Consider the following 57,671-nt stretch of genomic DNA (forward strand, 5'->3'; position numbering starts at 1 on the left):
GCTCGGGTCCCGAAGGGATCAGGTGAGGTTGACAAAACCGAACCTGACCAGCGGAACGCAGTGGGGACGGACAAGTAAAGAGGAGTTTGCATTTAATTGAAGTTAGATTGGAGCAAAAATGGAGAATAAGCGAAGAGTAGTGATAACAGGTCTTGGGACTGTCAACCCAACAGGAAATACTGTGGCTGAATCATGGGACAGTATACGAAACGGGAAATGCGGCATAGCAGCAATAACACATTTTGATACAGAGAATTTCACTGTTAAGCTTGCAGGAGAAGTAAAAGATTTTGATCCCTCTGCACTTATAGATCGTCGTGAACAGAAGCATCTTTCAAGATTCACACAGTTTGCGATTGTGGCAGCAGAGGAAGCCATCACACAGAGTGGAATCAAAGAATCCAATGAGTATGATCCATCAAGAATCGGAGTCATAGTATCATCGGGTATCGGTGCACTGGATACTATTGAGTCAGAGCATACAAAGGCAGAAAACCATGGATTTGAGAGAGTTTCTCCATTTTTCATACCTATGACTATTTCCAATATGGCAGCAGCCAATGTTGCTATACGTCATGGATTCAAGGGAATGTGTACCTGCCCGGTAACAGCCTGCGCAGGTGGGTCCAATGCCATCGGTGATGCATTTCACAGAGTAAGAGACGGATACGAAGACGTAATGATAGCAGGCGGTACCGAGGCATGTATATCACCCCTTGGAATCGGAGGATTCAGCAGCATGCGTGCTCTTAATCATTCTGAGGATCCTAACCGGGCAAGTATACCATTTGACAGTGAGCGAAGCGGCTTCGTAATGGGTGAAGGTGCAGGCATCCTCGTCATGGAGGAATATGAGCATGCCGTACGTCGCGGCGCAAAAATAATCGCTGAAATTGTGGGCTACGGTGCAAACTGTGATGCATTCCATATTACAAGCCCTAATCCGGAAGGAGAAGGCGGTGCTGAATGTATGCGTCTCGCCATCATGGATGCAGGCATTGATCCGAAGGATATTTCTTATATCAATGCTCATGGAACTTCAACACATCTTAATGATTCCTGCGAGACCAAAGCTATAAAGGCTGTATTTGGAGATAATGCTTACAATATTCCTGTCTCCTCAACAAAGTCCATGACGGGACATCTTCTTGGTGCTGCCGGAGGAGTGGAAGCTGTATTTTGCGTAAAGGCGATTGAGGAAGGATTTATTCCTGCTACTATCAACTACAGAAGTCCTGATCCTGAGTGCGATCTTGATGTAGTACCTAACGAGGGAAGAAATGCTGAGCTAAAGTATGCACTTAGCAATTCTCTGGGATTTGGCGGACACAACGCATGTCTTATTTTCTCGAAGGCATAAGAGAGATATTAATAGGAAAGTTTGAAATATGAACATCAAACTTGGTTGATGGGTCAGATACGGTACCGGCGTGAGCTGGTTTGTTCCTGACTCATGGAGGTAAAAAATGGCAGAAGAAATAAAAGAGTTGGATAATGTCTCTGATGTGAGAACACCGAAGGCATTAAATATAGAAGAAATCAAAAAAATCATTCCTCACAGATACCCCTTCCTTCTTATAGATCAGGTGAAGGATTATGAACCGGGGAAATTTGCGGATGCGATAAAGTGTGTAACTGTCAATGAGCCATTTTTCCAGGGACATTTCCCTGATTATCCTGTGATGCCGGGAGTACTCATAATAGAAGCATTGGCACAGACAGGTGCGGTTGCCCTGCTGAGTATGCCTGAAAACAGAGGTAAGATTGCTCTGTTTGGAGGCATCAAGAATGCCCGTTTCAAGCGTCAGGTAAGACCCGGAGATGTACTTGAATTTCATTGTGAGCTTACAAAAATGCACGGACCTGTAGGAATAGGTACAGCAACAGCCACAGTAAACGGCAAGACAGCTGTTGTGGCTGAGCTGACATTTGCAGTTCAGTAAAAAACAGTTAAAAGGCATAACGGATAATATAAACAATCTGTGAGAAGAATGAGTGAAAAGAATAAACAGCTTCTTTTCACAGGGCATATATTGCTATACAATGGCTACCGATTATATTCAAAATCGATAGCCGTTTTTGTTATAATGTATTCAGGTCGGTTTATATTATTCTTACAGGGTATATATGTTATAATCTGTAATGTGCTGATTTAAGTGTTATATCTTGGTAAGATTCCGCAGGAATCCGGCATAGAGTACCAGTTTTATTGAATTAAGGAAGATCGGATATGTTAAGTAATACTTTCGAGGAATTGTATAATAGATTCAGAGTGCATTTTTATATGCAGGTGTTTTCAAAGGAAAATTCCGGTGATGATACACTGACCTCTGTTGAAGCCTTCAGTCTGGAGTGTATAAAGTCTCTTGGAGAACCTACAGTGGCTGAGTTTGCAAAGATGATGGGTATTTCGGCACCCAATGCGGCGTACAAAGTCAATGCACTGATACAGAAGGGCTATATTGAAAAGGTACAGTCAGAAACAGACCACAGAGAGTATTTTTTGAGGGCTACTGACAAGCTGAAGGATTACTATAAAAACAGTTATGAGTTTCTTCAGAAGATAGTAGAGAGATGTGAGGAGCGCTTCTCAAAGGAAGATATAGAGAGGCTGGATCATATGATTGCTACTATTACGGATGAAATGATACCTGAACTTGATCCTAAACATTTTAAGAAGAGTGACAGGCGGTAGAAGGCAGCAGAAGAGAATAGTTTAAACTGTCTGTATTGGTAATGAATTAACGTTTGGAAATGTTGTATCCGGAAATCAGTTAAAATGATTTTTGGAATCAATATATTCGGACGTTTTTTTATTTAGTGAAATACTGACAAAAACGAAATGGAAATTAGTAATTATTTTACTAATTGACATCGGAAGACAAACAGAATATATTAAATGTAAGCGCTTACAAGAACGCGCAGACAACAGTGCAATGATATAAGCATTAAATAAAAATGAAGTTGATTCGCTTGAAAGGGGATAATTCAATGGAAAAATTAAACTATCAGGTACTAGAGAAGTCAGGTTATCAGGGGTATATCCTTAAAGATGCACCCGTAAAGGTAATGCAGTTCGGTGAGGGAAACTTCCTCAGAGCCTTTGTTGATTATTGGTTCGATATGTCAAATGAGAAGGCAGGATGGAACGGAAAGGTTACTCTGGTACAGCCTATAGCCCAGGGACTTACTGAGCTTATCAATGAGCAGGAAGGTCTTTATACACTTTATCTCCGTGGTTCCGAGAATGGTCAGAAGGTGAACAACAAGCGAGTTATATCATCTGTTAAAGATGCTATCAATCCTTATACCAAGGAAGGTTTTGCAGCTATGATCGAGCTCGCAAAGTCTGATGATCTTGAATATATCGTATCAAATACAACTGAGGCAGGAATCGTTTATGATCCAGAGACAAAGTTTGATCAGGAGCCGCCTGTTTCCTTCCCAGGAAAAATGACAAAGGTACTTTATGAGAGATTTAAGGCAGGAAAATCCGGAGTTGTAGTTCTTTCATGTGAGCTTATCGATAATAACGGACAGGAGCTCAAGAAAATTGTCAAGCGCCATATAGATGAGTGGAATCTTGGAGCTGACTTTAAGAAGTGGGTAGACGATGAAGTTCTTTTCTGTTCAACACTTGTCGACAGAATCGTTCCTGGCCGTATTCGTGATCCGAAGGAAGTGGAAGAACTTGATAAGGAGAACGGTTACACAGATCCACTTACAGATGTTGGTGAGGTATTTGGTGTATGGTATATCGAGGGACCTAAGGAGCTTGAGGATAAGCTTCCTTTCAAGAAGGCAGGAGTAAATGTTCATGTTGTTCCGGAGGTAGCTCCATATAAGAAGAGAAAGGTTCGTATCCTTAACGGTGCTCACACAGGTTTTGTACTCGGAGCTTATCTTGCAGGCTTTGATATCGTTCGTGACTGTATGCATGATGATGTAGTTAAGAATTATATGAACAAGATGCTTCAGGAAGAGATCATTCCTATTCTTCCGTTGGATAAGGCAGATTGCGAGAACTTTGCATCAGCTGTTGAGGATCGTTTTAATAATCCATTTGTTGATCATCAGCTTATGAGCATTTCTCTTAACTCCACTTCAAAGTGGAAAGCAAGAAATATGCCTTCACTTCTTGAGTATGCTGATAAGTTTGGAAAGCTTCCTGAGGTTCTTGCCATGAGCTTTGCTGCATATATCGCATTCTATAACAATGATGTACAGCGTCGTGAAGAGGATGGACTCATTTGCAAGCGTCCTGCAGGAAACGAATATAAGATCCAGGATGACAAGGAAGTTATAGATTTCTATGAGGCTCATAAGGATGATGATGTGAAGAGTCTTGTTCATGCAGTAATGACAAATGAGGAATTCTGGGGACAGGATCTTACAAAGGTTCTGGACTTTGAAGAAGTAACAGTAAAGAACCTTACTCTTATCAAGGAGCAGGGAGCTAAGGCTGCATACGCATCAGTACTATAATGAAAGGAAACCTTCTTAGGGAAAAGAAATATGGCCAGAGCACAGGTAGTACATATCAATCCGGAGGATAATGTTGTGGTTGCCATCGCACCTATAGCAAAGGGCGACGAGATCAGAACCAGAGACATTGATATAACAGCAATCGAGGATATTCCCCAGGGACATAAGGTAGCGGTAAAGCCGATTCCCAAAGATGAGCAGGTAATAAAATATGGTGTGTCCATAGGACACACCACTGAAGATGTTAAAGCGGGACAATGGGTTCATACACATGACATGAAAACGAATTTAAGCGGAGAAGTAGTGTATACCTATAATCCTGCGGTACCGGGAAAAACAGAGATGCCGGTGGAAACATTTGAAGGGTATGTAAGACCTGATGGAAAAGTAGGAACACGTAATGAAATATGGATCATACCTACCGTTGGATGTGTAAATGATGTGGCAAAGCATCTTGTGGAAATGAATCAGGATCTGGTAAAGGGTTCTATAGACGGACTTTATACATACACTCATCCATTCGGATGCTCCCAGACAGGAGGAGATCATGCCCAGACACGTAAGATACTGGCTGATCTGGTTCGTCATGCCAATGCAGGAGCAGTTCTTGTTCTGTCATTGGGCTGCGAAAATCTTACCCACGAACAGTTTTTGAAGGAACTTGGTGAATATGACCCCCACAGAGTAAAGTTTCTTACCTGCCAGGAAGTTGAGGATGAATTTGAAGCCGGATCTGCACTCTTACGTGAGCTTGCGGAATATGCATCAAAATTCAAGAGGGAGACCGTTGGTATCGACAAGCTGGTTCTCGGAATGAAGTGTGGTGGATCAGACGGACTTTCCGGAATAACCGCAAACCCTACAGTAGGCAGAGTTTCGGATATGGTAGTAGCCCAGGGAGGAACCACTATACTTACAGAGGTTCCGGAGATGTTTGGTGCTGAAAGCATGCTTATGGACAGATGTGTAAATGAAGAGGTCTTCGATAAGGCATCCGCCATGCTTAACGGATTCAAGGATTATTTTATAAGCCATAATGAGGTGGTATATGATAATCCGTCACCGGGAAATAAAGAGGGTGGTATAACTACATTGGAAGACAAATCCTGCGGTTGTGTCCAGAAGGGCGGAAAGGCTGCAATTTCAGATGTACTTTCCTATGGTGAAGAAGTTCATACAAAGGGGCTTAATCTTTTATACGGACCAGGAAATGACCTTGTCTCAAGTACGAACCTCACAGCTGCCGGATGTACAGTGATTCTGTTCACAACAGGAAGAGGAACCCCTTTCGGTTCTCCTGCACCGGTAGCAAAGATAGCCACCAACGATAAGCTTGCTGAGAAGAAAAGGAATTGGATCGATTTTAATGCAGGTCCGGTTGCATCTCAGGGAGAATCCATAGATGATGCAGGAAGAAGACTCTTTGATTTTGTAAAGGAAATAGCTTCAGGAAAGCAGACTCAGGCTGAAAAGCACGGATTCAGAGAAATCTCCATATTTAAGGATGGAGTAGTTTTATAAAAAATCATCGAGAACATTTTAACATAATGTATTAAAGACGGAATAGTTACATAAAACAGAGAAAAGACCTGAATCGGGAAAACCGGTTCAGGTCCTTTGATTTTTAACTAAAATACCTCCCGAAACAAATCGGGAGGCGGTTATAGAAGAAAAATCAAGTCATGACAGAAATGCCTGACTTAAAAAATGAGAATTGAAATGATAGTTAAACTGAAAAGATGATTGTCTTATCACATTTAATTTCAACCACCTGATTTGGATCCATGGAACCGTTTGAAATCATACCAAGAAAAGAATCGACAGATGTATTTGTCATTTCGATATCTAAATGTGAATTAAAACGGTAAACACTTATCTGGTGGTCTCCGTTAAGCTGTGACAGAACCTTACGAATTCTATCCATCGCTATCCCCTCCTTATATTGTAATCAAAGAGCAGAATAAATGCCAAAAAAGTTGATAATCAATCAGATATATAATCAACAGGCAAAATCAAAATACTCTATATGTGAGAAATGATTATAGCACATTTTAATTAAAAAGTCACATAAAAAACAAAATAATAAATCACTATGCACAATCACAATGGAATATTGTTATATTTTTAATGGATAAAACATATATATAACGCATGCATAAGCAACGATAATTTGCTATATTTTTGAAGAAGAAAACAGTTTCACAATGAAGGGAGATAAAAAACATCATGCTAAATGAAAAAAAGATAAACGAATTCAATAAAATGGCAGGCAAAGCCCGGGAACCAGGTATAGATAGCGGTGAGTCTTTGATGGAGAACTACATAAAAAATGCAAGAAAGTTCACTTTGATAGGACTTGTGGGTGTTTTTACAGGGTTAATATGTGTCTTGACCATAAGAGAACAGAACAACCCATTTATGGTACTTGCTGCCATAGTGATGTTTGCAGGAGCTTTGATAGCGGTTACCGGAATATCATCATTAAGGGCCGAAGGAATGCTCAGAACTTTTGCCCAGATAGCTTCCATGCAGCCAACAACGGCATCTATGCTTGATCTGAAAAAAGCCATTACACGCTGTGGTATGACTGGTGTTCGAAAGCAGGTGAAGCTCCAGATTGAAGCAGCTGTTTCCAAGTATGAGAAACTTGAGGGCGCGGATATAGAACTTGCAGATGAAATAAGAAAATCCGGACAGGAACTGCATGTGAAAAGAATTATCTGAAATTATCAATTATAATACATTCTTTGAAAATAAAATCGGGTCGCATATAAAGATTATCTATTGATTTAATAAGAATGTTTTATCCGGTAAGCAAAAAGTAGTGTCAGATAATATAAAAACGTGATAATTGACAAATAATTAAAAAATGTTCATTATCAAAAAAATATAATCTTTTTGGCTATAATGCCTTTATACTGTATAAAAATCACAAAAAATATTAATGTTTGCATAAAAGCATTGAAATTTAATTTCTAAGGTGATAGTATTCCTTGCGATTATAAAATTCATAGCTGTAGGAAGTTGTGTAAGTGCTTTCATAGCAGCTTATTGAAACTTCGAAAGTTTTTACAAATATTAAAATTATGATAAATTTTGAAAAAGCTATGGAATGTTATAATTCCTGGTGATATAGTGCATGTCATCAAATGAGTTTGAGTGTAGTGGGTATGGATAGTTCATCCCGTTTATTATTTTTCAGGAGGAATGATACGATGAGTGAATTAAGCATTATGATTCCGGATCGTGAGGCCGTATGTGATTTTGTTGCAGTAACTTCAAAACTTCCATTTGATATGGATATCGTTCAGGGATCAAAGATCGTTGATGCCAAGTCAATTCTTGGTGTTATTTATATGGGTCTTGGAAAGGTTCTCAGTCTCAAGGTCAGAACAGAGAATCTTGCAGACGTAAAAACATCACTTAAGGATTTTATCGTAGAGTGATTATAGACATTGCTTGAAGCGCTTGGATTGGGTGAATTCCCGATTCAGGCGTTTTTTTTTGAAAAAAAGAGCTTTCTCCGCTATTGATCCGGTTATTGTGGTAAGATAAAAGTCTGGAATGAGGTGTATATGCAGATAGAAATACAAAGATGTAACAGAAAATCCATAGTGATAACAGTGAACAGTAAAGCCGAGGTGATTATTAAGGCACCCTACAGAACAACTGATGCTGAGATTCAGGAGCTCCTGAAAAAAAGAGCTGCCTGGATAAAAGAACATGTGGATAAGGTCAGGAAAGAAAGGGAGAGGGCTGACAGTCTTGAACCGCTGACAAACGAGGAGCTTCAGAGACTTGGAGACAAGGCAGTGGATTTCATACCAAAACGTGTGGAGTACTTTGCGGAAAAAGTAGGCGTGAATTATGGGAGAATAACAATCAGAAATCAGAAGACCAGATGGGGAAGCTGCAGTTCAAAGGGGAACCTTAATTTTAACTGTCTGTTGATGCTTACCCCTCCGGAAATAATAGATTACGTTATAGTCCATGAACTCTGCCACAGAAAAGAAATGAATCATTCCAATAAGTTCTGGGCAGAGGTTGCCAAGGTACTTCCCGACTATAAAAAAAGGCGAAAATGGCTTAATGACAAAGGCGGAGTGATAATTGGCCGTATGGAGTAAAAAAGCCCCTTTTGTACTTGAACGGTACAAAAGGGGTTTTGATTATTTCTTGCGGCTTCGTTTTCTGGAACGGCTGTTCAGCAGCATATCCCTGCGCGCTTTCTGTTCAATTGAAAGATCATCAGTGTGCTTGAGCATACGGGAACGACGTTTCTTACGTATAAACTCTTCATGTCTTTCCATAAGATAGTATATTCCGAATATTAGGAGAGCAATAAGGCCTATAACGGCGAGAATGGATACAAGCCGTTTAATGGGCTTTGGTATCTCTATACGCCCTTCTTCCTGATTTAAGACTATGGGGGCATGATTTTCATCGCTTTCCGCCGGAAGTTGTCCTGAAACCGTTGGATGGGTATCTTCATTATAGTTCATGCTGATGCTCTCAGGGACAGTTTCTTCTGTATTTGCATCAGTCTGTGATGTCTGCTGCGTTTCAATTATTTTATCTGAGTGGTCCGAAAGACTTATGTAGGCATTGCCGACGGACTTATCACCGTATACATAGTCAATACGTGCAAATGCACCACCGCTTTTTTCAGAGTCGTTTAAATCATAGTTTATGGTGCCTGAGACATCTTCAAATACAGCTTCGGATGGAATGGTTATGTGGTATGACGATGGTATGTCGAAGCTCAGTGAATCAATGATTTGAATTCCGTCAACCTTAAAATTGCTGGATAATGTGCTTATATTCTTGTCGTATGCAGCTGCTTCAATGGACTTGAAATTAGTGTAACCAAAATCAAAAAGATTTTTTGTATCGGTGTACTGGGAATTATGTCCGTTGAGTATGACACAGATAAGAGTCATTCCGTTCTTTTCACAGGCCGTCACAAGTGTGTTTCCGGCAAGGATGGTATATCCGGTTTTGCCGGCAAAAACCCCGGGATAGTACTCGGCATAGCTCTTTCTCATCATGTGATGATGGGCATAAACTGTATTCTCACTGTCAGTGTCATTCGGGTACTTTGAAATAGGAGCATGAGTATATACCTGAGATGCATCTATGGCCTTAAAGGTATCGTTTTTTATGGCGTACTGCATTATCTTTGCAAAATCATAGGCACAGGTATAGTGATCAGGATCATTTAGACCTGAAGGGTTTACGAAATGAGAATTGACACAACCTATTTCGGCAGCTTTGGCATTCATCATATCCGCAAATTTTTCATTGGAACCTGCAATATATTCCGCAAGAGCATTGGCACAATCGTTGGCTGAGTGCAGAAGCAGGCAGTAGAGGCAATCTCGTACAGAAAGCTTGTCACCCGGCACAGCACCTATGATGGTGGAGTTTGGCTCCAGATTTCCGTTTACCGCAGCATACGAAAAAGTCACCTTGTCATCGAGATTTGTGCAGTTTTCAAGTACCAGTATGGCAGTCAGAACCTTTGTTATGGATGCAGGGTAATATGCCGTTGTGGAATTCTTTTCGTAAAGAATGGCATTTGAGTCCGCATCTATCAGTATTGCTCCTTCGGAATTAAGGGAAAAGGAAGCCTGAGGCCATGAAACTGCCGCAAATCCGGTTATCGGCATAAGTTTAAGAGTATTCAAAACTTTGTTGACAACTCTTTCCGATTGTGGATAAGGATAGTTGATTCCATTTAAAGAGGTACCTGAGATGTTATATGTTTGTATGGAATTTGTTATAAGGAAGGTGGCAGAGAGGGTAAGAACCACCCTTCTGCCGAATTTTTTTATCGCTTTAAGTTTATCAGTTCTTTGCATCATTCGATTCTTTTACAGCCTTTTTTAAAATAACGCTTACCTTGTAAAGATCTCCGTCTATGGTTATCACAAGCTCGCCGTTCATAAGTTTTGTCAGACTTTTTGCTATGGAAAGACCGAGACCTGAGCCTTCTGTAGTACGACTTACATCACCTCTTACAAATCTTTCCGTAAGCTCTTCCGGAGAAATATTGAGAGGACTGGAGGAGATATTTTTGATTGTACATGATGCAGTGTCTGAATCTGCATCATCTGTTATATCAACATATACCCTTGAACCCCTTAATGCATATTTGCAGCAGTTGTTCAGAAGATTTTCTATCACTCTCCAAAGATGTCGTCCGTCTGCACATATCATAACAGGATGATCCGGATAGTTAAGTATGACTTCAAGCTTTGCGGAATTGGTTTTATCTTCGAATTCTCCCAAGGCCTGTTCAACTATTTCGTTATAATTGATATCAGCGAAATCAATCTTGACATTACCGGAGCTTGCTTTGCTGGCTTCCACAAGATCTTCGGTAAGAGTTTTAAGTCTAGTGGATTTCTGGTCAAGAACCTTTATATATTCCTGAACCCGGGGATTGTCTATATCTTCACGCTTGATAAGATCCACATAACTTATGATGGATGTTAAAGGGGTCTTCAGGTCGTGGGATACATTGGTTATGAGATCTGCTTTAAGACGTTCTGATTTGACCTGTTCATCAACAGCCTCACTTAAGCCGGTGGCTATACGCCATGTGTAAAAATCAATGGCCAGAATAATGATCAGTGTGGCTATAGCACACAGGAAAGCCTTCAAACTCTCATTGTTTATGAAGTGTACGAACAGCAGTACGATCATGATAAACGCAAATGTATTGGGCAATACGAAAAGAACATAACTGAAAAGCTTTGAGCTGGTTCTTTCGGCGCTTTGAATATAGTGTCCGAACAGATCGCAGATCTTTTTAAGCAAGGATGAGCTCCATAACCGGTCCGCCTTGTAATTTCTGACAAGAGAAAAGGTCATAGGGAAGAATACAGAATATTTCAATATGAGGCTTAGACTCGATGTCCAAAAATCCCAATTATCTATGGTTCCTATGATCCTTTCCACAGATTCAAGAATTTCAGGTGCCAATATATCCGCTGTAAATCCCCAGATAATGAAGCCGCATAAAATGATTTCTGTAGGACAGTTATCAATTTTATGAAGGTGGATTTTTAGATCAGACTTATCATTACTGTGTCCGCTCCAAAGGAACAGAAGTATAAGAGAAATTACCGCAGTCAATCCGGAGAGCACCAGCATGGTCAGTCCTACGACGCTTGTAACATGGTGATCCGTGTACTCCCTGGCCTGTTTTTGGAAATTGTCTTCGCAGGGAAAAGAAGTATCTATTCCCACAGAAAAATGATATTGGGATGAGCTGCTCCTGAATGGATTACGAGCCTGTAAAAGAGGAATCAGGTTCTGGGGAAGATTTCTGAAGTTGGTGGAGACTTCAAGAGAGTTGGAATCAGCGTAGGCAAAGCTTGGAAGATTACGGATGTCTTCCTCAGAGCGGGATGAATCGTTAGTGAAGGTTACATCGGAATTCTTTGATGTATAGGTGATGTTGAAATAAAAATTGGTGTTTTTACTGTTGAATTCACTTTTTACGGCATAATATCTCGCAAGATAGGTCAGTGCCTCTTCTGCAAGAGCACCGAGAGACATCTGTCCGTCAGTTGGACTTGTCTGTTTATAATCCGGAAGATATGCCCTGTACTGCACTATGATCTGGTGGTTAAGTTCATCCTCTGCCTTTGATATGGTTCTTGAACCGTCGTTCTGAAGCTGATTCCAGGCATCAAAATAGTATCCCATAGATCTGGCATATTGAATAAGGTAGTCCAGTGAGTAGGAAACGTTCTGTCCCTGGACATCGGCCTGGGCTATGATGAGTCCCAGATCAAGCTTACCGTCTTTTTCGAATATATCTGTAAGCTGGACGTAATCGAATATATCCGTCATCATGTGATTGGCCCGGTCTTCAAAAGCCGAGCTCTTTACGTAATTGGGCTGTCTTATATATTCAAGTGCAGATCCGTCGGCTGCTCCCAGAGTCAAAACACCGACACTGCAGAGTATCATAAGAAAAGATATAATATTGATAAAAGTTGTAAATGTTTTTTTCATGATTTCTAATGTAAACGCCGGGCAAGAGAACTATCTCCAACCCGGCGAAATGTTGTGTAATGTGTTCAGAAAAAATTGGAAATGTTATTTAGCTGCATCCTGCTTTTCGATTTTATATCCGACACCCCAAACAACCTTAAGATACCTGGGTTCTCTTGGATTTATCTCAATCTTTTCACGAATATGGCGGATATGAACAGCTACGGTATTATCGGCACCGATGGCTTCTTCATTCCAAATTGAAGTGTAAATGTCATCAATAGAAAAAACCTTGCCGGCATTTTTTACCAAAAGAAGAAGGATGTTGTACTCGATAGGTGTAAGTTTAACGGCGTTGCCGTCAACGGTCACTTCTTTGGTGTCATCGTTCATAACGAGACCGCCGCAGGCATAAACATTATCATTGTCGGCAGCTTCCCCGATATTGCCCAACTGGGTATATCTGCGGAGCTGTGATTTTACTCTTGCAATAAGCTCCAAAGGATTGTAAGGCTTGGTAAGGTAGTCATCGGCTCCGACATTAAGCCCCAGGATCTTGTCATTATCCTCACCCTTTGCTGATAACATAATGATAGGGATGGAGCTGGATTCTCTGATTTTAAGTACGGTATGTACTCCGTCAAGTCCAGGCATCATAACATCAATGATAAGGAGATCCACCTTATTCTGTTCCATGATTTCAAGAACATCGTAGCCATCATAAGCTTTAAGAACATGGAAGCCCTCACCTGTAAGATAAATGGATATCGCTTCGACGATTTGCTTATCGTCGTCACATACGAGTATAGTCTGCATAAAAACCTCCTGTTGGCAGGTATATGGTACCCAAAATACCAATATAACCACATTATTATACATTATTGCTCTGTTCAATGCAAAGAGCGGGGAATACAGAAATAAATGAATCCGAAATTAAGATGCGATACGGAACAAAAAAGAAAAGCTTCCGGAACAGTACCGGAAGCTTAAGTGATAGTAGTGTTATGCCGCAGGAACCTCTTGAGCAACTTCCTGAACGTACTGCTTGCTGACATATGCATCGCGACCGTTATAGTCGATCATGATCCATTCATCATTGGGTGATCCTTTGTATGTGACCTGTACACCGGCATCAAGTACTTCAAGAACCTCACAATTTGTATTTGGCTCGGTACGAACCTTGACGCCTGTAGTGGTAACCCATACTGAGGATACAGCCTGAGTTTCCTGAACAGGAACTGTTTCTGCAGGATTGTCAACAGGAGCCTCTGTTGCTGCCACAGTTGTCTCTGCAGGAGCCGCAGTAGTAGCAATAGAAGGTTTTGATGAGCCTCCGTTTATGATCTTTATAAGGATGATAAGGAGTATGGCACATGAAATAGGAATAAGGAATTTCATTATGTTGTAAAGATCCAGCTCAAAGCCTTTTCTGCGCTTTGGTCTCCTGTTCTGATTGTATCCCGGGCGTCCGTTTCTCTGAGCGGAGGAGCGTCTTCCTGATGTTCTTGAAACCCGCTCATTGTCGCGAAGAGGTCTGGTAGGACGGCCACTCCTCATGCCTCCTGAGGATCTGTTTAACGGAATATTCACAGAACTAAGGTCTGAAGCCTCAGGATAGGAAGCATCTTCTCCGGATGAATCTTCGTCGGATATCTGTGATTCGGAATAGTTTGTATCATATTCGGAATCTGAAGGGTTATCAAACTCTGAATAGGCTGTCTGTCCGGAAGCGTATGAGGCAGAAATAGGTCTCGACTGGAAAGAGTCTACATAGTTGTTCAATTCGTCACGAATAAGAGAAAATGATTCGTTGGCGGACTGAGATGTGGCGGTTTCACCTGCTTCGGCCTGCTCGCCCATGATTCGAATGGCGTGATAATTGTCCCTGGTCTGATCTGATATGAGTTTATTTTCCAAAAGCTGGTCAATATCACTTTCAAGATTATTGGAAACAAGAACAGCCCTGTCAATCTGCATACGGACAAGGGTATGAAGTATGCGCTTGTCCAGGATCAACGCCTGGTTGTACTGTCCGTTTAATATACTTTGCTGTGCCTGACTTAAATCATTACGAATCTTGCCCCAGATGTTAGCTTCTCTTGGCGTTGGCATGAAAAAAACCTCCTTAACGGAAATAATGATTCAGATAAAAGAGAATCGAAGCAGAAAAAAGAAACAATCTGCGAATAGGAAAAACTTATCTTTTAATAAAATATTTCCGGATAATTTACTTTATATTATACCCGATTTCAAAAAGTGCTTCAAGAGAACAGCAAGGTATTTGCTTCGTTTTTTGGCATGGCAACATTAACCTATGTACTTGATGAAACAGGGTTTCTGTGTTAAACATAGTAGAAATAAAATATTACGTAGTTGTGAACGCTGTATGAAGAGATATTTTCAAATTAGTTACCATTTCCGAAATTTCGGAGGTGCATTTCCATGGGTAAAGCCAGGAATAATCCGACACTGCTGCGTATTATAATAAAGATGAGAGGGTCTAAAGTACCAATCATGTGACTAAAATATGATTTGAGATTTTATTACCCGCATCATCAAAATGTTTTTTAGCAGAAAGGTATATCATGAGATTAAGACATATAACGGGATCAGAGGATTTTGTGGCAAATTCAGAGTATGTAACCCACGATCCGGAGAAAAACAAGGGCAGATGGAAAGAGGTTTTCGGCAATGATAATCCTGTCAGAATAGAGATAGGAATGGGAAAAGGTCAGTTCATAGAGACCCTTGCCGCTAATAATCCGGACGTAAACTATATCGGAATAGAGCGTTATGATACTGTTATTCTCAAGGCTATAAAGAAGAGAGAAGCTCTTGAGAAGGAGGGTGCTGATTTATCTAATCTTACATTTATATCCATAGATGCAAGACTTCTTGCAGATGTTTTTGCACCTGGAGAGGTGGACAGAATATATCTGAATTTTTCAGATCCATGGCCAAAGGACAGGCAGGCAAACCGTCGTCTGACAAGTCCTGTCTTTATGAAGATATACAGAGAATTTCTTAAGGCAGACGGACAGCTGGAATTTAAAACCGATAATATGGGATTGTTCGACTATTCACTGGAGTCCATTCCCGAGTCAGGCTGGAAACTTTCTCAGGTTACAAGAGATCTTCATCATGATGATTCAATGAATGAAGGGAATATCATGACAGAATATGAAGAGAAGTTTTCTGCTAAGGGAAATCCGATATACAAGCTTATAGCCGTACAGTAATATTTCAGTGGAGATCAAATGATTTAAGCTGCGGTATAGCAGTTCAGCAGTATCGAGGTTTAAATCATTAAATAATATAGCCTGAAAAAAATTTAAAAAAACAATTGACAATACGATACTAATTGTGTACTATAAGTGAGCGCTGTGAGGAACGGCGCAAAGATATGCACCTTTAGCTCAGTTGGTAGAGCAGCGGACTCTTAATCCGTTTGTCCAGGGTTCAAGTCCCTGAAGGTGCATTTTTTGATGCTTTAATATATGAATAACGCGATAAAAAACCTGGATTCTTTGAGAATCAAGGTTTTTTTTATTGTAAGAATAAAGTAACATGAATTTACAAACACGATGATATAATGTTATGACTATAATGATGTAAAAGACTGTGCCGTAGTGTTTCGGACACAGATTTATTATAAAGTTATGCCCTGCATGAATGACGGGGGAATGGAGAGTTTAGTATGTTCAATCGTAAATTGTTGCGAGGAACCTCACTTTTGCTGACAGCAAGTATGCTTATCATGACCGGCTGTGAGCAGCAGATAAGCGAAAGTGTAAATGCTGAAAGTGAATCTGAGATAGTTGTTACCACGGCTCCGGAAACGGAATCAGTTGAGATGGTTGCTGCATTGGGCATTAATTCCAATGTTTTGCCGTCTATAGCCGGTGTAACTGTTGATGACTCGGCAGAGGAACTGGCACCGGTCAACCTGACAGTGGGAGTTATCAATTCGGTAGTTAAGGATCTTCAGCAGAGACTTATGGATCTCGGATATATGGATCCCGATGAGCCCACAACATACTACGGTGATGCCACTTCACTTGCTGTACAGTACTTCCAGAGGCAGGCAGGCATGGCTATGGATGGAATATGTGGAGTCGGTACATGGGATGCCATCATGTCTGAGAGTGCCCCACATTATGCATTAAAGCTGGGATTCCAGGGAAATGATGTTACTCATGCCCAGTACCGTCTTTATAATCTGGGATATCTGTACAATGCTTCCGATATAAACGGTACTTATGATGAGACTACCATGAATGCTGTCAAGAAACTTCAGGAGACTAACGGCCTTACTGCAGACGGAATATACGGTACCAGTACCTACAATCTTTTGTATTCCGATGATGTAAAGGCTAATGTTGTAGCCCTTGGAGAACAGTCTGACCTGGTAAAGAAGTATCAGCAGATTCTTATAAATCTGGGATACCTTGAGGGAGAAGCTGACGGTAATTTCGGATTGGGAACTCAGAATGCAATAAAGGCATTCCAGTCAAGAAACGATCAGGTAGTGGACGGATATCTGGGACCTGATACAAGAACTGCTATGGAATCTCCCAATGCAATTCCCTTCGCTATGCGACTCGGAGAACAGTCTGAATCTGTTAAGGATCTTCAGCAATATCTTGTAAAGTACGGTTATCTTTCATCGGATAAGGCTACAGGCTACTTTGGTGAACTTACCAAGAGCGCGGTTGCAAATTTCCAAAGCAGAAACGGACTTACTGCGGACGGACTTGCAGGTGCAAAGACTATAGCATTGCTCCATAGCGGAAATGCCAAGAAGAATACTACTTCAAGCAGCTCTTCAGGTTCATCAGCTTCATCAGGTACAAGCAGTGCAGCTCCCGTTACAGTACCAAGTACAGCTGCAAATGCAGGAACCCCTGCAGTATCCATTCCGTCATCTGTGGGAACAGGCGGTGAGACAGTATCCGGTTCGGCAGCAGCCCTTATTTCCATTGCAGCATCAAAGATCGGCTGTCCGTATGTATGGGGAGCAAAGGGACCGAACAGCTTTGACTGTTCTGGTTTTGTATACTGGTGTCTCAACCAGGCAGGAGTAGGTATTTCTTACATGACTTCATCAGGATGGAGAAATCCGGGACGATTCAAGAGGGTATCCTATAACGAGCTTCAGGCCGGTGATATCATAGTTGTATCAGGACACGTAGGAATCGTTGCAGGTGGAGGAACCATCATAGATGCATCATCATCCAACGGACGTGTAGTACACAGATCACTGGGAGCATGGTGGGCAAACCACTTTATTGTCGGCTGGAGAATCTTCAGTTAAGATGATATAAGTATAGGAGTGGGAAGCGCAAAACGATTGAATACCGGTTTTGACGCTCTCGCTTCGATAATTGAACCGAAAAAACGATATAGATAAAAAAATAAACCGACCTCCAATTGTCAGATCAAAAATCTGAGGATTGGAGGCCGGTTTTTTTATGTCTTTTTTCTGATATGAAAGAATATGAACGGTTTACATAATCAGGTAAATCATACTCTTGTTTCCTTCATAAAGGTATCGATAAGTCTGGCTGCAGCAGTGGACAGATTTTTGGATCGGTCGATTACAAGACAGAAGGTCCTGTCGGGAATAGGTTCAAGCAATGGAACACGGTAGACAAGACCACGTTCAATGGCATCTGCCGCAAGAGCCTCAGGATAGAATCCCACCCCAAGGTCATTCTCAACCATTGGAAGGATCTGATCCGTAGAAGATGCTTCCAGTTCGGGCTGGAAAGTGAGCTGATGATTAAGAAAATACTGTACATAAAGCTCACGGGTTCCGGTATCACGGCCAACGCTAATGATAGGGTAGCGGTTCAGCTCCTTAAGAGACATGGGATATTTTGTAAGATGCTTATAACCAGGTCCCACTATGGGGATCTCTCTGAAATTGAACAGCGGGTCCATGGTGAAAGGTTCCCGTACAGTCAGTGGAGTGGTGACAAGCGCAAAATCAGCAGAACCGTTCTGCAGAGTTTTTATAGCCTTTGGAGTTGCATGATTGGATATGCGAATGCTTATGTCCGGATACTGTATCTTGAAATCGTGCAGGACTGGAAGCAGAACGAGTCTGAGAGCATTTTCGGAGGCTGCTATGGTCACCTGTCCTGATTCCAGATTGACATCTTTATCAAGCTCTTTTTCTCCCAGTTCCAGCTGCTCAAAAGCGATAATAACGTGTTCATAGAGCCTCTGACCGTTCTGAGTCAGGGTGATCCCCTTCTTTCCCCGGTGCATGAGCTTACAGCCCAGGCTCTCCTCAAGGTGATTCATGGCACGGCTTACATTAGGCTGATTGGAACCCAGTACTTTTGCGGCCTGGGTGAAACTTTTGAAGGTGCCCACGTAATAGAAAATTCTGTAGTAGTCATAAGAAATCATAAAAACTCCATTGCCCGGAAGAGTATGATTCCGGAATTAATTAAATATCTTTTGAATAGAATTAAATTTAATGGGGTAAAGCTGAGGATAAGAAATCAGATAAATTGATTAACAAAAATCTTTATCCACACGCCATAACAGGTTATAAGATGATTTTTTGTGTCGCTTATATAAATGTATGGGGTGAAAAAAACGACAAAAAATTTGAAAAAATTTTTTGCTGTGAAACATACTTTCAGGGCCTCTTTATCATCAAAAAAGACTAATTCTTTAAAGAAAATATAAATAAAAATATAACAAATCAGACAATGCATGTCAAATTGATATGAGTAATATGTAAAAAATACGGCTTGAATATTAAAAAACCGGAAATATAATAAGGTCGCACGAGTTTTGAGATAAGTCTGAGACTGTTTCGGAACTTTTAACAAATTATAAAAGTTAAGAATGGAGGTAGTAGAATGGAGCACTTCACCGAGGAACTCCAGGAACAGCTGCAGGTTTCAACCGCGTTTACTGTTCCGGTGTTCGGAGGAATACAAGTCGCCGAGTCAACGGTTATCACATGGGTCATCATGGCGGTACTCGCTGCGTTGTCGGTTTATCTCGGGTCAAATCTTAAAGTCAGAAATCCGGGTAAGCGTCAGCAGCTGGCAGAGATGATAGTCACATGGTTCGATAGCTTCACCGGAGAACTTCTCGGAGAACACGGAAAGCAGTACAGTACAATCATTTCCGTTATTCTCATCTACATCGGATTTTCAAATGTTATCGGGCTTTTTGGATTGAAGCCCCCAACAAAGGATCTTAACGTGACAGTTGGCCTTTCGCTTATCAGTATCTTCCTTATCGAGATCGCAGGATTCAGGAAGAAGGGAGCAAAGGGCTGGGTAAAACATTTTTCGGAGCCGGTAGCCATAGTTACTCCGATCAATATTTTGGAGCTTGTTATCAGACCTTTGTCACTGTGTATGAGATTGTTCGGTAATGTACTTGGTGCGTTTATCATTATGGAGCTTATCAAGATGGTGGTTCCTGTAGGTATTCCTGCCATCTTCAGTCTTTATTTTGATATTTTCGACGGACTCATCCAGGCATATGTATTTGTTTTCCTGACATCACTTTATATTCAGGATGCAACAGAATAATGAACTAAGTAGTCAACTATAAACATTTTTATTATTTAAAAGGAGAATTATTTATGAGCATGACAGCTATTGGTGTAGGTTTAGCAGCACTTGCATGTTTAGGAGCAGGTCTTTCAATCGGTATCGCAACAGGTAAGGCAGCAGAGGCAATCGCAAGACAGCCTGAGGCTGATGGTAAGATCATGAGAATCCTTCTTCTTGGTTGTGCACTTGCCGAGGCAACTGCAATTTACGGATTCGTTCTTGGTATCCTGTGCATTTTCTTCCTTAAATAATTTTACAACATCTGAAATTTGAAATTACAGGAGAAGAAAACACATGTTAAGAGTAGATATTAATTTATTGTTTACTATCATTAATCTGCTGGTACTTGTTTTTCTTATGAAGAAGTTCCTTTTCGGACCTATCCGTGTTGTGATCGAGAAGCGTCAGGCTGAGATCGAGGAGTCTTATAAGAAGGCCGAGGATACAAATCAGGCTGCCAAGGAGCTTAAGGCGAAGTATGAAGAAGGTCTCAACAATATCGAGGAAGAACGTAAGCAGACCATCAATGATGCAAAGATTGAAGCTTCAAAGGAATACGATGAAATCGTAAATAATGCCAATAAGAAAGCAGATAAGATTCTTGCAGATGCAAAGCTTCAGGCAGCGAAGGAAGCCGAGACAAAGCAGCGTGAGATGCAGCAGCAGATGGCTGTTCTCGTAGCAGAGGCTGCTTATAAGATTGCAGCTTCACAGGACAGTGCGGCAAATGACAAGAATCTGTTCGATCAGTTCCTCAGCAGTAACAGCCAGCCAACCAACAAGAATGATCAGGAGGCATAATAGTGAGTCAGAATGCCAGAGAAATAGCAGAACGTCTGATTCAGTTGCAGGTTTCAGCAAGTGTGATCAAAGCTACTTCACGTATATTTGAAGTATTGCCCCAGACCGCATCCCAGCTCAGTGATCCGACTATAGATTTAGCAAAGCGAAATGAGGTAGTCGACAGTGTGTTCCCTACAGAAGTGAGAGGAATACTGAAAGAACTGTGTGACGAAAACAAGCTTTCTATGTGGCAGGAGATTGCTGATCAGTATAAGAGTATACGTGCAAATGCTGAAAAACAGCTCCATGTGCAGCTCAGATATGTAACCAGACCTTCTGAAAAGCAGCTTTTGGATATACAGAAGTTTGTATTTGATAAATATAATACTCATCATTTTGAGTTTGATATGACAGAGGATAAGAGTTTAGGCGGCGGATTTATCCTCGAAGTCGGAAATGACCAGTATGACTGGTCCACCAGCGGAAGAAGAAACCAGTTCCTTGAGCAGCTTAAAGTTACCCGCTCAGGACTTACAAGTGATGTGGATATCCTTACCATACTTCAGCAGAGTGTCAATAACTTTGACCTGAAGGCAGAGAAGAAGGAAATCGGTTTCATCGAAAGCATAGGTGACGGTATCGCCATAGTAAACGGACTTGATCATGCCATGTATGGTGAAGTCATAGCCTTTGACAACGGTACAAAGGGAATGGTTCAGAACATCGAGAGAGACAGAATCGGTGTTATCCTTTTCGGCGATGAAGCAGGACTCGGAGAGGGAAGCAGAGGTATACGTACAGGACGTATGGCAGGTATCGGTGTTTCCGATGATTATCTGGGAAGAGTTGTGGATGCTCTCGGAAATCCTATAGACGGTCTTGGCGGTATCAATGAGGTTGAGTACAGACCTATAGAGCAGCCTGCTCCCGGAATCATAGACCGTCAGCCGGTTAATGAACCTATGCAGACAGGTATCCTTGCCATTGACTCCATGTTCCCTATAGGAAGAGGACAGCGTGAGCTCATCATCGGAGACCGTCAGACAGGTAAGACTTCCATAGCTCTTGATACCATACTTAATCAGCATGATAAGAATTGTATATGTATCTATGTAGCAATAGGACAAAAGGAGTCAACCGTAGCAGCATTGGTTGAGACCTTGAGAAAACATGATGCCATGAAGTATACCTGCGTAGTGGCAGCCACAGCGGCTGATCCTGCGCCTATTCAGTACATAGCACCATATTCTGCAACATCGCTTGCCGAGTATTTTATGTATAAGGGACATGATGTACTTATCGTTTATGACGATCTTTCAAAGCATGCGGTAGCTTACAGAGCACTTTCTCTGCTTCTCGGACGTTCACCGGGGCGTGAAGCATATCCAGGAGATGTATTCTATCTCCACTCAAGACTTCTTGAGCGTTCATGCCATCTTAATGATAAGCTGGGCGGAGGATCCATAACGGCCCTTCCTATCATTGAAACACAGGATGGAGATGTTTCAGCATATATTCCTACCAATGTTATTTCCATAACAGACGGTCAGATTTTCCTTGAGTCAAATCTTTTCTTCGAAGGTCAGCGTCCTGCGGTAAATGTAGGTCTTTCTGTTTCCCGAGTAGGTGGAGCAGCTCAGGCCAAGGCCATGAAGAAGGCTTCCGGATCACTTCGTATCGATCTTGCCCAGTACAGGGAAATGGCTGTATTCACACAGTTCTCTTCGGATCTTGATCAGAATACCAGAGATCTTCTTACGCAGGGTAAGGTACTAATGGAGCTTTTGAAACAGCCATTGGGAGCACCAATGTCTCTTAGTGATCAGGTAATAACTCTTGTGGTTTCACTCAACCATAAGATGATGGATATCGAACCTAAGAGAGTGAAGGAATTCCAAGGAAAAATGCTTACATATTTTGCCCAGAGATATCCGGAGATTGGTAAAAATATCGAGATTTCAAGACTTCTCGGTGATGATTCAAAGAATCAGATCCTTAATGTGGCAGATGAATTTAAGCGTCTTTGGGATGAAAAAGACGGACATTTTGAACTTTCTGAGGAAGAAAAGTGATTGTAACTATGATTGGGCTATACCTTAAGAGGTATAGCCCAATCGGAAATAGATTATAATGAGGATTAAATAGTGGCAACCATAAGAGAACTGCGAGACAGAATCTCGAGTATTGATAATACTTTAAAAATCACAAATGCCATGTATCTTATCTCCAGCACGAAGCTTCGTAAAGCAAAGATGGAACTTCAGCAGACTGAGCCTTACTTTTACACACTTCAGACCATGATTCAGAGAATTCTAAGGCATTTGCCTGAAGATTTCACTCATCCGTATCTTGATCTCAGAGAGAATCTTCGTGAAACTGTGGATCCGTCTGATTACCGCACCGCAATAATCTGTGTTACTGCAGATAAGGGGCTTGCGGGAGCATACAATCATAATGTTATAAAGCGTACAGAGGAGCTTCTCAAAGAGAGACCAAAGCACAGGTTATATGTGGTCGGTGAAATGGGACGAGTTTATTTTCGTACAAGTGGTGTAGATGTAGATGAGCAGTTCCATTACACAGCTCAAAATCCGACATTGCATAGAGCCAGAGTTATAACAGGAAGAATGCTGGATCTATTTCAGGAGGATAAAATCGATTCCGTTTATATCGTATATACGAGAATGAAAAATTCTCTTGAGATGGTAACAGAGACGGAACAGCTTCTTCCTATAGATAAGATCAATGGCGGAATACTGGGCAATAATCAGATACCCATGGTGGCAGGAATGGAGGATTTCAGACTTCGTCCCACACCTAAGGCAATTATCGACAATGTTATCCCTGACTACATCAATGGTTTTATATACAGTGCGCTGGTTGAGTCCTTCTGTTCAGAGCAGAATGCCAGAATGACTGCCATGGATGCTGCCAATCGAAGCGGTAACAAGCTTAGACAGGAGCTGAGCATTCAGTACAACAGAACACGTCAGGCTGCCATCACCCAGGAAATAACGGAGATAGCAGCCGGAGCAAGAGCACAGAAAAAACGATAAGTGATAAGAAATCGAATTACGCTTTATATTATAGAAGAAAAGTGATTTTTAAAGCGTTGATGAGTGTGCGGCGGACAAAGCATTGTCAGCTGCCATAAGGAGATATATATGCAGACAGGAAAGATTGTGCAGGTCATGGGACCGGTTGTAGACGTTGAATTTGATTCTACGCCGCTTCCTGAGATTAAGACTGCACTTACAGTAGATAATCATGGTACAAAGTGTACTATGGAAGTTGCCCAGCAATTAGGGCGCAGTACCGTTCGCTGCATAATGCTTACAGCGAGCGAAGGTCTCGAGAGAGACATGGAGGTAGAGAATACAGGTGCCGGAATAACTGTTCCTGTAGGTGAGAAGACACTGGGAAGACTTTTTAATGTCCTCGGTGATGCCATAGACGGTCAGCCTGCTCCTGAAACAGAGGAGCATTGGGAGATTCACAGAAAACCTCCTAAATTTGAGGATCAGAATCCTGTTCAGGAGGTTCTGGAAACCGGAATCAAGGTAATCGATCTTCTTGCACCTTATGCAAAGGGTGGAAAGATCGGTCTCTTCGGCGGTGCCGGTGTAGGTAAGACCGTTCTTATTCAGGAGCTTATCAGAAACATCGCTACAGAGCACGGCGGATATTCCATATTTACCGGTGTAGGAGAGCGTTCCCGAGAGGGAAATGATCTTTACAGTGAAATGACGGAGAGCGGAGTTATCAAGAATACAGCTCTTGTATTCGGACAGATGAACGAGGCTCCCGGAGCCAGAATGAGAGTTGCGGAGACAGGTCTCACCATGGCTGAGTACTTCAGAGATGTCCAGCATAAGGATGTACTTTTATTCATTGATAACATTTTCCGTTTTGTACAGGCGGGATCAGAGGTTTCATCCCTTCTTGGAAGAATGCCTTCAGCCGTAGGTTATCAGCCTACTCTTGCAACAGAGATGGGCCAGCTTCAGGAGAGAATCGCTTCCACAAGAGAGGGTTCCGTAACATCTGTTCAGGCGGTATATGTTCCTGCAGATGACCTTACAGACCCTGCTCCTGCTACAACCTTTGCCCACCTTGATGCAACTACAGTACTTAGCCGTAAGGTAGTAGAACAGGGTATTTATCCTGCTGTAGACCCTCTTGAGTCGTCATCAAGAATTCTTACAGAGGATATCGTAGGCAAGGAGCATTATGAGACAGCTCAGAGTGTTTTACGTATACTCCAGAAGTATAAGGAGCTCCAGGATATAATCGCCATCCTCGGAATGGAAGAGCTTTCTGAAGAGGATAAGATGACGGTTTATCGTGCCCGTAAGATACGTAACTTCCTTAGCCAGCCTTTCTTTGTAGGAGAACAGTTTACCGGTGTTCCCGGAAAGTATGTTCCTCTTGAAGAGACTGTTAAGGGCTTTAAGGCTATCATCGACGGAGAGATGGATGAGTATCCTGAAAATGCATTCTTTAATGTAGGAACCATAGAGGACGTTAAGAAAAAGGCTCAGGATATCTCAAATGCAGAAGCCAAGAAGATATAAGGTAAGGAAAGAGGTCATCTGATTCCTGTGAGAGTAAAGTATTCTTTATCATCAGTGATAGAGAGATTTTGACTTCTATTTAGCGAAAGATTATGTGAGGTTTTGAAATGGCAGTAACACCAACGTTCAGCCTGAAGGTAATAGCTTCAAATAAGGTCTTTTATGATGGACCCGCAGAATATCTGCAGGTTATTACACTTACCGGTTCACGTGGATTTATGGCGCATCATGCACCATGTATAGTTGCCGTAGAGACCGGTACCATGAGTATAGTGAAGCCGGGAGGAGAAAGAGAGACCGTTGTAGTAAGCGGAGGAATCTGTTCCTGTGCCAACAACAGACTTACGGTTCTTGTAGATACCTGTGAAACAGCTGACGAGATCGACGTAAGAAGAGCCGAAGAAGCAAAAGAAAGAGCTTTGGAACAGCTGAGGCAGAAACAATCAGTGGGCGAATACAAGATGACTCAGTCATCCCTGGCCCGCGCCCTGACCCGACTGGAATTCTCAAGTCAGAAGAAACACTATATTTGACCAGCCGTTGAAAACGCAATCAAAGAAAGCAGAGAATCGCCGTGGCAAGCTTGCTTGCCAAAGGCGATTCTCTGCTTTCTTTGATTATGTGGCAATGCCACATAATCCGTGCGTAGCACTTTGTGCTATGCACGGATTGCGGTTTCAACGGAAAAAATGGGGGCAAACCATAATCTGTGCTATGCACGGATTCCGGTTTTTTATTAAATCACTCTCCGGCAATGCTAATCATAACCAAAAAGAAATAGCAATCCCCAAAGCAAAATTATAAAATGAATAGAGAACCTATGACAGAAAGGCATAAGCTATGAAGAGCATAAAAGAACTAAAGATAGGCTACATAGGCTTCGGGAACATGGCTGGAGCCATCGCCGGAGGACTCATAAATGCCGGAATCAAAGCGGAAAACATGTATGCGGTATCGGGGCATGTTGATAAGCTTGTTGAAAAGTGTAAATCCATGGGTGGAATCAATCCCCTTGAAGATCACAGGGAGCTTGCGGCTGTTTCAGATGTTGTTTTTGTTGCGGTAAAGCCCAATAAAATAAAAGATGTGGTTACGCCCCTGGCGGAAGTTCTTAAAGATGATCCGGAAAAAATCGTTATATCCATAGCCTGGGGATACAATTTTGACAGATACTTTGATGAAGGTATACTAAAGGAAGGAACACACCTTCTTTGTACATGTCCAAATACTCCGGTTTCCATAAATAAAGGAATATTTGTGGCTGAGAACAGACATTCTTTGACGGAAGAGGGGCTTAAGACTGTTAAAGAACTTCTTTCATACCTTGGAAGAGTGATATTTATTGATACTAAGCTTATGGGAGCATCGGGAACAGTGTGCGGATGCGGACCGGCATTTGCTGATCTGTTCATTGAGGCCATGGCAGATGCAGCTGTTATGTATGGTATCCCAAGAAAGACAGCTTATGAGATGGTTTCTGCCATGATAGAGGGTAATGCTGCGCTTCAGCTTTCAAGCGGAAAGCATCCGGGAGAAATGAAGGATGAGGTTTGCTCACCGGGAGGTTCCACTATAAGAGGTGTTGCGGCTCTTGAAGAGCAGGGATTACGGGCGGCAGTGATAGCTGCAATAAAGGCTGTTCAGGAGAAATAAGAATTACAATAATGAATAAATTCCGCTTACAGGAATCATCATAAGTTAATCACTTCCATAAATAACTTGTAAGTATTACGTAAAAAGTGTATTATATAAAAAATATTGGCAGAGGTTATGCCGATTTAGACATTGAATACCAAAAGGGATTTCAAGGAGATTGAATTAAGATGATGAGTCCAAAAACGAAGAAGACTATATCAGCGGTTATTGTCATTGCTCTTATACTTGCAATGGTGCTGACTATGGTTCTTCCTTATATTGTTTGATGAAGACAGAGTAAAATGAAGCGGCAGTCCATTGAGGACAGCCGCTTTTTTCTTAAACTGAGGGTTGATTCTGAACAGTATCGGGTACTCATAATAAAAAACAGATTGGAATTTATAATATGAAACATAAGATAATTCCCGGTCAGGATCTGGTGATGATCGGGGAAGTTGGAACCTATGCGGCAGGACAGCTTTTGAAACTGTATCCGGAAAAGTTTCGTGAAAGATTCTCAAGATCATATCTTGAGGAGGAATTAAGAAAACTATCCGAGCAGGAAGATGCCATGCAGCAGTGGTTCAATGCGGCGAGAGAGGCACGAGCGGGACAGGAGGAAGATCCTGTTGAATACCTGATGCCCGGATATAAGTTGAAGTATGGTGTAACCAAAATATATCCTGTGGATAAGGGGGGAGTTTTAAAGGCTCTGTGGGATTTTTGCGAATCAGAGGCAATGGATCCGGAAACAGGGAAGAAGAAGGGAAATGGTGTGGGATGCAGTTTTAGATATGATCGTATCCCGGTAAGTCAGTTCACTATGGAGATATGTGAGATTTTTGATTTATCGCCCTTCAGACTCTGGTCTGAGAACTGCAGGCTTTTGGCAATGAATAAAGGAACTCAATTCTGTGAGGATTTCATAAATCTTCAGCTGGAACATTCCAAGAGCATTGCAGATGAAGGTTTCTTAAAGGGGCAAAGAGCAGGTTTTGACAGTGAGGGACATCTTCGGACAAAGGAACCTGTGAAGGCTGCAGTGTTCGGAAGATTTACAGCTGAAAAGAAGAGAATACGTACCGATGGTGCGGAAATCGCATATTTAACCAGAGAATCCCATGATGAATTGGAAAGATTTCTCGGTGGAGAAAGTGAGGAGAAAATATGAGAGAGAAGATATTGACTATAATAGAGAAAAATTCTCGTCTTACTGTTAAGGATATAGCAAGTATCCTTGGTGAGGATGAGGCAAAGGTGGCAGCTGAAATCGAGGCTTTGGAGAAAGAGCATATTATCTGCGGTTATCATACACTTATTAACTGGGACAAAACCAACGATGAAAGAGTAGATGCTCTTATCGAAGTTAAGGTAACACCACAGCGTGGACTCGGATTTGATTCCATAGCGCAGCGTATATATCAGTATGATGAGGTAGATGCGGTATATCTTATGTCAGGATCATTTGATTTTACCGTGCTTATCAGCGGAAAGACCATGAAAGAGGTGGCTTCGTTTGTATCCAGCAAGCTTTCTCCCATGGATTCGGTACTTTCAACTGCAACACATTTCGTACTGAAGAAATATAAGGATCATGGCACCGTAATTGAACAGCCAAGAGTTGATGAAAGAATGAAGGTATCACCATGAGAAATCCTTTAAACAGTAAGATAACGGGAATACAGCCAAGCGGAATACGTAAGTTCTTTGATATAGTTGCAGATATGAAGGATGCCATTTCTCTTGGTGTAGGTGAGCCTGATTTTGATACACCGTGGCACATAAGAGAAGAAGGAATACATTCTCTGGAAAGAGGAAGAACCTTTTATACATCAAATTCCGGCCTTAAGGAACTAAGAAATGAGATAGCCGGCTATATAAAGAGAAACTATGATGTTGATTACAATCCCTTAACTGAGGTTATGGTAACTGTAGGTGGTTCCGAGGCCATAGACCTCGCTATGAGGGTAATGCTGGATCCCGGGGATGAAGTTCTTATCCCCCAGCCGAGCTACGTCTCATATGTTCCCTGTGCAATTATGGCAGGCGGTATCCCGGTTCCCATCGAACTTGAGGAGAAGGATGAGTTCCGACTCACACCGGAGAAGCTTACAGAGAAGATAACAGAAAAAACAAAACTTCTTGTGCTTCCGTTTCCAAACAATCCAACCGGTGCCATCATGGAGAGGGAGGATCTGGAAAAGCTGGTTTCCATTATAGAAGAAAATGATATTTATGTTTTGACTGATGAAATATACAGCGAGCTAAGCTATAAAGGAAAATCTTCAAGTATCATAGAGTTCCCGGGTATGCGTGAAAGAACCGTATATATAAACGGTTTCTCAAAGGCTTATGCCATGACAGGATGGAGACTGGGATACTGTTGCGGTCCGCAGCTCATCATGAAGCAGATTCTTAAATTACATCAGTTCGCTATCATGTGTGCACCTACAACATCCCAGTACGCAGCGGTGGAAGCATTAAAAAACGGAGACGAGGATATAGCGAAGATGAGAGAGGCCTACAATGAGCGCCGCAGATATCTGGTTACCCGTCTTCGCGAAATGGGAATGGAATGCTTTGAACCATACGGAGCATTTTATGTATTCCCGTCAGTAAAGAATTTCGGCATGAGTTCGGAAGAATTTGCCACAAAACTTCTTGAGGAGGAAAAGGTAGCCATCGTTCCGGGAACTGCTTTCGGAGATTGCGGAGAAGGATTTATGCGTATTTCCTATGCATATTCTATTCAGGATCTTAAGAAAGCACTGGACGGAATTGAGCGATTTGTAAGCCGGCTTAAAACAAAATAAAAGCGGAGGGATCTATGGCATGGTACGATAGTGCAATTTTTTACCACATGTATCCACTTGGCATGGTAGGAGCGGATAAGAAAAACGATGGAGGTGAAGTACGACATCATTTTCATGAGCTTACCGCATTTATTCCTTATCTGAAAGTCCTCGGATGTGATGCCATCTACATTGGACCTATATTTGAATCCGGAAGCCATGGTTATGACACCATCGATTATAAAGTGGTGGACAGGAGAATAGGTTCCAATGAAGATTTTCGTAAATTCGTGGATACCGCTCACAACTATGGAATCCATGTAGTGGTGGATACTGTTTTCAACCATACGGGAAGAGATTTTTTTGCCTTTAAGGACATCCGGGAAAAGCTTTGGAACAGTCAATATAAGGACTGGTACAAAGGAATCAACTTTGATCAGAGATCGCCTATGGGTGACAGCTTTTCGTATTCAGCATGGAGAAATGCCTGGGAGCTGCCTGAATTGAATTTCAACAATGAGTATATGAGAAAATATCTCATAGATGTGGTTCAGTATTGGGTGGATACCTTTGATATAGACGGTTTGCGTCTTGACTGTGCTGATGTTTTGGACATTAATTTCCAAAAGTCTCTTAGATATTTCACTACCCAGATGAAACCGGAGTTTTGGCTGATGGGAGAAGTTATTCATGGTGAGTATCCGAGATGGGTTAATCCACAGACACTTCATTCTGTAACAAACTATGAGCTTCATAAGTCAATATACAGTGGTTTTAACAGCCATAACTTTTTCGAAATAGCTCATAATCTGAACAGAAACATGAATATAGCGAAGGATCTTTATCTGTTTCTCGAGAATCATGATGTGGATCGTATAGCATCAAAGCTTGAGAATAAGGATAATCTCAGATCATGCTACATGGCGCTTTTCACACTTCCGGGTAAACCTTCCATATATTACGGCGGTGAGTTCGGACTGGAGGGAAGGAAGCGTGATGGCTGGGATGACAGCCCATTACGTCCCTCCGTCAATGTAGATGAGATGAAGCCCAATAAACTTACATCCTTCATAGCTAAACTTGCGGAAATTCACGGCAAAAATTCAGAGCTTCATATGGGACAATATAAGGAGCTTTATCTTCAGTGTAAGCAATGGGCCTATGCACGAATGGATGCAAACAGTGCTGTTATTACGGCTTTAAATAATGATGAGGAATCAGCGGTGTTCTATGTGACACTTCCTGTTAAGGCTAATATGGCCTTTGATCTTATTTCTGAAGAAGAAATACAGATAGAGCAGGATAACCGCATTATGATTACATTGAAACCTAATTCCGGAAGGATCATAAAGATAAAGTGAATGATAATTCCAATTTTTGAAGTAATCTAAGATTATTTTTTCGGACCGATCGGCAAAAGCCGGTCGGTTTGTTGTATAATGAAGCTGATTAACGAGTTATGAGCGTTTGGAGGGGAATTATGGCAACAAGGTCTTCTGCAAGAAGAAAACTTACCAGAGAAAAATCAGAGAAAAAAAACACTGCAAAAAAGAGTACACTGAGAGTAATAGAAAAGGCTGAAGCTTCAGCTCAGGCAGGAGGAGTACGATCAAGTAACTGGGATTTAGATCCTGTTTTTATAACACAGCTGGATCGTTATTTATTTGGGCAGGGAAGAAACTATAAAATTTATGAAAAAATGGGGGCGCATCCCGCAACTTTAAACGGAAAAAAGGGAATGCACTTTGCCGTGTGGGCACCTCATGCAAAGGCTGTTTCCATAGTATGTGACAGAAACAACTGGGATGTGACTGCCAACTATATGCTTCCACTTGAGGACAGCGGTATATATGAAGGCTTTATGGAGGATATGGGATATGGTGAGCTTTACAAGTTTGCCATTCATACTCAAAGAGGTGATGTGCTCTATAAAGCGGATCCCTACGGCTTTTCCGCAGAGTTTCGTCCCGGTACAGCATCAAGGACTGCTGATGTTGCGAACTACAAATGGGGAGACGGTGAATGGCTCGCTAAAAGAGCAAATACGCCAACATTTGCACAGCCCATCTCTATATATGAGTGCCATATAGGTTCATGGAGAAAAAAAGACAGAGAAGAGAAGAACGGTTTCTATACCTATACGGAGGCTGCGGAAGAACTGGCCCGGTACTGCAACGACATGGGATATACTCATGTTGAACTTATGGGAATAGCAGAGCATCCACTGGATGCAAGCTGGGGATATCAGGTGACAGGGTATTATGCACCTACGAGCAGATATGGTACACCTAAGGAGTTTATGCACATGGTCGATCATCTCCATAAGCATGGAATAGGTGTTATCCTTGACTGGGTACCTGCACATTTCCCTAAGGATGCCCAGGGGCTCGCAGACTTTGACGGTACACCTACATATGAGTATGGGGATCCCCGAATGGGTGAACACCCGGATTGGGGCACCAAGATTTTTGATTACAGTAAAAATGAAGTCAAGAATTTCCTCATAGGAAATGCTCTCTACTGGTATGATGAGTATCATATTGACGGATTGAGAGTTGATGCGGTTGCATCCATGCTTTATCTGGATTACGGTCGCGAGAACGGACAGTGGATTCCGAATAAATACGGTGGAAACGGAAATCTGGATGCCATAGAGTTTTTTAAGCATCTGAATTCTGTAATACGCGGAAGAAAAGACGGAACAATGATTATAGCCGAAGAGTCAACTGCATGGCCTAAGGTGACAGCGGCTCCGGAGGATGAGGGTCTTGGTTTCACCTATAAGTGGAATATGGGATGGATGCATGATTTTTTGGGCTATATGAAGCAGGATCCGTATTTCAGAAAAGGCGCTCACAATATGATGACCTTTGGAATGAGTTATGCCACCGCAGAGAAATTCATTCTGGTACTTTCCCACGATGAGGTTGTCCATCTGAAATGCTCCATGATTAATAAGATGCCGGGAATTTATGAGGATAAGTTCCGGAATCTTATGTGCGGATACCTGTTTATGTTTGGTCACGCCGGAAAGAAGCTGCTTTTCATGGGACAGGATTTTGCCCAGCTCCATGAGTGGAATGAAGATGTGGCCCTGGACTGGTATCTTACAGAAGAACCGTGGCACAAGAAGGTCCATTGCTTTGTACGTGATCTTTTGCATATGTACAGGGATTATCCTGCAATGTGGGAACTTGATGACAGCTGGAATGGTTTTGAATGGATAAATGCAGACGATGCGGAAAGATCAATATTCAGTTTTATCCGTAAGGACAGCACCGGAAAGAACAGTCTCCTATTCGTGATCAATATGACTCCAATGGAGAGAAAGGACTATTCGGTAGGTGTGCCTGAGAAGGGAAGATACACATTGATCTTTAATGAGGATGGAAAGGTAGATTCAAAGTCGGCTAAGACTGTATACATGGCTGAAAAGAATGAATGTGACGGACAGCCATACCGTATCAGTTATCCGCTTCCGGCTTACGGATGTGCCGTTTTCAGATTTAATTATGTATAATATATGTTAAACTATTAACAATTAACAAAAAGGGAACAGAAAATTCGTTATTTATTTAACAATTTTCTGTTCCCTTTTATTTTTTGCTGTAGTAAAATTGTTTTTATAAAAAAGAAGGATGTTTTACCAAGTAAAGGAGACAGAATATGGCTAGAGAGTTATTATCACAAGGCGCTTCAAAAAGTATATATCGCGATGGTGATAAGATTTTAAAGGTTTTTGCAAAGGGATTTGACAAATCAGAAGTTTTCCATGAAGCATTTATAAATACGAGAGTGGAAAATATTGATGGAATTAACATACCTAAAATTTTAGGAGTATATTTTGAGGATGGTCAGTGGATCATCGAAAAAGAGTATGTTGAAGGAAAGACATTGAAGCAGCTGATGGATGAAAATCCTGCAAAGATGGATGAATACATTGGAAAAATGGTTGACCTTCAGATGTCTGTATTTTCAAAGAAGGCACCTTTACTTCAGAAGCTTAAGGACAAGCTCACATATCAGATAAACGGTTTAAATACCATTGATTCAAGCACCAGATATGAGCTTCTTACAAGACTTGAGTCCATGCCAAAGCATTTTAAACTGGTACATGGTGATTTCAGACCTTCCAATATCATCGTTAAGGATGACGGAACCATGTATTTGATCGACTGGGTACATGCAGCCCAGGGAAATGCAAGTGCAGATGTGGCGAGAACATATACTGTTTTGTATCTTTATGATAAGGATGTGGCAGAGAAGTATTATGCTGATTTTTGCTCAAAGACCAATACAGATAAGACTTATGTTCATAAGTGGCTTCCTATCATTGCCGCAGCCAATCTGACAAAGAAGAGACCTGAGGAAAAGGAAATACTTGAGAACTGGCTCAATGTCGCAGATCTTATGTAATAAGGATGACAAACTGAAGAAGAGTATATAAATTGTCATTATTCCACCTCATAATATGTTATACTAGGTTTAATTGATGAACAGTGCTTCTCAGAGTCTTTGCTTTACAATGAAATATAAAGAAAAGATATGATGAATCAGGCAGGTTTGAGCACAGTATTATTTATGTGAGGTGAATATATGAAGAGATGGTACAGCGATGAAAAAATTGCTCTTATTATCAGGAAAGATGAGTTTTCTGAAATATATCAAAACTATCTTATGAAGAACATGAAGTATATCCGCAATGAGTGGATTAAGGATATGAGAGATACATCCACTCCCAATGTTACACAGGATCAGTTTATGAATCGTGATATCATCGGAGAGGCCAAGTGGATACGCTCCCAGTTTATAGGCAGCATGGGAGAGTCAGATGAACATTTCTTCAGTATTAATGCTATTGATAAAGAGCCTGAAGAGAGAAGCATTGTTTTCACTCCGTTTATTGCTGTAGATGGTTTTGGAAGTGCCGGATTTAATTTGAAGCGTACAAAAATTGATTACTCTGATGAAGAGAAGATTTATTATATTCTTCCCGATAAGAAGGAATACAGTGATATGATATCAGCCATGTCGGGTTCGGTTTATTCCACAAAGGCTCTGAGCGCTGAGTATCGCGCCAAGCTTGGAGAGTATCTTCCGTCAAATTTTGCCATTGAGTCACATCTGGGTATACTTACATTTACTTACGAGAAGGAAATAGAAGAGTAATTGAATATTTGAAAAAGTCTCCTGAGATCAAGAATGGATCTGCAGGAGACTTTTTTTCTGTTGTCAAAGGGATAATCAATATCCTTCGGCAGGTATATGGAGATGAATATGTCATGGTACCGCAAATTGTTTAGAAGTCAGCCTTCATCCGGAAGCTTATTCATAATAAGATCAAGGGCTATCATCATACAAAGACCTATCTCCAAAGCCAGAATTAAAGGAAAAGCTTTTTTAAATACCAGACCGCCCTTAAGGAACCATACAAGAGCAGGTATCATGATCATTAGCAGCCCGGTAAATATGAGCTTTCCCTTAAATGCGCCCTCTTTGGATTTTTTATTAAGGGATTCTTCGATGGAATATTCCTGAACATCAGGTATCTGTTTTTCGGATGGAAGCTTATTATTTTTCTTATGGAATGAAAATATTCCGAAGTTTTTGGCAGGTTCTTCTTCAGCAAGATTCTTTACTGTGATACCCGGAACCAGATCGTCTTCAGGGAAGTCACTTTTTCCGTAGTCTGAGCAAAAACCAATGTCATGGTTCGCTTCATTTGATGTACATGTATTTATTTTTTGAAAGCCCGTGAAAACAGGAGAAGGGGAGATATCATGTGTTGATGGAACTGAATCTTTTTGCGGATATACTCCGTTTAAATCCGGAGTGTTTTTGTCTGATAATAAAGATGAAGCATTTTTTCCGAAAGAGGATTCAGAATCAAGAACTATACCTGCATCTATAGGTCTGAAGATACCATCATCAGAAACAGGTGTTTTTTTTGACAGTGAGCTGCTGTCATCCGAAGATTCAGGTGCAGATAATGTGTTTCCTGACTGCTGTTCTTTTGCAATATTGGTTCTCACAATACGGAGAAGATCAGTGATCTGAAAAAATTCTTTTCCGGTTTCCTGAAATAAAGAATAGGCAATTATAACTGCTCTGTCATCTTTATAGTCCACGTGTTTAAGAAGATATGAAAGTAAATCCGAGAGACTGCTGTGAAATGTATTCATATAGGATGGAATGACAGTGAAGAGCCATTCCTCCTTTTCGGGATTGAAAAAGACTGATGAAGGAGATAGGAATATTGAATTCTCTGAAACCATATACTCCTCAAGGGAAAACAGCAGTTTGTTAAGGCTCTCCATGAATGAGGATATGGCTGTATGGCTCATAGGATTGGATTCAATATATTTTTCCATGGGTTCAAGTCCGGAAATAATATAGCTCAATATATTATCCTCGGTGGAAACATTATAATTCATTTTTACCGTTCCAGGAATGCAGGTTTCTTTTAAGAGCCGGGATTCATAGGTATCTGTAGGTATAGAGATATTTTTCAAATGCATATAGCTATGTCTTAGAGAATGTTCATAGCTTACGGTTATTTCCATTTATTTGTTCCTCCTTATTCAGCGGGATCCACATCCTGTTCGAATATGCTTACTTCCCGAATAAAATTTTCAGGTTTAAAAATCTTTTCTCCGTCGGCTTCATGGCTGTCTATTTCAGATTCCAATGCAGATCTTGTGTAGGCATTGATTCTTGATTGCAGGTGAATGGCGCCGTTGATGAGAGTTGCGATTACCAAAAGCGAAATACTGAAAACATAAGCGGCCTCAAGGGTGTTCATAGCAGTCCTCCGGTATACTCCATATCTCTGAGAATAAAATAAAGTCCCGGAAGCATAAAAGGGATAAACGGCAGAGAAACAGAGTATAAAGCTTTCCCGCTTATCTTCCCGTATATGAGTATAAACATACTGGCGATGAATGCTGTGAAAAATCCGCTAATGACAAGTGTGAGTATGTAATTTAATGGAATAAAAAATGCGGAAACTGTTATGAATACAGCATCACCGATTCCAAGGCCTCCTCCGGAGGCGATACTTATCAGTGCAAGAACGATTCCGGGTATAAAACGTAAGATGGAGTTGATTATCAGATCAGAGTTTAACTCCGATACTTGATTAAAGTTGAAATAAATAAATATGGGAAATCCCAATAATATAAACAGAAAATGCAGAATATTGGGAACACTCCTGCTTTTTATGTCATAAATACTGGAAAGAAAAAAATATGATAGAAATATCATGAGATAGAAATAAGTGATAGATAAAGAAACAGACATTAGAATTGATTTCCTTTTTAAATATTATCCGCATCTCACACAGGCATGTTTTCCGGAAGCTTCAGCCTCGGATTTTTTCATGGGCTGTATATAACTGGATAAAGTTTTGCAGGCAGGCGTACTATGATAGCTTCTGGCACCGCTTGTGTAATAGACTACGGCCATTCTGGTATTTGGTCTGCAGGAGGCACAGGGCGAGAAGCGTCCGCCGAATTTTGTTCTTAGGTTTAGTATTGCTGCGCCGGAAGTCTGATTGATATCATGAGTTATGTAGGTGCAGTTCATAGTGGTGTGATAAACATTACTGTCTTTGGTGCTTACATATACAGTTTCATCCTTTTTAGCATCGGTATTTCCGTTGTCCTCCATCCAACGGTTTCCCTTTTCTCCTATCCATGCACGTCTGCTTGCTACTATCTGTTGAGAAAGATGATCCAGTCCGAAAACCGAGAAAGGTAATGCGGCATCGTAATTTGCAACATATTTTATTTTTTTATCGGTGACTTCGGAATCACTTAGCATATCTATATTTTTCATGCCGGGCTGCTCAATCTGAGAAGCAAGGGAAAGGGCTGAAATGGTGGTTTCCACTCCGCTGAGGACATCCTTGTCCAGCTTTATGGTGCCGTCCTTGGTTTTATAATATTCTATGTATTTTTCCTGAGCCACCATACGTGCATTATCTTCAAGGATGATACTTGCATTCCGCTGGTGGTTCAGGATCAACATGGGTGTAATGAAGATCACACATGCAAATATGACAAGTGTCAGTGCAAGTGAGGCCTCCACCGTATATGAAGAACGACATGATGAATGAAACAGTTTATTCAGTTGTTTGATAAATGAGGATTTGTATTCTGATTGCGATTGTTCGTACCTGGAGTGATTAAACATTGGCAAAAAGGATTGTATTGATTTCATTTTCATGTCGGATCCGGTTAATGTGTGTCGTTTTTGTATTTATAGTAGGTTGACAGGTTAAAGGAATAATCCTTATTCGGATTAGAGCCGTATACAAGAGGTATGAAACCGTTGTCGTACATAACGTGTCTTGTATCAGCCTGAATATCTATTCTCAGGGCGTAAAGACAATCTTCTATGGAAAAAGAGGTTTCGGGATCCTTGCCTGCACTTTGGATATTCTTCTCCATGCGGCTGAGCATTCTCTTATTGATCAAAGACTGATCAAGTATACCCTGACCGAGAAGAAAGGTTCTAAGGTAGTCTCTGTAGGACAATCCTTTTTTACTGTTGTTATCGGCTTCAATATTACGGCTGCTTCCAAAATCAAGGAGATCGCCTATATCCATAGACCAGCTTTCGGAATCGTGAAAAACAGGAACTTTACCGTTGGACAAAAGTGTTTTTACATCTTTGATTGATTGTGCAAGTGCCCATATACCCAGTACAAAAAAGGTAAAAACAGAAATAAGGGCGGGATTGGCAGTAACGCATAGGAATGATGTGACAAATGCTTTTGCTTCATTTCGTTTGGCCGTATCGGTATAGAGATAAATGAGATTGAGACCTTCCCTCAGAGTTACAAGCTTTGTGACGAATTCAGACAGGTTCTCGTAGTCACTTTCTTCACCTCCGATGAGATATTCTATTTCAAGATTTGTATTTCCGCTTGGAGGAAGAGCCTCCTTTGAAGGAACCCCTTGATGATAATAGTTGAAGTATTTTAATGCGTATTCTCCCATAATGGCTATTTCCACAGGATTTGCTGTGGAATCAGTCGTAAAATGTGGATTTCCTACATTGATCTTTGTTTTTGATGGAGTTTCCTGGTTTTTTGGAAGCACCATGGACAGTAGATTTCCTTCAACAAAACCGCTGATTTGGTCGAGAATCTGCTTGTTTGTGTTATTTATCTTTGAAACATTTCCGTTATAACTGATTAGTGGAAAACTGTTCCAGTCTCCGGCGGCACTATTGTAGAATGCCGTGATTTCATAGGAAAAATCGTAATCCGAATCGTCATCGTCATCATCACAGGATTCCATGGCTTCTTCCAGCCACTCTTCAAATTCTATTACATCATTTTCCACGCGATCTGCTTCTCTTCGAAGGTTCTCTGATTGTGAAGGCATGGCTTCAATTTCAGCCCGTACGGTTCCATTGCCGGAAACATAATTCTCGTATTCGGAAATCTCGGCTTCTATTGCTGCTATACCCTCTGATGAAAGAGCTGCTTTTCGTGATTCAAAATCGTCTCTAAGCTCCTGAACCTTTATGGCAAGGTTATCTGCTGCGGAACTGAATTCCCGTACAGCTGAATCAATAGAATTGAGGGAATCTGTAAAATCATCTTTCTGGCTGTAAAAACTGTAGGGACTTTCGGAAGCAAGTGAAGACCAGCAGTCATGATGACAGGCGGCCGCGTTTTTTGCGGCGGCGTCAACATTGAAAATGGCATTTTCCACCATCTTCAGGTCATTGGAATCCAGAGAATATTTTTTCTGTAGTTCTCTTATCTCTTTTGTCTCTCCGGTACGTTTGAATATGGTTTGCATTTCTTTGGATATATCCGCTTCATTATGCTGAGAACCTGCAAAATGTATCAGAGAATCCATGAGACCGTATTTCATATACTCAAGAACCTCTTCTTCAAAACATGTATCTTCTGTTATATGGAGATGCTCCGAGAGCTGAATGTTTTCTTCCTTCAGATTTCCCGGGAATAAATTGTGAGCTGTCCTGTAAGGTTCTGTGAAATCATAGAATTCTTCAGAGAGGTCTCCGTCTGTTCTGTACTGCAGTCCCAGAATTCTGTAATTCTCCCACAGTGTACGATGATATTGGGAAAAAAGAGATTCCATGGATGCGTCGGCTGCCACCTGCCAAAAGTATCTTTCTCCGGCAGTTCTGCAGGATTCAACTATGGTAAGCAGCAGTGCGGCGATCATGGTAAAGCTTAATGCCATAAATATGGTAACGGAGCTTTGTATATCCTTGCGAAGCATCAATATACACTCTGAGCAGAGCTGTCTATCTGGTCGAAAATATTGGTTAAGAGATCGTTGATCCTTCCCTTGAAAACGATGACAAGAGCGATGAGTACTACCAGGATCAGGACCAGTTCTATGGTGCCGATTCCGGATTCACCGTTCAACAGGTAGTGGACATGGTTTTTTATAGCATTCTTAAACCTCATGCCGTAGTATAAGAAACCATAACGGAATTTCTCATGGATCTTTATGATCTTTTCAGAGATGTCATCTCCGTTGTCTGATGGGAAACCCGGCAGGTTTAAAGCTGATAAAGTAATTGTTGAGTTCATGTTAATTCTCCTTCTGAGGTGTTACCTCTGTAAAAATATTTTGTAAATCTCAATTTTATATTTTTGAGATCAAACAGCGTTTTTTGTATGAAAACCGGAATGAATAATCCGGATAGAAAAGGGTGATAGAAATCATTGAATTGCGGTGAGAGCAGGAACAATGATTATGACCATTACGATGGCAAGCATCAGGAACAGCGGCAGAAGAAGTTTGGTTCCCGCTTCCTCTCCCAGACGTTTTGCGGTGGTTTTTCTTTGCTCAAAGGCATCATTCATTTCCAGTTCCAGCATGGATCTGAGATTTTTTGTTCCGTTTTTTCGGTTTTGTTCTATCAGACTTACAAGCTTTGTATAGGGTTTTAGATTGATTCGTTTGCCGAAATCAATATAGACCTCTGATTCCGGCATATTTCTTTGGAACTGATAACAAAGGGTGCGTAATTCTTTGCATAGAGGACGGTCAGGACGAAGGTTTCGTTTTATAAGCCTGTCATAATTTTCCGAAATGGTTAGAAAAGAGTTTTTTATGGTAAGTCCTGCGCCGGTATACACCATAAGCTTTGAGACCAGATCCGAGTAATCAAGCATCAACAGGGATTCCCGTTTCTTTTTTTCTTCTTTTTCAATGGAACCCTGTCGGAGATAAAGAGCCGCGGCAGCAATGAGCCCGAGAAATGGGAAAATCAGATAGGTGTTGTCCTGAGCCTCGTGATAGCTCAGGTTTAGTCCGTTAAGCTCGGTAGGGAGTATAAGTGTGTCGCTGCCGATACCGGAAATATTTGCTTCACTTATTTTTTCGTTTAAAGCTTTAAGCAGGAGCTCATATTCGCTAAGTTCCTTGGGAACGACATTGACATAGATTTTATAGGGTTCTGAATGATACTTTACTTTTAAGTAGTCCTTTTGATTTTGCTGTTCACTGTCCGTTTTTTCGGGAACAATATAGGTGCTCATGACCAGTGAAAGATAGCCTGTAACAACGGTTCCGTCAGGAATATCTTCATTTTTTACTTTTCCGTCATCGTCTATGAGATGTCTGTATTTTCTGTAATCTGAAGGATCCCCGGTTTCAGGATAGAAATCCCAGGACAGTTCAACGCCGTAGTCCTTCAGCCTTGTTACCAGATTAAGATCTTTACTAACACAGGCCAGACTCTGATCATCTTTAATTATTATTCCCTCTATGTTTTCAACTATATTTTTGAAAACCTCATCAGCTTCATCTTTTGTGTACCTTCTGGGACTTACGGTAATGTCTAAAGGGATATCATTTTCTTTTGAAAGTCCTGATACCTCCAGTGAGAAGGTTCTGTTGCTGCTGCCATAACTGCTGCGTTTAATGCTGCTGCCGTCAGTGACGATGGATGAGCCTGCAGATGAGAAAAAGACCAGTGCGCTGAGTATAAGTGAGACTGCTATACAGAGTATTTGCTCCTTTAGCACCTTTTGGGGGATTTTTTTGAATTTAGAATAAAGAGAGTTCCGGCAGTTTTTTAAAAGAGATTTGAATTTAGAATATTGTTTCATGGATTTTAAAAGAAAAGTGTTTTTTTTATACTTCAATGTTCATTATGCGGTTTGCGAGAAAAATCGAGATAAAATAGATCAAAAGGCATACGGTCATAGTTATCCTTCCGACAAAGGTTGTATAAAGAGAAACAAAGAAATCCGGGGATGAAAAGTTCATATATAAGATTATGACAAAGGGTATGATGTTCATCACACGTTGTTCGTATATCTTTGAGGCGTTCAATGTCTTTATATCTTCGATTATCTGAACCTTATCTCTGATGATTCCGGAGGTGTGGGTGATGATATGTACGAGATTTCCGCCGTTTCTTTTTGCAATATTGAAGGTTTCCGCAAAATTTGTAATATCATCAAGACCTGAACGGAAAGCAAAATCCGAAAGCATTTCCTCCAATGGCTTATTCATACTGAAGCCGTTGACTATATTTTCGAATTCCCTGACTATCATGGCTCTTTCGCTGAACATATTTTTAAGCTCGGGTATAGATGCACGAAAAGAGTTTTCTGTGGAATAACCGGCGCTTAAAAAGGAAGAAAGAACGGTAAGTGATTCCTTGAACTGGTTAAGAAGTTCCTGTCTCCGTTTTTCCATGAGATTTTTTCTTATAATAAAAGGATAAATTAGGCATAGAGGCAGTAAGACAAAGAACAGCAGCTTGCTTTGATAGAAGGTGTAACATATCAAAGCTTCGGCTAAGGATGCCAAAAGAGCATGACGCAAAAATTCGGGAATTGTGAAAAAGTATTCATTGTAATCTGTTAATGAGTTTCCGGTTGTTTGAAAGGGATGAAAGCTTTTGAAGTTTTTTACCATCGTATTTATACAGTTGGTTGAGAATGATTTCGCCGTTTTCAATTCCTGTGACCTCCGATATTTCTAAGACTCTGCGTTTATGATCCTTGGTTTTTCCGAGATGGATGACTATTTCTATAGCTGAGGCAATCATGTTTCGTATGGCAGGCAGCGGAAGATCTGCAGCCTGAAGTATCATTACTTCCATACGTTTAAGCATATCCCTTGCTGAGTTGGCATGACCTGTACTTATGGAGCCGTCGTGTCCTGTATTCATTGCATTAAGCATGTCAAGGGCTTCTCCGCCACGGACTTCACCGACTATTATTCTGTTGGGAGACATTCTGAGGGAAGCCTTTATAAGATCAGACATGCTTACCCGGCCTTCGCCTTCGGAATTTGCATTCCTTGTTTCCATTGAAACAAGGTTCTGAACATTCTGAATCTGCAGTTCTGCTGAATCTTCAATGGTGATTACACGTTCATCCGAGGGGATATACTGGCTTAAAGCATTTAAAAAAGTTGTTTTTCCGCTGTTGGTCCCGCCTGATATAAAGATGTTATAACCGGCTATGGTGAGAGATTTTACAAACTCGGCAGCATCTTCTGTGAGAGATTTATAGGCTATAAGCTTTTCCATGGTGATGGGATCTGGGAATTTTCTGATGGTAAGAGTTGGACCCTTCAGTGAAATGGGAGGCAGGACTACATGGACTCTGGAACCGTCCTCCAAACGGGCATCGACTATTGGATTACTTGTATTTACGGAACGATTTACTTTGCTGACTATGGTCTGAATGACTTCTTCAAGCTGATCCTTTGATTCAAAGCTTCTGTTCCATTTTTCCTGATGACCGGAACGTTCGATAAAAATCTCCTTATGGGAATTTATCATGATCTCGGTTATTTCTGGATTGTCCAGCAGTTCGGAAAGCACATCCAAACGGCGGAAGCTGTTGAAAATAGCCGAGCGAAGATAGAGTTTGTTTTTCAGACTTAGATCTCTGCGTGCATATAAAAGCTCGTCTATCTTGTTGTAGAGCTCATAATCATCAAGGTTTTGACCGTCTATGAGACCGGAAACAATCTGTTGTTTTAAATCTTTTTTTAGTTCACTTAATGAATTCATGGTTAATAGTAGATATAGTTCTTTATTACTGCTGAAGCATATTCCAAAAGGGGATCATTATCCGGAAGGGTACCTGAAGATGGCTTTATCTTACTTGTATCCGGAACGATGAGTTTTGTTATATTGTTAAGAACTTCAGGGGGCTGGGTTTTTGAGAGATGGGATTCAAGGAGTTCAAGTTTTAAATTTGATATACGGTCATCCATGACAGGCATGAATATCCTGCTGGCTTGAGGAAGCAGACCTTCAACACGGCTTAAAATACTGTCTGTATCAAGAACGATGGCATCTTTCCCGGATACAGATCTAACATGTTCCATGAAATCTATGAGTTCTTTTGAGTCGAGGGTTGTAAGGTCTTCGGGGGTTCTCACCGGTAAAATATGATCATATTCTTCGGAGTGATATATCAGCTCACGAAATCTTGATTCAGTAAGCTTTCCTTCTTTAAAAAAGTAGAAGGCCTCAGACATGGTGTCATGAAAGAGAGCGTCACAATGAGAATCTTCAAGATCGGATACTTCTTCCAATGTCATATATAGAACATTGCAATCTTTACTTAGAGATCTGGTCAGGCTTCTGGCGAAAGTGGTCTTTCCGGAACGACCTATAGGGCTGTAAATAAGATAAAGTTTTGCATGTTCTCCGGAAATTGCTTTTTTTGATCCGGATTCTTTTTTACCGTATATCGACATGATCTCCCTAAGAATGTTTTCTCCGGATTGGTATTTATATATTTCGCGTTTCTTATGATCCTTGTTTTTTTGAGATATATCGTTATAGGCCTCTGCTTTGGATTCGGAAAGGCGTATCAGAGATTTGGCAGGGATTTTGTATATGGGATTTTCAGGAGATGAGTGTGTACCGTAATCAGAAGATTCTCCTGATGGCTGGACATCACTGATCTGCCGTAAGTCCTTTGCTTCACTGCCTACAAGAAGTTCTATGGGGTGATCCCTGGAGAAACTCTCAAGAGTCTTGTAATCATGAAATGAGTAGACGGTAAACGGACAGTTGGAATGAGCAGAAGCGAATTTTTTGAAGCGGTCGCTATAAATCTGATCCTCATCAAAAAAGGCAAGAATATGCTGCATGTTAATCTCCTTATGAAAATAATGTTTCTGTTTTCCGCGGTGTCTTATTGCGGCTTATTGAAAACAGTAAGTGATCAGTCTCGGAATTGCACCGAGAAAAACAGGTACAGCCAGGGGAAGAGAACGTCTTTTGGGAATTCTTATGTAGGCTCCGAAATCTCTCAATAGTTTGTTTTTCAAACAAAATATTTTGTTCTTTCCCGATTTGTAAGGCACAGTTCTTAATAGAATGGGGGGAACATAGGGATTAAGAAATGGAATCGATCTTTTAATACCCCCGGGGGTGAGAGTATTACCGTATCGGAATCCTGGGGCTGATAGATCTGTTTCAGCTTTGCTGATCAGAATAAATGCAAGGGCGAGCAGCAGTCCCGGAAGGAGCAGTCTTATTCCTTCGTAAAAACCGGTCCAGGATAAAAGCAGAGCCAAGAGCTTGGCATCGCCTGCCCCTGCATGGGTCATAGCGGTGATAACTGAAAGCATCATTCCGATGATAAGAAATTGAGTGAGAAAAGTGAGAGGGAAAAAGAAGTCCGGAACACCGTTTTTCTCCATGAATGAGATACATCGAAAATTCAGGAACATTCCGAGTGACAGATAAGTACCGATCAAGAGATTGGGAATACGACGATCATAAAGATCTGTTAGAGCAGCTCCGTAGAGAAACTGCAGAAGAATCAGGTTTGATGCTATCATGTTGCCTCCGTATGAATTTGTGTGTTCAGTATAGGGTGAAAACCTGAGAATGCATATAGTCTGATTTGCGACAAGGTCTGAAAAAAGACTATATGTTCTGTTAAATAAAAACATAATAGTGAAATAATGCCTGTTTTCGGGGAAATAAGAAAAGTACAACTGAAACTGACGTATTTTAAAGAAATGTTGCATAGAACAATAAATTTAAAACATCTGAGGATAAAGCATAAAAACATATTCCTTGTCGAATGGCCACAAAACAATCATGACTTTATGGTGATTTTCAACAAATGCCTTGATTTTTCGTAATTATTAATATGTACTCAATTGATAAACATCTGTGATATGCTAAAATATCATGGTCCAAAAGGAGAATGATTTTATGAATATAATTTTACTTTCAGGTGGATCCGGCAAAAGATTATGGCCGCTTTCCAACGATATAAGATCCAAGCAGTTTATCAAGATTTTCAAGGATTCTGACGGAAGCTATGAGTCCATGATTGAAAGGGTATATCGTCAGATCAGAAAAGTGGACAGTGATGCCAATGTTACCATCGCCACATCAAAGACTCAGGTATCTTCAATACTAAATCTTCTGGGTGACAAGGTTAATATTTCTGTGGAACCCACCCGCCGTGATACATTTCCTGCCATTGTGCTGGCAACTGCATATCTTAAGGAGAAGTGCGGAGTTTCCGGGGAAGAGTCTGTAGTGGTGTGTCCGGTTGACCCTTACGTTGATGATGATTATTTCTGTGCCCTGAGAAATCTGGCGGATCAGGCAGACAAAGGAGAGGCCAATCTGGTTTTGATGGGTATAGAGCCCACATTCCCGTCCGAAAAGTACGGATATATCATTCCTGAAAGTGAAGACGAAGTTTCCCGTGTAAAGACCTTTAAGGAAAAGCCTGATATGAAGACAGCAGAGGGATATATCAGTCAGGGGGCTTTATGGAACGGTGGTGTTTTTGCATATAAGATAAAGTATGTGCTGGAACGTGCCCATGAGCTCATAGACTTTACCGATTATCAGGATCTTTTTGATAAATACGAGACATTAAAGAAAATCAGCTTCGACTATGCTGTTGTAGAGCACGAACCTGTAATTCAGGTTATGCGCTTCAAGGGAGAGTGGAAGGATATAGGAACCTGGAATACCCTGACAGAAGAGATGTCAGAGCCTGTAATAGGCGCCGGAGTACTGGGGGAGAACTGTGAAGATGTTCATATCGTAAATGAGCTTAGCATCCCCATACTTGCCATGGGCATGAAGGATGTAGTCATTTCAGCCAGTCCACAGGGAATCCTGGTAAGCGATATAGATGCAAGTGCCCGAATAAAAACCTATGTTGATAAGCTTCCTGACAGAATAATGTTTGCAGATAAATCCTGGGGGGATTTTCACGTCCTTGATGTTTCGGATAATTCCATGACCGTGAGAGTTGTGGTGAAGCCGGGACACCATATGAGTTATCATAGTCATCACGGAAGAGATGAGGTCTGGACCGTTATTTCCGGAACAGGCACAGTAACAATTGACGGAAAAGAAAGAGAAGTAAACTCCGGGGACTCAGTGAATATTCCTAAGGGTACAAAGCATACGGTAAGAGCCGGTGAATCAGAACCCCTTGTAATGATAGAGATTCAGATGGGTACTGAAATATCCGTTGAAGATAAAGAGAAATACTTTATGGATAAGTGATGGAGAGTTATATGGATTATTTTGATGAATATAAGCGTTGGACCGTACTGGCAAAGGGGGCTGACGAAGATATAGAGAGAGAACTTCTGGCTATGGAGGGGGATGAAGTAAAGATAGAGGATGCCTTCTACAGAGATCTCGAGTTTGGTACCGGAGGACTCAGAGGAGTGATCGGTGCCGGAACCAACCGTATGAATGTGTATACTGTTGCAAAAGCATCTCAGGGACTTGCTGACTATGTTGTAAGCAAGTATCCGGTGGAGAAGCGCCGTATAGCTGTTTCCAGAGACAGCCGGATCAAATCAGATGTATTTGCAAGAACAGCTGCATCGGTTTTTGCCGCCAATGGAATAGATGTTTATATCTATGAGGATATAATGCCTACACCCTGCCTCAGCTTCGCCACAAGGGAACTTCATTGTGCAGCAGGTGTTATGATAACAGCCAGCCACAATCCTTCAAAGTATAACGGCTATAAGGTATATGGTGATGACGGCTGCCAGATCACCACGGGAGCTGCGGCAGAAATATTGTCAAAAATCGAAAACACAGATATATTCGGCGGAGTTAAGAGCCTTGATTTCATAATTGCCGGTGTCAGAGACGAGGCATCGGCGATTACAGGGGATGATGCCGCAGATGAAAGAAAGGGAAAGATATATCAAATAGGACCAAAGGTCTATACGGATTTCATCAGAAATGTTAAGGCTCAGTCTGTTCTTTCGGAAGAGGATGATGTAGACAGAAATGTTGCCATAGTATACTCACCTCTTAACGGTACAGGATTAAAACCTGTAATGAGAGCCCTCAGGGAAAGTGGTTATACAAATATCACGGTGGTAAAGGAGCAGGAGGCTCCGGACGGTAATTTCCCTACCTGCCCATACCCGAATCCTGAGATAAAAGAAGCTATGGCTCTCGGTATGGAATATGCAAAGAGGGAAAATGCCGATCTTCTTCTTGCTACTGATCCGGATTGTGACAGAGTTGGTATAGCAGTTAAGGATGAAAACGGAGAGTATCGTCTTTTAAGCGGAAATGAGACGGGTATCCTCCTTCTTGACTATATTGCAGGTCAGCGTCAGAAAAACGGCACCATGCCGGAAAAACCTGTTATGGTGAAGACCATAGTCACCATGGATATGGCAGAGCGTATCGCCGGACATTATGGAATAAAGACAGTCAATGTTCTTACAGGCTTTAAGTTCATAGGTGAGCATATAGGAAGACTTGAAAGTGAAGGCAGGGAAGGAGACTACATATTCGGCTTTGAAGAGAGCTACGGCTATTTAAGCGGAGGATATGTGAGAGATAAGGATGCTGTTGACGGTGCATTCCTGATCTGCGAGATGTTCTCCTACTATAAGACGAAGGGTATAAGTCTCCTGGAAAAGCTTTCGGAGCTGTACAGGGAGTATGGCTATTGCCTTAATACTCTTCATAGCTTCCAGTTCGAGGGATCTGCAGGCTTTGAGAAGATGCAGAGGATAATGCAGCAGTTCCGTGTGGATTCTTACGAGGCAAAACTTCAGGGGGCACAGGTACCTGAGGATAAGCCGGGGCAGCATCCGGCAGAAGCATTGAACAGCTTCGGATGCAAAAAGATAGAAAAGCTTCTGGATTATAAGCCGGGATTAGAGGGGCTTCCAAAGTCAGATGTACTGAAGTATCTTTTGAGTGACCATTGTTCGGTTGTTATCCGTCCTTCGGGAACAGAGCCAAAGCTTAAGGCGTACATTTCCATCAGTGCGGACAGCCGTGAGGCTGCTGAGGCCGTGGAAGCGGGAATTGCTGCTGAACTCCAGGAGAGGATGAAGTGATAACATGAGTGAGAGTGCAAAGCACTAACCCCGTCTGGTGGACTCATTTGTGGGATTAAATAGAAAAATAAAAAAGCCGGTGAATTTTTCGATATCAGATCGGAAAGTCCACCGGCTTTTTCTGTAACAGCATAAATTGAATATCCGGAAAATCTTTGAATGGAGGATAGGATTTTAAAAGGCAAATAATAAAAACAAAATAAAATTAGCACTCGCCACTTGAAAGTGCTAACAACTGAGCTATAATCATTACTAACAGAGGAAAACATATCCGGAGGTTTTCTCTGAATAAATTTGAGGAGGACTTCAGTTTATGAATATCAATAAATTTACCAGGAAATCAATCGAAGCTATAAATAAATGTCAGGATATAATCGCAGAATACGGTAATCAGTATGTTGAGCAGATACATATTTTATACAGTCTTATAACCATAGATGAGAGCCTTATCGCTCAGCTTCTGAAGAAAATGGAAGTTCCTGTGGATCAGTTCAGGGAAAGTCTTGAGGCTGAGATTTCGAAGCTTCCGAAGGTCACAGGAACAGGTCAGATGTACATGTCCCAACCTGCAAATCTTGCCCTCACAAGAGCTGAGGATCATGCAAAGTCCATGGGAGACGAGTATGTTTCTGTAGAACATATTTTTCTCTCCATCATGAAAGAAGCGGATCCTGTGGTGAAACGCCTTTTCAATGAATACAAAATAACAAAGGATGGTTTCTTAAAGGCTCTTTCGGAAGTCCGCGGAAATCAGAGGGTGGTTTCCGATAATCCCGAGGATGTATATGATACTCTTAACAAGTACGGATATGAAATGGTTCAGCGTGCAAGAGATCAGAAGATGGATCCTATTATCGGACGTGACGATGAGATCCGTAACATCATAAGGATTTTGAGCCGGAAGACAAAGAACAATCCGGTTCTTATAGGTGAGCCCGGTGTCGGTAAAACAGCTGTGGTGGAAGGGCTTGCCCAGAGGATAGCAAAGGGTGAGGTGCCTGAAAGTCTGAAGGATAAGAAGGTATTTGCCCTTAATATGGGTTCTCTTGTTGCCGGCGCAAAGTACAGGGGAGAATTTGAGGAGAGACTTAAGGCTGTTCTTGATGAGGTAAAGAAATCAGAAGGACAGATACTTATGTTTATCGACGAGCTTCATACCATAGTCGGAGCAGGAAGAACTGATGGAGCCATGGATGCCGGTAATATACTTAAGCCCATGCTTGCAAGAGGAGAACTTCACTGTATCGGTGCCACAACTCTTGATGAATACCACAAATATATAGAGAAGGATGCGGCTCTTGAGAGACGTTTCCAGCCTGTACAGATAGATGAGCCTGATGTTGAGGATACCATTTATATTCTTAGAGGTATCAAGGAAAGTTATGAGCAGTATCATGGAGTTACCATTACGGACAATGCGCTTGTGGCGGCGGCAACATTATCCGACAGATACATCTCCGACAGATTTCTTCCGGATAAGGCCATAGATCTGGTGGATGAGGCCTGTTCCATGGTGAAGACCCAGATGGAATCCATGCCTGAGGATATGGCAGAGATCCAGAGCAGACTTACACAGTTAAGGATGGAGCAGATATCACTGAAAAAGGAGGACGATAAACTTTCAAAAGAGCGCCTTCAGGAGATAGAGAAGGAGCTTGCGGAACTTCAGTCAGAGTTCGACGCCAAGATGGCCCAGTGGGACAATGAAAAGAATTCTGCAGAAAACCTTCAGAAGCTTCGTGAACAGAAAGACCGTATTCGTAAGGATATAGAAAAGGCCATGCAGATGGCTGATTATGACAAGGCCTCAAAGCTTCAGTATCAGGACCTTCCGGAGATAGAGAGGAAGCTTTCGGAAGTTGAGAACAGTGTTCACGGTGAAGATAAGTCACTTCTCCAGGAAATGGTTACGGAAGAGGAAATAGGAAAAATCATCAGCCGCTGGACAGGAATACCTGTTTCAAAGCTGAATGAGTCTGAGAGAAGCAAAGTACTCCATCTTGATGAGGAAATCCATAAGAGACTCATAGGACAGGATGAGGCTGTTGAAAAGGTGGTTGAGGCCATCCAGCGTTCAAAGGCAGGAATAAAGGATCCGGGCAGACCTATTGGTTCATTCCTGTTTATGGGACCTACAGGTGTAGGTAAAACCGAGCTTGCAAAAGCATTGGCACAAAACCTGTTTGACGATGAGAATGCCATGGTTCGTATCGATATGTCAGAGTATATGGAGAAATACTCTGTATCGAGACTTATAGGTGCGGCTCCCGGATATGTGGGTTATGAGGAAGGGGGTCAGCTTACGGAAGCGGTTCGCCGGAAGCCATACTCCGTTGTGCTTTTCGATGAGATAGAAAAGGCACATCCGGATGTGTTCAACATCCTCCTTCAGGTACTGGATGATGGTCGTATTACCGACAGTCAGGGAAAGACGGTTGACTTCAAGAATACTATAATCATACTGACCAGCAACTTAGGAGCACAGTATCTTCTTGAGGGAATAGACGGAAACGGAAATATCACGGAGGAAGCAAGGAAAAATGTTCATGACGAGCTGTTTAAGGCATTCCGTCCTGAGTTTCTGAATCGTCTGGATGAAATAATAATGTTTAAGCCTCTTAGCAGAGACAACATAGGAAATATCATGGATCTTATGATAAGTGATATAAACAAACGGCTTTCAGACCGTCAGCTGACCATAGAGCTTACCGATGCCGCAAGAGAATATCTTGCGGATTACGGATATGAGCCCCAGTTTGGTGCGAGACCTCTTCGTAGATTCATTCAGAAGAATGTGGAAACATTGGCGGCAAGATGTATTCTGGAGGATAAGGTTCAGGAAGGTGATATCATGGTCATAGATCAGCGTTTGGGAAAACTCGGAATTGAAGTGAAACATTAAAATCCTGCTTAAGCTGCCCCGGCTGTTTATATTACCAGCCGGGGTAATATTTTATTTTGTACGGAAAATCCAGGGACGGTAGTAATTTCAGCATCCTGTTATCTAAATTTAAGCTTTTGTTTTGGTATTCTGTGCTATACTCAAAATGATTTAATGATAGACTTGTCCTGTCGTGGAAGTGTCATCATCTTATCATTTTTCTGCAAACAGTAGTAAACTGTTGTGGATCATCAGTATTCCGGGAGAATAAAATGAAGTTAAATAATACATTAAAAGCTATGGTCGCTGCTGTGACTTTGTCAACACTTGTCAGCCTTCCTGCCATGGCAGACTGGCAGTACACTTTATATGGACCAATGGCAGTATGGACTAACACGGTTACAGGGGAACAGACAACTGTTTATGCGGGACAACCTGCACCGGATGGAACTCCGGCCCCGACTCTGACATTGACACAGGAGAATACAAAAGAGACCTATGATGTCAATGCTGCAATAGCAGCAGCCAATGCAGCAGTTGATGCGGCAAAGGCTGCAAGGGGCGGAAACACCACAGGTAATACCTTGACATCTGAACAGCTTGCGGCAAATACAGCGGCTGCCAATGCTAATTTGAATACCAATACGGTAACTGTAATAAACGGGGTTTCATCAGGAAGTAAATCAGGATCCTTAAGCAACGCTGAGCTTCCCATGATAGCCACCGGAGATCAGAGCAGTTCTTCGGGGATTGCAGATGGTTCTTATGTGGGACCGGGAAACAGCGTTTCTGCAAAAATATCCGGAACCAAAGGAGTCTCCACCCAGCTTACCAGCTACGTGGCTTCGGACGGACATCTGGTTACAAATGCCCAGGCCCCTGATCTAAGCGCTGCATCAACTGCATCAGACAGTACTTCAGGAAATACATCCTCATCGGTTCCCGGCGGTTCAACTGCATCAGCTGCAGCAAGTACCCCTTCAGGAACAGGCAGTTCCGCAGTTAATTATACAGGAACACTTCCGTCAACAGGCTCAAGCAATATAAATACATATTCAACTCCGGAGGCAGGTGTATAAGCCTATATTGTGGCTTTGCATGAATTGATGGATTGTTCCGGCTATATGTAGTGTATAGTAAATCGTGAAAAAATGTGTTAGTATAATCTCCAAATGCCAAGATGGCATCTGGAGATTTTTTTATGACAGAAAATGAAATAAATAATTTAACCAAAGAAGCCGGTGATGATTCCGTTAAGGACGCTCAGGATGTTGTCATTGACGTAAAGGATGTGACAAAGGTCTACAGACTCTATGATCAGCCTATTGACAGACTGAAAGAGGCTATAAGCGTTACCCATAAGAATTATCATCGAGATTTTTATGCTTTGAATCATATAAATTTTCAGGTGGGAAAAGGCGAGTCTGTAGGTATCATAGGTACCAACGGTTCAGGTAAGTCCACCATACTGAAGATCATAACAGGAGTGCTCACCCCCAGTGGCGGTTGTGTGAACATTAACGGTATAGTATGTGCTCTTTTGGAGCTGGGAGCAGGTTTTAATCCTGATTATACAGGTATCGAGAATGTTTACATGAACGGTACCATGATGGGCTTTACCAGGGAGCAGATGGACGAAAAGCTTCAGGAAATTCTTGATTTTGCAGACATAGGTGATTTTGTGAATCAGCCGGTCAAGAGCTATTCCAGCGGTATGTTTGTCAGACTTGCTTTTGCCATGTATGTGGCCATGGATCCGGAGATTCTTATAGTTGATGAAGCCCTTTCTGTAGGTGATGTATTCTTTCAGGCAAAGTGCTACCACCGTATGGATGAGCTGAGAAGAAACGGTACAACCATTCTTATGGTTACCCATGATCTCGGTTCTGTTATGAAGTATTGTGACAGAGTCATACTTATAAACAAGGGTGAAAAGATATCAGAGGGACGCCCCGGAGATATGGTGGATCTGTATAAGAAGATTCTTGCGGGCAGATTCACGGAAGAAGATAAAATGGATTTAAAACGCCGTGAAGAAATATCGGCTGCCAGTGATTTTATCGACGATCAGAATTTCGGAGTTGATACGGTGGGAACTGCGGCCATGGAAATGTCAGGCTCCGGAGTGCCCGAAACCGATGATACTAAGGAAGTCTCTAAGGTATATGAGGATAGAGAGGATTCGGAAAAGCAGCAGTCCGCAGAGGCTGTCGAAGCTTCCACTGAATCCGGAAAACTTATGCAGGATGAGCTCAGTCTCAACCCTCATGTACAACATTACGGTGACGGCAGAGCATCCATATGGGATCTCGGTATCCTTGATGAAAGAGGTAAGGTTACCAATGTTATCGTCAAGGGAGAGATGTTCTCAATAAAGGAAAAGATCAGATTCAATGCAGACATTGATGCCCCGATTTTTACCTTTACCATAAAAGACAAGCGTGGAGCAGACCTGACAGGTACCAATACTATGATCGAAGGATGCGACATCAAGCCTGTTAAGGCCGGAGACGAATATGTCGTTACATTCTCCCAGAGGATGACCCTCCAGGGAGGAGAGTATCTTCTCAGTATGTCCTGTACCGGATTTGAGCAGGGAGAGCACGTTGTATATGACAGAAAGTATGATGTGGCTTCCCTTACGGTACTTTCAAATAAAAACACAGTAGGTGTATACGATATGGAGTCTCAGGTGACTCTGGAAAGGCATAACAAACAATGAGTTTTACACGTCATATGACCAATCTTATAGACTGGTTCTATTTTGAAGATGTGACCACCGGTATGGAAAGAGATGCATCTGTGCTGGTTCTCGGAGATAAGGAATATACAGCACCTTTTATCGAACTTCTTGAGAAAAGGGTGAGAACAGTATCGAGAAGACTTGATGAGTCCACCTATGATTACGTTATCATTCCTGTACTTACAAAGAGAGTTCTCAAGATGTTTAAGGGAAATCTCGGAACCATGTACAGCTCCATCACAGGAACCTGGCTCAGACAGGGAGGCTGTATCATGCTCGGTATGCAGAACGCTCTGGATATCGATCGCATGTCATCAGGAGAAAAAGAAGCGGATGTTATTTACATGCGATGGTCAAAGATAAATGAACTTCGCAGTCTCCTTCACGAAGAGCATCCGGAGTCAAAGGAATGGATGTATTATCCGGTTCCTGAGCTTAAGATGCCTCTGAATTTTTATACTGATGAACGTCTTCCGGGACTCGCGGATGAAACAGAGAAGATAGCCCTTCTTGTAAAGGAGAATCAGTTCAGGGAGTTCGCGCCATCCTACTACTACATTTTCCAGCCGGATGGAACTCATCGCAGCAGGGCAAAGGATTACCGAAAGTATCTTCCCATATATCTTAAGTACAATTCAAGCAGAAAGCCTGAATATGCCATAAAGACCGAAATATACAGAGATGACAAAGGAAAGTGCCATGTGGTAAAGGCAGGAATCACCCCTGATGCCAATGCTCACATCGATTCTCTCACCGAAAAGGCAAAGGAACAGCGTAAGGCAAATCCTACCGTGGATGTGCTTATGGCCGAGGAAACAAGTCACGCTCTTGGTGATTTTCAGCTTTTGAGTTATCAGGTATATCCTTATCTCGAGGGTAAGAATCTTGGAAAGATCCTTGCGGATATGATAAAGGACGGAGTAGCTCCTTTAAAGGAACTTGCCGAGTCTGTGGATATGGTTATCGGTGCTGTTGACGGTACAGTAAATCCTGCAAACCTTGACTGTCTCTTTGATAATGTGATCATGGAGAATGGAAGACCAACGCTTATTGATTGTGAGTGGGTACTTCCAAGGGAAGTGGAAGTAAGATTTTTACAATTCCGCATTCTGTATTACTGGTATCTTGAGTACCGTGACAGCATGGCTTATGATGACCTGTTCGGATTCCTGCGTAATTTCGGATTCACAAAGCCTGAATGTCAGGAGCTTCTTGACAAGGAGCAGGAGTTCCAGCACTTTGTTCACGGAGATGGTCAGGACAGCAATGTTAATGCCTATTACGAAAACAAGGTAACGGTTCATCGTTTCAATGAGCTTAAGGGTAATCTTGCAGTGGCCGAGAATGAGAGGACCATACTCTCACAGGAGACTAAGGAGCAGAAAATCGCTCTCCGTAAGGAACGCGAGATCAACAGACTTACATCTGTGCATGTTGCCAACCTTACCAAGGTGATAAAGACCCACGAGAGAGACATTGACACCCTGATTAAGGAAAGAGAATACTATAAGGCACATATGGGATGGACAGGAAAGCTGTCTGAAAGCATCAATGATGCCTACACAAGAAGATTTCCTGTGGGTTCCAGAAAACGTAAGCTTCTTTCATACGTAGGGCAGACCTTTGCACATCCTATAAAGATGCTTCCTATGTATTTTACCGAGGAAGGAAAGAATCTTATCCGCGGCGATTTTAACATAGGCGCATTTTACAGTGAGTACGGAAAGGTATCATTTGAGAAAACCGACAAGCCTCTGGTAAGTATCGTTATACCTTGCTACAACCAGATCAACTATACATATCAGTGTCTTGTGAGCATAAAGCAGCACACTGATTTTGAGAAGACTCCTTATGAGGTAATCATCGCAGATGATGTGTCAACTGATGCCACCCGTGAGATCGGATTCTATGCCGATAATCTGGTGATCGCCAGAAATACAGAGAATATGGGCTTCCTCAAGAACTGTAATCAGGCAGCAGCCATCGCAAGGGGACAGTATATTTTCTTCCTGAACAACGATACAAAGGTGAATGACGGCTGGCTCGATTCGCTTGTTGAGCTGATAGAGAGTGATGACTCCATCGGTATGGTAGGATCCAAGCTTGTATATCCTGACGGACGTCTGCAGGAGGCAGGAGGAATCATCTGGTCTGACGGTTCGGGCTGGAATTACGGAAGACTCCAGGATCCTGATGAACCGGAATACAACTATGTAAAGGAAGTTGACTACATTTCCGGTGCGGCCATCATGATACGTACAGATCTCTGGAAGGAGATCGGAGGATTCGATGAGAGATTTGCCCCGGCATACTATGAGGATACCGATCTTGCTTTCGAGGTTCGTAAGCATGGAAAGAAGGTTATGTTCCAGCCGAAGTCTGTCATAACACACTTTGAAGGTATTTCCAATGGTACCGATACATCGGACACTTCGGGACTTAAGCATTATCAGGTGGTAAATCAGGAGAAGTTCAGAGAGAAGTGGGCACAGGAACTGAAGAAGCAGTCGGTTAATGACGGTAGTCCGAATCCTTTTGCTGCCCGTGAGCGCGGACAAAACGCAAAGTATATACTTGTGGTGGATCATTACGTTCCAACCTGGGATAAGGATGCGGGTTCCAAGCTTGATTATCAGTACATGCAGCTTTTCATGAAGGTGGGTTACAGGGTTAAGTTCCTTGGTGATAACTTTGCACATGAAGAGCCGTATACGTCAGCTCTTCAGCAGATGGGAATCGAAGTGCTGTATGGAAATACAATGCAGGCCGGAATATGGGACTGGATAGACAGGAACAAGAAGTTCATTAATATCGCATATCTCAATCGACCGCA

48 protein-coding genes and 1 tRNA gene (1 of these 49 running past the window's edge) are annotated in these 57,671 nt (G+C 41.7%); 32 read left to right on the plus strand and 17 right to left on the minus strand.

What is annotated here, in order from left to right; translation table 11 throughout:
- Positions 1 to 118: 118 nt before the first annotated feature.
- From fabF to T515_RS03630, 5 genes are all read left to right on the plus strand, one after another.
- The gene (fabF, locus tag T515_RS03610; RefSeq protein WP_036607718.1) at positions 119 to 1,360 is read left to right on the plus strand and encodes a beta-ketoacyl-ACP synthase II; all 1,242 of its coding nucleotides are present in this window, start codon (positions 119 to 121) and stop codon (positions 1,358 to 1,360) included.
- A gap of 106 nt (positions 1,361 to 1,466) precedes the next feature.
- Positions 1,467 to 1,943, plus strand: coding sequence for a 3-hydroxyacyl-ACP dehydratase FabZ (gene fabZ, locus T515_RS03615; protein WP_051671404.1), 477 nt, complete (start codon positions 1,467 to 1,469; stop codon positions 1,941 to 1,943).
- 287 nt (positions 1,944 to 2,230) lie between these two features.
- The gene (locus T515_RS03620; protein ID WP_036607719.1) at positions 2,231 to 2,695 is read left to right on the plus strand and encodes a MarR family winged helix-turn-helix transcriptional regulator; all 465 of its coding nucleotides are present in this window, start codon (positions 2,231 to 2,233) and stop codon (positions 2,693 to 2,695) included.
- 296 nt (positions 2,696 to 2,991) lie between these two features.
- The gene (locus T515_RS03625) at positions 2,992 to 4,485 is read left to right on the plus strand and encodes a tagaturonate reductase (protein WP_036607720.1); all 1,494 of its coding nucleotides are present in this window, start codon (positions 2,992 to 2,994) and stop codon (positions 4,483 to 4,485) included.
- Between the two features lie 30 nt (positions 4,486 to 4,515).
- Positions 4,516 to 6,006, plus strand: a complete 1,491-nt coding sequence (locus T515_RS03630) for a UxaA family hydrolase (RefSeq protein ID WP_036607722.1) — start codon at positions 4,516 to 4,518, stop codon at positions 6,004 to 6,006.
- 205 nt (positions 6,007 to 6,211) lie between these two features.
- Here the strand turns inward: T515_RS03630 and T515_RS03635 are convergent, their stop codons facing one another.
- A complete protein-coding gene (locus T515_RS03635; RefSeq protein WP_036607723.1) occupies positions 6,212 to 6,409 on the minus strand; it encodes a hypothetical protein in 198 nt (65 codons plus the stop codon).
- A 302-nt stretch (positions 6,410 to 6,711) separates the two neighbouring features.
- On the opposite strand from T515_RS03635, the gene T515_RS03640 reads away from it, so the two are divergent.
- The 3 genes from T515_RS03640 (at position 6,712) to T515_RS03650 (ending at position 8,612) form a co-directional block, all read left to right on the plus strand.
- Positions 6,712 to 7,209 (plus strand): hypothetical protein, encoded by a 498-nt coding sequence (locus T515_RS03640; RefSeq protein WP_036607727.1) that lies wholly within the window; start codon positions 6,712 to 6,714, stop codon positions 7,207 to 7,209.
- 491 nt (positions 7,210 to 7,700) lie between these two features.
- Positions 7,701 to 7,931 (plus strand): HPr family phosphocarrier protein, encoded by a 231-nt coding sequence (locus tag T515_RS03645; RefSeq protein WP_036607730.1) that lies wholly within the window; start codon positions 7,701 to 7,703, stop codon positions 7,929 to 7,931.
- A 129-nt stretch (positions 7,932 to 8,060) separates the two neighbouring features.
- Complete coding sequence (locus T515_RS03650; protein ID WP_036607731.1) at positions 8,061 to 8,612, plus strand: M48 family metallopeptidase; 552 nt, start codon at positions 8,061 to 8,063, stop codon at positions 8,610 to 8,612.
- Between the two features lie 42 nt (positions 8,613 to 8,654).
- On the opposite strand, the gene T515_RS03655 is transcribed toward T515_RS03650, so the two are convergent.
- From T515_RS03655 to T515_RS03670, 4 genes are all read right to left on the minus strand, one after another.
- Positions 8,655 to 10,349, minus strand: coding sequence for a D-alanyl-D-alanine carboxypeptidase family protein (locus T515_RS03655; protein WP_155988251.1), 1,695 nt, complete (start codon positions 10,347 to 10,349; stop codon positions 8,655 to 8,657).
- Positions 10,333 to 12,513: a sensor histidine kinase gene (locus T515_RS03660; RefSeq protein ID WP_051671405.1), complete on the minus strand. Its 2,181-nt coding sequence runs from the start codon at positions 12,511 to 12,513 to the stop codon at positions 10,333 to 10,335. Before T515_RS03660 ends, T515_RS03655 begins: the two co-directional genes overlap by 17 nt.
- Before the next feature lie 84 nt (positions 12,514 to 12,597).
- On the minus strand, positions 12,598 to 13,308 hold the full coding sequence (locus tag T515_RS03665; protein WP_036607732.1) for a response regulator transcription factor: 711 nt from the start codon (positions 13,306 to 13,308) through the stop codon (positions 12,598 to 12,600).
- 186 nt (positions 13,309 to 13,494) lie between these two features.
- Entirely contained in the window at positions 13,495 to 14,604 is a 1,110-nt protein-coding gene (locus T515_RS03670; RefSeq protein ID WP_051671406.1) for an SH3 domain-containing protein, read from the minus strand.
- A gap of 473 nt (positions 14,605 to 15,077) precedes the next feature.
- Between T515_RS03670 and trmB the strand changes: the two genes are divergently transcribed.
- The 3 genes from trmB to T515_RS18165 all read left to right on the plus strand — a co-directional run bounded on the left by trmB (position 15,078) and on the right by T515_RS18165 (position 17,806).
- Positions 15,078 to 15,731: a tRNA (guanosine(46)-N7)-methyltransferase TrmB gene (gene trmB, locus T515_RS03675; RefSeq protein ID WP_036607733.1), complete on the plus strand. Its 654-nt coding sequence runs from the start codon at positions 15,078 to 15,080 to the stop codon at positions 15,729 to 15,731.
- A gap of 166 nt (positions 15,732 to 15,897) precedes the next feature.
- A tRNA-Lys gene (locus T515_RS03680) sits at positions 15,898 to 15,970 on the plus strand.
- Positions 15,971 to 16,189: 219 nt separating this feature from the next.
- The gene (locus T515_RS18165; protein WP_036607734.1) at positions 16,190 to 17,806 is read left to right on the plus strand and encodes a C40 family peptidase; all 1,617 of its coding nucleotides are present in this window, start codon (positions 16,190 to 16,192) and stop codon (positions 17,804 to 17,806) included.
- A 209-nt stretch (positions 17,807 to 18,015) separates the two neighbouring features.
- On the opposite strand, the gene T515_RS03690 is transcribed toward T515_RS18165, so the two are convergent.
- A complete protein-coding gene (locus T515_RS03690) occupies positions 18,016 to 18,909 on the minus strand; it encodes a LysR family transcriptional regulator (RefSeq protein WP_036607736.1) in 894 nt (297 codons plus the stop codon).
- 461 nt (positions 18,910 to 19,370) lie between these two features.
- Between T515_RS03690 and T515_RS03695 the strand changes: the two genes are divergently transcribed.
- The 15 genes from T515_RS03695 to T515_RS03765 all read left to right on the plus strand — a co-directional run bounded on the left by T515_RS03695 (position 19,371) and on the right by T515_RS03765 (position 35,034).
- Positions 19,371 to 20,057 (plus strand): F0F1 ATP synthase subunit A, encoded by a 687-nt coding sequence (locus T515_RS03695; protein WP_036607738.1) that lies wholly within the window; start codon positions 19,371 to 19,373, stop codon positions 20,055 to 20,057.
- A 59-nt stretch (positions 20,058 to 20,116) separates the two neighbouring features.
- Positions 20,117 to 20,332, plus strand: coding sequence for an ATP synthase F0 subunit C (gene atpE, locus T515_RS03700; protein WP_029199782.1), 216 nt, complete (start codon positions 20,117 to 20,119; stop codon positions 20,330 to 20,332).
- Between the two features lie 43 nt (positions 20,333 to 20,375).
- Entirely contained in the window at positions 20,376 to 20,882 is a 507-nt protein-coding gene (gene atpF / locus T515_RS03705; RefSeq protein WP_036607740.1) for a F0F1 ATP synthase subunit B, read from the plus strand.
- A gap of 2 nt (positions 20,883 to 20,884) precedes the next feature.
- A complete protein-coding gene (gene atpA / locus T515_RS03710) occupies positions 20,885 to 22,936 on the plus strand; it encodes a F0F1 ATP synthase subunit alpha (RefSeq protein ID WP_036607742.1) in 2,052 nt (683 codons plus the stop codon).
- Positions 22,937 to 23,008: 72 nt separating this feature from the next.
- A complete protein-coding gene (atpG, locus tag T515_RS03715) occupies positions 23,009 to 23,920 on the plus strand; it encodes an ATP synthase F1 subunit gamma (protein ID WP_036607744.1) in 912 nt (303 codons plus the stop codon).
- Between the two features lie 108 nt (positions 23,921 to 24,028).
- Positions 24,029 to 25,438 carry a F0F1 ATP synthase subunit beta gene (gene atpD / locus T515_RS03720; RefSeq protein WP_036607745.1) on the plus strand — a complete coding sequence of 470 codons (1,410 nt, stop codon included), beginning with the start codon at positions 24,029 to 24,031 and terminating at the stop codon, positions 25,436 to 25,438.
- 107 nt (positions 25,439 to 25,545) lie between these two features.
- Positions 25,546 to 25,971, plus strand: a complete 426-nt coding sequence (gene atpC, locus T515_RS03725; RefSeq protein WP_036607748.1) for an ATP synthase F1 subunit epsilon — start codon at positions 25,546 to 25,548, stop codon at positions 25,969 to 25,971.
- 307 nt (positions 25,972 to 26,278) lie between these two features.
- Positions 26,279 to 27,091 (plus strand): pyrroline-5-carboxylate reductase, encoded by an 813-nt coding sequence (proC, locus tag T515_RS03730; protein ID WP_036607751.1) that lies wholly within the window; start codon positions 26,279 to 26,281, stop codon positions 27,089 to 27,091.
- Between the two features lie 388 nt (positions 27,092 to 27,479).
- Positions 27,480 to 28,244 carry a hypothetical protein gene (locus T515_RS03735; protein WP_036607753.1) on the plus strand — a complete coding sequence of 255 codons (765 nt, stop codon included), beginning with the start codon at positions 27,480 to 27,482 and terminating at the stop codon, positions 28,242 to 28,244.
- Positions 28,241 to 28,723: an Lrp/AsnC family transcriptional regulator gene (locus T515_RS03740; protein ID WP_036607755.1), complete on the plus strand. Its 483-nt coding sequence runs from the start codon at positions 28,241 to 28,243 to the stop codon at positions 28,721 to 28,723. The genes T515_RS03735 and T515_RS03740 overlap by 4 nt, the downstream gene beginning before the upstream one ends.
- Positions 28,720 to 29,886 carry a pyridoxal phosphate-dependent aminotransferase gene (locus T515_RS03745; RefSeq protein WP_036607757.1) on the plus strand — a complete coding sequence of 389 codons (1,167 nt, stop codon included), beginning with the start codon at positions 28,720 to 28,722 and terminating at the stop codon, positions 29,884 to 29,886. Before T515_RS03740 ends, T515_RS03745 begins: the two co-directional genes overlap by 4 nt.
- A gap of 14 nt (positions 29,887 to 29,900) precedes the next feature.
- Positions 29,901 to 31,226 carry an alpha-amylase family glycosyl hydrolase gene (locus tag T515_RS03750; protein WP_036607759.1) on the plus strand — a complete coding sequence of 442 codons (1,326 nt, stop codon included), beginning with the start codon at positions 29,901 to 29,903 and terminating at the stop codon, positions 31,224 to 31,226.
- Positions 31,227 to 31,345: 119 nt separating this feature from the next.
- Complete coding sequence (gene glgB / locus T515_RS03755) at positions 31,346 to 33,385, plus strand: 1,4-alpha-glucan branching protein GlgB (protein ID WP_081832656.1); 2,040 nt, start codon at positions 31,346 to 31,348, stop codon at positions 33,383 to 33,385.
- Positions 33,386 to 33,531: 146 nt separating this feature from the next.
- Positions 33,532 to 34,281: a phosphotransferase gene (locus tag T515_RS03760; RefSeq protein ID WP_036607762.1), complete on the plus strand. Its 750-nt coding sequence runs from the start codon at positions 33,532 to 33,534 to the stop codon at positions 34,279 to 34,281.
- 180 nt (positions 34,282 to 34,461) lie between these two features.
- Positions 34,462 to 35,034, plus strand: a complete 573-nt coding sequence (locus T515_RS03765; RefSeq protein ID WP_036607764.1) for a hypothetical protein — start codon at positions 34,462 to 34,464, stop codon at positions 35,032 to 35,034.
- 137 nt (positions 35,035 to 35,171) lie between these two features.
- Here T515_RS03765 and T515_RS03770 read toward each other — a convergent pair whose 3' ends face one another.
- The 11 genes from T515_RS03770 to T515_RS03820 form a co-directional block, all read right to left on the minus strand.
- On the minus strand, positions 35,172 to 36,428 hold the full coding sequence (locus T515_RS03770; RefSeq protein WP_036607766.1) for a DUF6382 domain-containing protein: 1,257 nt from the start codon (positions 36,426 to 36,428) through the stop codon (positions 35,172 to 35,174).
- A gap of 14 nt (positions 36,429 to 36,442) precedes the next feature.
- A complete protein-coding gene (locus T515_RS03775; RefSeq protein WP_036607770.1) occupies positions 36,443 to 36,667 on the minus strand; it encodes a hypothetical protein in 225 nt (74 codons plus the stop codon).
- Complete coding sequence (locus T515_RS18555; RefSeq protein ID WP_036607772.1) at positions 36,664 to 37,164, minus strand: prepilin peptidase; 501 nt, start codon at positions 37,162 to 37,164, stop codon at positions 36,664 to 36,666. Before T515_RS18555 ends, T515_RS03775 begins: the two co-directional genes overlap by 4 nt.
- Before the next feature lie 24 nt (positions 37,165 to 37,188).
- Positions 37,189 to 37,893, minus strand: coding sequence for a hypothetical protein (locus T515_RS03785; protein ID WP_051671407.1), 705 nt, complete (start codon positions 37,891 to 37,893; stop codon positions 37,189 to 37,191).
- A 209-nt stretch (positions 37,894 to 38,102) separates the two neighbouring features.
- Complete coding sequence (locus tag T515_RS03790; protein WP_036607774.1) at positions 38,103 to 40,130, minus strand: DUF5702 domain-containing protein; 2,028 nt, start codon at positions 40,128 to 40,130, stop codon at positions 38,103 to 38,105.
- Complete coding sequence (locus T515_RS18270) at positions 40,130 to 40,447, minus strand: Flp1 family type IVb pilin (RefSeq protein ID WP_036607776.1); 318 nt, start codon at positions 40,445 to 40,447, stop codon at positions 40,130 to 40,132. The genes T515_RS03790 and T515_RS18270 overlap by 1 nt, the downstream gene beginning before the upstream one ends.
- 132 nt (positions 40,448 to 40,579) lie before the next feature.
- Positions 40,580 to 41,890 (minus strand): hypothetical protein, encoded by a 1,311-nt coding sequence (locus tag T515_RS03800; RefSeq protein ID WP_036608118.1) that lies wholly within the window; start codon positions 41,888 to 41,890, stop codon positions 40,580 to 40,582.
- Between the two features lie 109 nt (positions 41,891 to 41,999).
- A complete protein-coding gene (locus T515_RS03805; RefSeq protein ID WP_242839321.1) occupies positions 42,000 to 42,569 on the minus strand; it encodes a type II secretion system F family protein in 570 nt (189 codons plus the stop codon).
- 154 nt (positions 42,570 to 42,723) lie between these two features.
- Positions 42,724 to 43,899 carry a CpaF family protein gene (locus tag T515_RS03810; protein WP_036607778.1) on the minus strand — a complete coding sequence of 392 codons (1,176 nt, stop codon included), beginning with the start codon at positions 43,897 to 43,899 and terminating at the stop codon, positions 42,724 to 42,726.
- Positions 43,900 to 43,901: 2 nt separating this feature from the next.
- Positions 43,902 to 44,993: a hypothetical protein gene (locus tag T515_RS03815; protein ID WP_036607779.1), complete on the minus strand. Its 1,092-nt coding sequence runs from the start codon at positions 44,991 to 44,993 to the stop codon at positions 43,902 to 43,904.
- Between the two features lie 54 nt (positions 44,994 to 45,047).
- Positions 45,048 to 45,689: a prepilin peptidase gene (locus T515_RS03820; protein WP_036607781.1), complete on the minus strand. Its 642-nt coding sequence runs from the start codon at positions 45,687 to 45,689 to the stop codon at positions 45,048 to 45,050.
- A 382-nt stretch (positions 45,690 to 46,071) separates the two neighbouring features.
- On the opposite strand from T515_RS03820, the gene T515_RS03825 reads away from it, so the two are divergent.
- The 6 genes from T515_RS03825 to T515_RS03850 form a co-directional block, all read left to right on the plus strand.
- The gene (locus tag T515_RS03825; protein WP_036607783.1) at positions 46,072 to 47,394 is read left to right on the plus strand and encodes a sugar phosphate nucleotidyltransferase; all 1,323 of its coding nucleotides are present in this window, start codon (positions 46,072 to 46,074) and stop codon (positions 47,392 to 47,394) included.
- Between the two features lie 11 nt (positions 47,395 to 47,405).
- Positions 47,406 to 49,214, plus strand: a complete 1,809-nt coding sequence (locus T515_RS03830) for a phospho-sugar mutase (protein WP_036607786.1) — start codon at positions 47,406 to 47,408, stop codon at positions 49,212 to 49,214.
- 313 nt (positions 49,215 to 49,527) lie between these two features.
- Positions 49,528 to 52,116 (plus strand): ATP-dependent chaperone ClpB, encoded by a 2,589-nt coding sequence (clpB, locus tag T515_RS03835; protein WP_036607789.1) that lies wholly within the window; start codon positions 49,528 to 49,530, stop codon positions 52,114 to 52,116.
- Between the two features lie 251 nt (positions 52,117 to 52,367).
- Positions 52,368 to 53,174: a hypothetical protein gene (locus tag T515_RS03840; RefSeq protein WP_036607791.1), complete on the plus strand. Its 807-nt coding sequence runs from the start codon at positions 52,368 to 52,370 to the stop codon at positions 53,172 to 53,174.
- Positions 53,175 to 53,296: 122 nt separating this feature from the next.
- A complete protein-coding gene (locus tag T515_RS03845; RefSeq protein ID WP_081832657.1) occupies positions 53,297 to 54,817 on the plus strand; it encodes an ABC transporter ATP-binding protein in 1,521 nt (506 codons plus the stop codon).
- A protein-coding gene (locus T515_RS03850; RefSeq protein WP_036607794.1) for a glycosyltransferase crosses the window boundary here: on the plus strand, positions 54,814 to 57,671 show its 5' portion. The gene runs 844 nt beyond the window's last position; the window shows 2,858 of its 3,702 coding nt (coding positions 1–2,858); the start codon lies at positions 54,814 to 54,816; its stop codon lies beyond the right edge, outside the window. Before T515_RS03845 ends, T515_RS03850 begins: the two co-directional genes overlap by 4 nt.

Origin of the sequence: Oribacterium sp. P6A1, assembly GCF_000702885.1 — a bacterium.
GTDB lineage: Bacteria > Bacillota > Clostridia > Lachnospirales > Lachnospiraceae > Oribacterium.

Coding starts and splice junctions, on each gene's coding strand:
- fabF (WP_036607718.1), top strand. CDS start 119: ATGGAGAATAAGCGAAGAGTAGTGATAACAGGTCTTGGGACTGTCAAC.
- fabZ (WP_051671404.1), top strand. CDS start 1,467: ATGGCAGAAGAAATAAAAGAGTTGGATAATGTCTCTGATGTGAGAACA.
- T515_RS03620 (WP_036607719.1), top strand. CDS start 2,231: ATGTTAAGTAATACTTTCGAGGAATTGTATAATAGATTCAGAGTGCAT.
- T515_RS03625 (WP_036607720.1), top strand. CDS start 2,992: ATGGAAAAATTAAACTATCAGGTACTAGAGAAGTCAGGTTATCAGGGG.
- T515_RS03630 (WP_036607722.1), top strand. CDS start 4,516: ATGGCCAGAGCACAGGTAGTACATATCAATCCGGAGGATAATGTTGTG.
- T515_RS03635 (WP_036607723.1), bottom strand. CDS start 6,409: ATGGATAGAATTCGTAAGGTTCTGTCACAGCTTAACGGAGACCACCAG.
- T515_RS03640 (WP_036607727.1), top strand. CDS start 6,712: ATGCTAAATGAAAAAAAGATAAACGAATTCAATAAAATGGCAGGCAAA.
- T515_RS03645 (WP_036607730.1), top strand. CDS start 7,701: ATGAGTGAATTAAGCATTATGATTCCGGATCGTGAGGCCGTATGTGAT.
- T515_RS03650 (WP_036607731.1), top strand. CDS start 8,061: ATGCAGATAGAAATACAAAGATGTAACAGAAAATCCATAGTGATAACA.
- T515_RS03655 (WP_155988251.1), bottom strand. CDS start 10,349: ATGATGCAAAGAACTGATAAACTTAAAGCGATAAAAAAATTCGGCAGA.
- T515_RS03660 (WP_051671405.1), bottom strand. CDS start 12,513: ATGAAAAAAACATTTACAACTTTTATCAATATTATATCTTTTCTTATG.
- T515_RS03665 (WP_036607732.1), bottom strand. CDS start 13,308: ATGCAGACTATACTCGTATGTGACGACGATAAGCAAATCGTCGAAGCG.
- T515_RS03670 (WP_051671406.1), bottom strand. CDS start 14,604: ATGCCAACGCCAAGAGAAGCTAACATCTGGGGCAAGATTCGTAATGAT.
- trmB (WP_036607733.1), top strand. CDS start 15,078: ATGAGATTAAGACATATAACGGGATCAGAGGATTTTGTGGCAAATTCA.
- T515_RS18165 (WP_036607734.1), top strand. CDS start 16,190: ATGTTCAATCGTAAATTGTTGCGAGGAACCTCACTTTTGCTGACAGCA.
- T515_RS03690 (WP_036607736.1), bottom strand. CDS start 18,909: ATGATTTCTTATGACTACTACAGAATTTTCTATTACGTGGGCACCTTC.
- T515_RS03695 (WP_036607738.1), top strand. CDS start 19,371: ATGGAGCACTTCACCGAGGAACTCCAGGAACAGCTGCAGGTTTCAACC.
- atpE (WP_029199782.1), top strand. CDS start 20,117: ATGACAGCTATTGGTGTAGGTTTAGCAGCACTTGCATGTTTAGGAGCA.
- atpF (WP_036607740.1), top strand. CDS start 20,376: ATGTTAAGAGTAGATATTAATTTATTGTTTACTATCATTAATCTGCTG.
- atpD (WP_036607745.1), top strand. CDS start 24,029: ATGCAGACAGGAAAGATTGTGCAGGTCATGGGACCGGTTGTAGACGTT.
- atpC (WP_036607748.1), top strand. CDS start 25,546: ATGGCAGTAACACCAACGTTCAGCCTGAAGGTAATAGCTTCAAATAAG.
- proC (WP_036607751.1), top strand. CDS start 26,279: ATGAAGAGCATAAAAGAACTAAAGATAGGCTACATAGGCTTCGGGAAC.
- T515_RS03735 (WP_036607753.1), top strand. CDS start 27,480: ATGAAACATAAGATAATTCCCGGTCAGGATCTGGTGATGATCGGGGAA.
- T515_RS03740 (WP_036607755.1), top strand. CDS start 28,241: ATGAGAGAGAAGATATTGACTATAATAGAGAAAAATTCTCGTCTTACT.
- T515_RS03745 (WP_036607757.1), top strand. CDS start 28,720: ATGAGAAATCCTTTAAACAGTAAGATAACGGGAATACAGCCAAGCGGA.
- T515_RS03750 (WP_036607759.1), top strand. CDS start 29,901: ATGGCATGGTACGATAGTGCAATTTTTTACCACATGTATCCACTTGGC.
- glgB (WP_081832656.1), top strand. CDS start 31,346: ATGGCAACAAGGTCTTCTGCAAGAAGAAAACTTACCAGAGAAAAATCA.
- T515_RS03760 (WP_036607762.1), top strand. CDS start 33,532: ATGGCTAGAGAGTTATTATCACAAGGCGCTTCAAAAAGTATATATCGC.
- T515_RS03765 (WP_036607764.1), top strand. CDS start 34,462: ATGAAGAGATGGTACAGCGATGAAAAAATTGCTCTTATTATCAGGAAA.
- T515_RS03770 (WP_036607766.1), bottom strand. CDS start 36,428: ATGGAAATAACCGTAAGCTATGAACATTCTCTAAGACATAGCTATATG.
- T515_RS03775 (WP_036607770.1), bottom strand. CDS start 36,667: ATGAACACCCTTGAGGCCGCTTATGTTTTCAGTATTTCGCTTTTGGTA.
- T515_RS18555 (WP_036607772.1), bottom strand. CDS start 37,164: ATGTCTGTTTCTTTATCTATCACTTATTTCTATCTCATGATATTTCTA.
- T515_RS03785 (WP_051671407.1), bottom strand. CDS start 37,893: ATGTTGATCCTGAACCACCAGCGGAATGCAAGTATCATCCTTGAAGAT.
- T515_RS03790 (WP_036607774.1), bottom strand. CDS start 40,130: ATGCTTCGCAAGGATATACAAAGCTCCGTTACCATATTTATGGCATTA.
- T515_RS18270 (WP_036607776.1), bottom strand. CDS start 40,447: ATGAACTCAACAATTACTTTATCAGCTTTAAACCTGCCGGGTTTCCCA.
- T515_RS03805 (WP_242839321.1), bottom strand. CDS start 42,569: ATGGAAAAACGGAGACAGGAACTTCTTAACCAGTTCAAGGAATCACTT.
- T515_RS03810 (WP_036607778.1), bottom strand. CDS start 43,899: ATGAATTCATTAAGTGAACTAAAAAAAGATTTAAAACAACAGATTGTT.
- T515_RS03815 (WP_036607779.1), bottom strand. CDS start 44,993: ATGCAGCATATTCTTGCCTTTTTTGATGAGGATCAGATTTATAGCGAC.
- T515_RS03820 (WP_036607781.1), bottom strand. CDS start 45,689: ATGATAGCATCAAACCTGATTCTTCTGCAGTTTCTCTACGGAGCTGCT.
- T515_RS03825 (WP_036607783.1), top strand. CDS start 46,072: ATGAATATAATTTTACTTTCAGGTGGATCCGGCAAAAGATTATGGCCG.
- T515_RS03830 (WP_036607786.1), top strand. CDS start 47,406: ATGGATTATTTTGATGAATATAAGCGTTGGACCGTACTGGCAAAGGGG.
- clpB (WP_036607789.1), top strand. CDS start 49,528: ATGAATATCAATAAATTTACCAGGAAATCAATCGAAGCTATAAATAAA.
- T515_RS03840 (WP_036607791.1), top strand. CDS start 52,368: ATGAAGTTAAATAATACATTAAAAGCTATGGTCGCTGCTGTGACTTTG.
- T515_RS03845 (WP_081832657.1), top strand. CDS start 53,297: ATGACAGAAAATGAAATAAATAATTTAACCAAAGAAGCCGGTGATGAT.